Raw genomic sequence first — 53,647 nt, 5'->3', positions numbered from 1 at the left:
GCTCAGCACGTAGGTGGCCACGTCCTTCGCGCGCCCTTCCGCGATCCCGGCCCCCGCCAGCCTCCGGGCGAGGGACAGCTCCCACGACGCGAACACCTCCGCACACGCGTGCCGCAGCGGCTCGCTCGTGCTGGCGACCTCCAGCGCCACGGTCGCGATCGGGCACCCGTCACCCCACTCCGACCTCTCCAACGCCTCCGCGCTCAGCCGGAACATGTCGAGGACCGACCGTCCGAGGTCCTGGTCGGCCTGCGCGAACACGAGATCGAACAAGCGCAGGTACCGATCACCCGAATGCCGCACGGCCTCGGCCCCCAGCTGCTCCTTCCCGCCCGGGAAGAAGTGGTACAGCGACCCCCAGGGCGCCTCGCCCGCCGCGGTGATCTGCTTGAGCCCCGTCCCGGCGTAGCCCTGCTCGCGGAACAGCTGGGCGCTGGCCTCCAGCAGCCGGGTCCGTGTATCGCGCGTCATACGGACACCCTAGCCATTGCTCTCACTAGATCGATCTATCTACTATGACGATCGATCCAGACAGGGAGCCGCTTCATGACCGTGCGAACCGAACGCCGTGGGCCCGTCCACGTCATCACCCTCGACCGCCCGTCCCGCCGCAACGCGGTCGACGGACCGACGGCCCGGCGGCTGGCCGACGCGGTCCGCGCCTTCGAGGACGGCGACGCGAAGGTCGCCGTGCTGACCGGAGCCGGCGGCGCCTTCTGCGCGGGCAGCGACCTGAAGGCGATGGCCGCGGGCGACTTCCCCGCCCCGACCGCCGACGGCCCGCCCCCGATGGCGGTCACGCGCGCCCGCCCGTCCAAGCCGGTGATCGCGGCGATCGAGGGCTACTGCTTCGGCGGCGGCTTCGAGCTGGCCCTGTGGTGCGACCTCCGCGTGGCGTCCGAGACCGCCGAGTTCGGCCTGCTCAACTTCGAGCACGGCCTCCCGTCCCTGGACGGCGCCACCGTCCGCCTCCCCCGCCTGGTGGGGCAGCCTCGCGCCCTGGACGCCCTCCTGACCGCCCGCCGCATCCCCGCCCGGGAAGCCGCGGACTGGGGCCTGCTGACCACCCTCACCCCACCCGGCGAAGCCCTGAGCACCGCACGAACCTTGGCCGAGCGCATAGCGTCCCTCCCCGCCCCCGCCCTCCAGGCCGCCCGAACGTCACTCCTGGCACAGGGCCCCCTCCCCGAGCCCGAGGCCCTGAAGAACGAAACAACTCTCGCCCTGTCCGCCCTACCCCCACCCACATGACCGCAAGGGCCCAGAGCACTTCGCCTGGCGCTCGCACCTGCCGTGGAACAGCGCGGACAGGACGCCCATGACGGGGTCGGCGGCGACCTGGGAGCCGTCCTTCATCAGTACTTAACGGGGGCGTACCACGCGAATTTGCGGGGGTGTCTTGCGTTGCGGCGGGGGCTGAACTGTAGTCTGGACAGGTGTCCAGAACAAACGATCGCTTGCTTCTGGTGGACGGGCGCCTCGTCCCCGGGGCGGGCGGCGCCTTCGAGACGATCAATCCTGCTACCGAGGAGGTGCTCGGTACCGCCGCCGACGCCTCGGCCGACGACATGGACCGGGCGATCGCGGCCGCGCGCCGCGCGTTCGACGAGACCGGGTGGGCGACCGACCACGCCTTCCGCGCGCGGTGCCTGCGGCAGCTCCGGGAGGGGCTGCGGCGGCGGGCCGACGAGCTGCGCGAACTCACGATCAAGGAGGTGGGCGCGCCGAGGTTCCTGACGTTCGGGGCCCAGCTGGACGCGCCCGTGGACGACCTCGCATGGTTCGCGGACCTGGTCGACGACTACGGCTGGGAGCGCGACCTCGGCCGAGCCGAGCCGATGGGGATGCCCAGCCACCGGCGGGTCGTGCGGGAGGCGGTGGGCGTCGTCGGCGCCATCACCCCGTGGAACTTCCCGCACCAGATCAATCTCGCCAAGCTGGGGCCGGCGCTGGCGGCGGGCAACACGGTGGTGCTGAAGCCGGCGCCCGACACGCCCTGGTGCGCGGCGGTGCTCGGCGAGGTCATCGCGGAGGAGACCGACTTCCCGCCGGGCGTGGTCAACGTGGTCACGTCGTCCGATCACGCGTTGGGCGCCCAGCTCACGCAGGACCCCCGCGTCGATCTGGTGTCGTTCACCGGGTCCACGGCCACGGGGCGGAACGTGATGGCGAGCGCGGCCGGGACGCTCAAGCGGGTCTTCCTGGAGCTCGGCGGCAAGTCGGCGTTCGTGGTCCTGGACGACGCCGACCTGCGGGCCGCGTGCTCGTACGCGGCGTTCGCCGGGATCACCCACGCCGGGCAGGGGTGCGCGATCACGACCCGGATCCTCGTCCCGCGCGAGCGCCACGACGAGGCCGTCGAGATCACCGCCAGGGCGCTGGCGAAGCTCGGCGCCGGGGACCCGCAGGACGACCGGACGATCTGCGGCCCGGTCATCTCGGCGGGGCAGCGCGAGCGGATCGAGGGCTACCTGGAGCAGGCCGTCAAGGACGGCGGCGCGTTCGCGTGCGGCGGCGGCCGGCCGGAGGGCCGGGACAGGGGCTTCTGGATCGAGCCGACGCTGATCACCGGGCTGACCAACGACTCCCGCGCGGCGCGGGAGGAGATCTTCGGGCCGGTGCTGGTGATCCTGCCGCACGACGGCGACGACGACGCGGTGCGGATCGCGAACGACTCGCCCTACGGGCTGTCGGGCGCGGTGCACGGCGGGGACGTCGAGCGGGCGCGCGGGGTCGCGAGGAGGCTGCGCACCGGGACGGTCAGCGTGAACGGCGGCGTCTGGTACGGCGCGGACGTCCCGTTCGGCGGCTACAAGCAGTCGGGCATCGGCCGCGAGATGGGCGTGGCCGGTTTCGAGGAGTACCTGGAGACCAAGGCGATCGCGGAGGGCGTGTGAGGTTCGAGGGAAAGGTCGCGGTCGTCACAGGGGCCGCGCAGGGAATCGGCGAGGCGTACGCGCGGGCGCTGGCGTCCGAGGGGGCCCACGTGGTCGTCGCGGACGTGGACGAGCGCGGCCGGGACGTCGCGGACGACATCAAGGGCCTGTTCGTGCGGACGGACGTGTCCGATCCCGCGTCCGTGGACGCCATGGCCGGGGAGGCCGTGGAGCGGTTCGGCGGGATCGACCATCTCGTCAACAACGCCGCCATCTTCGGGACGATGAAGCTGGACTTCCTCTTCACCGTCGAGTGGGACTACTACAAGAAGTTCATGTCGGTGAACATGGACGGCGCGCTGCTGTGCGCGCGCGCTTGCTACCCCCACATGCAGGCGCGCGGCGGCGGTTCCATCGTCAACCAGTCGTCCACGGCGGCGTGGCAGTACTCGGGCTTCTACGGGCTGGCCAAGGTGGGCGTCAACGGGCTCACGCAGCAGCTCGCGCACGAGCTGGGCAGCATGAACATCCGCGTGAACGCGATCGCGCCGGGCCCGATCGACACCGAGGCCAACCGGGCGGTCGTGCCGGGCAACATGTCGCAGAAGATCGTCCGGGACAAGATGGCGCTCAAGCGGATGGGGTCGCCCGAGGACCTGGTGGGCGCCTGCCTGTTCCTGCTGTCGGACGACGCCGCGTGGATCACCGGCCAGATCGTCAACGTCGACGGCGGCGAGGTGTTCCGGGCATGAGCGGGACTGACCGGGAGGCGCGCGTCCCTCCGGCGGGTGAACGCGTGGCGGTCGGCTTCATCGGGCTCGGGCAGATGGGGGCGCCGATGGCGGCCCACCTGGCCGGCGGGGGGCTGGCCGTGTACGACGCGCGGGCCGAGGCGATGGCGCCGCTGGTGAAGGCGGGGGCGCGGGCCGCGAGGAGCGCCGCCGAGGTGGCCGCGCGCTGCGACCTGGTCTCGGTCATGGTCCGGGACGACGCCCAGGTGATGGAGGTGGGCGAGGAGGTACTGGCGAGCGCCCGGCCGGGCACGGTCCTGGCGGTCCACTCGACGATCCGCGCGCGGACCGCCGAGGACCTGGCCGCGCACGCGCGGCGCTACGGGATCGAGGTGGTGGACGCGCCGGTGAGCGGCGGGTTCATGGGGGCGAGCGCGGGCAGCCTCGCGGTCATGGTCGGCGGGACGGACGAGGCGTTCGAGCGCTGCCGCGAGCCGTTCGGCGCCTGGGCGGACCTCGTCCTGCACATGGGGCCGGTCGGCGCGGGAACCCGCACGAAGCTGGCCCGCAACATGCTGCACTTCATCTCGTTCACCGCCGCCGCGGAGGCGCAGCGGCTCGCGGAGGCGGCCGGGGTGTCGCTGCGCAAGCTCGGGCGCGTCGTCCGGCACACCGACGCGATCACCGGCGGCGCGGGCTCGATCATGCTGCGGCCGACGACCGCGCCGCTGGCGCCGGACGACGACCTGTACGACATCCTGCGGCACACGCGGGACCTCGGTGAGAAGGACCTGTCCCTCGCGCTGGAGCTGGCGGACGAGTTGGGGGTCGACGCCCCGCTCGCCCGGATCGCCCTCGATCGTTTCGGGGTGGGACTCGGTTTGGTGGGACAAGCCAATGACTGAGCGAAGCGAACCGGGGGGTGTGGGGGGTCGTCCCCCCACAGAGAACACCCCTGAGCGAAGCGAACCGGGGGGTGTGGGAGGTCGTCCCCCCACAGAGAAAACCCCTGAGCAGAGCGGACCGGAGGGCGTGGGAGGTCCTCCTCCGGCGGATCGGCCGGTCGAGGGTCGGCGTGAGCGTGGGTTGGAGATGATGCGCCGGGTGTACGGCTGGGAGGTGTCGGACGGGCCCGGCGACTTCTTCGGGATCACCGTCGAGCACCTCTTCGGCGAGATCTGGACGCGGCCCGGGCTGAGCATGCGCGACCGGCGGCTGCTGCTCGTCGGGGTCCTCGCCGGTCAGGGGCTGAACGACGTCCTCGACATCCAGATCCCGGCGGCGCTGGCCAACGGGGAGCTGTCCCCGGACGAGCTGCGCGAGATCGGCGTCTTCCTCACCCATTACATCGGCTGGCCGCTCGGGTCGAAGTTGAGCGTCCAGATCGACACGCTGATCGCCAGGCATGAGAAGCGCGCGCGGCGGGACGGTTAGAGCAGGCGCGGGGACGGGTCGGGCATCAGCATCGGCCCGGTCACGCGGAACCGTTCGACGCCCCGCCGGGTGAGGCTGACGCGCAGGTCGATCCAGCCGGACACGCCGGGCTCGCCGCAGTCGTAGGCGCCTCTGCGCGGGAAGTGCAGGTCGCCCACCGACAGCTTCGCGCCCCGCACGTGCACCGGCAGCAGGAGGCGGGAGCCGGCGGTGAGCGGTGCGATGAGGCATCCGCCCACGTCGCGGCCGCGCGCTTCGCCGGGCACGGCCACGGGGTCGGGCGGCGCGCAGCCGATGATCCCGGGGTGGCCCCCGGCGTCGTGCCCGCCTCCGGGGCGCCCGACGGCGAGCACGTCCACCACGATCACGTCGCCGGGCTCCGCTCCGACGACGACGAGCGGACCGCACAGCAGGATCCCGCCGCCGGGTTCCCGGCCGGGACTCTCCATCCGGACGGACCCGCCCGTGATGACCTCCGCCACTCCCGGGATGTCGGGGTGCCAGTGGGAGTGTCCGAGGACGTCCCGCATCCCGGGGTCGTCGAGGTCGAACACGGCTGGTGAGGGCATCGGGCAGAGCTCCTTCCGGCAGGGATCAGGCGATGCTCCGATCGTGCCCAGCTGCTGTTACCGGACGGTTTCGGCGTGCTGACGCTCGCGTAAGACGACCTTCACCGGATAATCCCCCACCCCCGGGGAACCGGGCCGCGGACGCGGGCGTCCAAGGTCCATGCGTGGTGGCATCCTTCTCCCGGTCGCGACGACGCTCCTGCTGGCCGGGATCGCCGGATGCGACCGGTCAGGGCAGGCCGACGACCGGAACACCGAAGCGCCGACGGTACGGCTCGTCGCCTATCGCGGCTGTGACGCGCTCCTCGACGAGCTGCGCCGCGCCACCCTGGACAAGGTCGGCCCTTACGGGCTCAACGGCGTGATCAGCGACGGCATGGAGGCGCTGGCGAAGGCGCCGAGCGCGGGCAAGGTGCCCGGGGCTCCCGCGCCCGCTCCGGAGCACTCCACCACGAACTCGCACGAGCCGGGCGCGGACGAGCCCGATCTCGTGAAGACCGACGGCCGCAGGATCGTCGCGTTCGCCCGGGGACGGCTCAGGGTCGTCGACCCGGCGTCGCGGAAGGTGACGCACTCGCTGGAACTGCCGGGCGGCACCCGCTACGACAACGGGGAACTGCTGCTGAGCGGTGACCACGTGCTGGTGCTGACGCGGCAGGCCAGAGCCGTCCCCTTCGACGGGCCGGCACCGGGCGGGCCAGCACCGGGCGGGCCGGCGCCGGGGCGGCCGCTGCCCGGCCGGCCGCTGCCCGAGTCGACGCAGACGACGCGGCTCACGCTGGTCGACCTGTCCGGCGAGCCGAAGGTGGCCGGGACGATGACGGCCGGCGCCGACTACCTGGACGCGCGGCAGACCGGCTCCACGGTCCGCGTGGTGGTGAGGTCCCAGCCGCGCATCTACTTCCCGGGCGGCGAAGGCGAGAAGAAGGCCACCGCGGCGAACCGGGAGGCCGTGTCGAAGGCCCCGCTCGACGCCTGGCTCCCGTCCTTCGAGGCGCAAGGCGGGACGACGTACCGGACGCCGTGCGACCAGGTCAGCCGCCCGTCCTCGGACGCGGGTTCCTCAATGCTGACCGTGCTCACGTTCGACCTGGCCAAGGGCCTCGGCGATCCGCGGCCGGTCGCGGTGGCCGCCGACGGCTCGACCGTCTACGGCGACGGGAAGAGCCTGTACGTCACCGGCAGTCCCCCGGAGCTGTTCGCGTGGCCGCGCAAGAAGGCGGTCGAGCCGCGTACGGACATCTACAAGTTCGACACCCGCGGTAACGGACGCCCCCGCTACGTGGCCTCCGGCTCGGTGAAGGGCTTCCTGCTCAACCAGTACTCGATGTCGGAGCACGAGGGGAACCTGCGGCTGGCCGCGACGACCAGCCGGATCGAACCCGGCAGCCGGGCGTCGCAGAGCTCGGTGTACGTCCTGGCCCAGCACGGCGCGCGACTCGACCAGATCGGACGGCTGGACGGCCTCGGCAAGGGCGAGCGGATCCACTCCGTCCGGTTCATCGGCGCCACCGGCTACGTCGTGACATTCCGGCAGACCGATCCGCTGTACGTCGTCGACCTCGACGACCCCCGCCATCCCCGGACCACCGGCGAACTCAAGATCAACGGCTACTCCGCCTACCTGCACCCGACGGCGGACGGGAAGCTGCTCGGCGTGGGGCAGGACGCCGACTCCTCCGGCCGGACGAGCGGCCTCCAGGTCTCCCTCTTCGACGTCTCCGCCCAGCCCCGCAGGCTGAGCGCCTACAAGCTCCCCGGGGCGACCTCCCAGGCGGAGTTCGATCCGCACGCGTTCCTGTACTGGCCGAAGACCGGCCTCACGGTCGTCCCGGTGACGCCTCGGGACGGGGGCCGGCCCGAGGCCCTCGCCCTCAAGATCACCGGCACGAGCGTCACGAGGCTCGGCACCGTCCGGAACCCGGGCAAGGACTTCGGCGACGGCGTCAGCCGCTCGCTCGTCATCGGCGACACCCTGTGGACGTTCTCCGGCGCAGGCGCGCACGCCGTCGACGCGTCCACCCTCAAGGGCGGCGACTGGCTCGCCTACGGCTAGCGCAGCCCCGTCGAGCGCTGGAGCGCCGTCTGGATGAGCCGGTCGACCAGCGCCGGGTAGTCCAGCCCGGTCGCCGCCCACATCTGCGGGAACGCCGAGGCGGGGGTGAAGCCCGGCATCGTGTTGATCTCGTTGAGGATCCAGCGGCCGTCGGGCGTGTGGAAGAAGTCGACCCGGGCGAGGCCCTCGCAGTCGAGCGCGTCGAACGCCTGCACGGCGAGGCGGCGGACCTCCTCGATCGCCGCGGGGGGCAGGTCCGGCGGGACGGCCATGGTGGTGGAGCCGTCGAGGTACTTGGTCTCGAAGTCGTAGAAGTCGTGGTCGCCCGCCATCAGCACCTCGGCGGGCAGGCTGGCCTCGGCGGGGCCGTCGTCCACGCCCTGCAGGACGCCGCACTCGATCTCGCGGCCCTCGACGTTGGCCTCCACGATGACCTTCGGGTCGTGCTCGCGGGCCGTCTCGACCGCGGCCTCCAGGTCGGACTCGTCGGTGACGCGGGTGATGCCCATGCTCGACCCGGCGCGGGCCGGCTTGACGAACACCGGCGTGCCGTCGGCGAGGCCGAGCTCCCTGATGATCTCGTCGAGCTTGCGCTTGCGCTCGCGCCGCCACTCCCGGTCGCCGACCAGCACGTACGGGCCGACGGGCAGGCCGCGCGCCTGCCAGACGAGTTTCATGAACCCCTTGTCCATGCCGACCGCGCTGGCCAGCACGCCGGCGCCGACGTAGCGGATGCCGGCCAGGTCGAGCAGGCCCTGGATCGTGCCGTCCTCGCCGTAGGGGCCGTGCAGCAGCGGCAGGACCACGTCGACGTCGCCGAGGGTCGCGGGCACCTCGCCCGGCCGGACCACCATCAGGCCGCGGGCGTCGGGGTCGAACGGCAGCGCGAGAACGCCGCCCTCCCCGGTCACCTCCGGGAGCCGCCCCCCGTCGATCGCCAGGCTCAGGTCCGCGGGCGGGAGCACCCAGCGCCCGTCGCGGGCGATGCCGATCGGCACGACCTCGTACCGGTCCCGGTCGATGGCGGCCATGACGGCTCCCGCGGTGACGCAGGAGATCGCGTGCTCGGAGCTGCGCCCGCCGAAGACCACCGCCACGCGGATCCTAGAAACCTGGGACATGACGCCCGACCCTACCGGTGATCAGCACGGGTCGGCCACGAGCGAACCGGGCGCGGTGCGCGGTCATTCCGTCACACCCCGTACCGCTCGGGCTTGGGAGACCGCGAAATCAGCGAGATCGCCGCCTCCTTGATCGGTATGCCGCGGTGCAGCACGGCGGTGACGGCCTCGGTGATCGGCATCTCCACGTTGTGCTTGCGCGCCAGCTCCAGCACCGCCTCGGCCGACTTCACGCCCTCCGCGGTCTGCTTCGTGACGGCGATGACCTCGTCCAGCGTCATGCCGCGGCCGAGGTTCTCGCCGAACGTCCGGTTGCGCGCGAGCGGCGAGACGCACGAGGCGACGAGGTCGCCCATCCCGGCGAGACCCGCGAAGGTGTGCTCGTCGGCGCCGAGGGCGGCGCCCAGCCGGGCGATCTCGGCCAGCCCGCGGGTCATCAGCAGCGCCTGGGTGTTGGAGCCGAACCCGAGCCCGACCGACATCCCGACGCACAGGGCGACGACGTTCTTCACCGCGCCGCCCAGCTCGACGCCGATCACGTCCGTGGAGGTGTAGACGCGGAAGTAGGACGTCATGGTGGCGGCCTGCAGGCCGCGCGCGGCGTCCTCGTCCACGCACGCGGCGACGGCGGCGCTGGGCTCGCCGGTGGCGATCTCGCGTGCCACGTTCGGCCCGCTGAACACCGCGACCCGCTCCTCGGGGACGTCGGCGACCTCGCGCACCACCTCCGACATCCGGCGGGTGGTGCCGAGCTCGACGCCCTTCATCAGGCTGACCAGGACGGCCTCGCGCGGCAGCAGCGGGACCCAGCCGCCGAGGTTGTGCCGCAGCGTCTGCGCCGGGACGGCGAGCGCCACGAAGTCGGCGCCCCGCAGGGCCTCCGCCGGGTCCAGGGTCGCGCGGACGGTCTCGGGGAGCGGGACGCCCGGCAGGTAGTCGGTGTTCTCGTGCCGTTCGTTGATGCCCTCGACCACCTCCGGGCGGCGCCCCCACAGGGTGACCTCGCCGCCGGCGTCGTGCAGCATCATCGCGAACGTGGTGCCCCAGGACCCGGAGCCCATCACCGCGGTACGGAAGGTCACGAGTCGGCCGCCTTCGGCTCGGCCTCGCGCCCGGCGGACTCCGGCCCGGCCGGTCCCGCCTGCTCGGGAACCGCGCCTCTCGCCGTGTCGGCCACCGCGCCCGCGGCCGTGTCGGTCACCGCGCCCGCGGCCGTGTCGGCCACCGCCTCCGCGGCTACGTCCGTCACCGCGCCTACGTCCGTCACCGCGCCCGCGGCAGGTTCGGCCGCCTCCGCCGCGGCGGCGCGGCGGCGCTCCTCCAGGACCTTGTGGTGGTCGAAGGGCTCGGCCGGGGGCTCCTCGCCGCGCAGCTCGCCGAGCAGGCCGGTGATCGCGGCCATGATGTCGTCGGTGGCGGCGCGCAGGGTGTCGCGGTCCAGCGGGAGCCCCGCGTACCCCGACAGGTCCACCGGCGGGCCGGCGATCACCCTCATCTTCTTGCGCGGCAGCGGGTGGACGCCCTTCTTCAGGCTGCCCGCGAGGCCCTTCTGCTCGCCCTTCTTGTACGGCATCAGCTCGTGCGCGCCCCAGCTCGCGACCGGGACGACCTGGGCCCCGGTCTTCAGCGCCATCCGCGCGGCGCCGGTCTGCCCCGTCATCGGCCACAGCTCGGGGTCGCGGGTGCAGCTGCCCTCCGGGTAGAACATCAGGCACTCACCGTCCAGCAGGGCCTTCTCGGCGTCCCTGAGGGCGAGGGAGGCGTCGGCGCTGTCGCGGTAGACCGGGATCTGGCCCGTGCCGCGCAGCACCGCCCTGAGGAACCTCACGTCGAACAGCGTGGACTTGGCCAGGTAGACGGGGTAGCGGCCCGACTCGTAGACGAAGTGGGCGAGGGCGAGGGGGTCGGCTTCGGAGATGTGGTTGGCGGCGATGATGACGCCGCCCTTCCTCGGGACGTTGCCCCGGCCGCGCCAGTCGCGCCTGAGCAGCCCGAACAGCAGCGGTCTCAGGATGATGATCGTGAGCGTGCGCCATCCCGGCGAGTGGCGGTGGCCCGGGGGTCCCTCCTGCGAGGGGGCGACCCCCTTCTTCGCTCCGCTCATCTCGCCCCTCCCTCGATCCGTCCCACAGGTGAACCTGGGGTGTCCTCAAGTGTCGCGGTTGCGTGCGCATAGTGTCGAGTTGCCATGTCTACACCAGCCCCCTCCGCGCAAACGCACGGAACGCCGCCGCTCCGGTGGTCTCTCGTCGTCCCCGTGAAGGTCCTCGCCAGGGCCAAGACCCGCATGTCGGCGGCGGCCGGGCCGCACCGGGAGGCCCTCGCGCTCGCGGTCGCGGCCGACACGGTCGCCGCCGCGCTGCGCTGCGACCGGGTCCGCGACGTGATCGTAGTCACCGACGATCCCCTTCCGGCGGCCGAGCTCGCCGCCCTCGGCGCCCGGATCGTTCCGGACGCCCCGGACGCCGGCCTCAACCCGGCCCTGGTCTACGGCGCCCGCCGCGGCCGCGAGCTGGCCGCCGACGCCGGCGTCGGGGCGCTTTCGGCTGATTTGCCCGCTTTGCGACCACTTGAACTTGCGCGCGTCCTGGACGCCGCCGGCGCCGCGCCCGAGGCGTTCGTGCCGGACGCGGCCGGCGTCGGCACGACGCTGTACACGGCCCGTCCGGGCGTCCCGTTCTCCCCCGCGTTCGGCGGCGGCTCGCGGACCGCCCACCGCGCCCGCGGCGCCCGGGAGATCCTCCTGCCCGGCACCGACAGCGTACGCCGCGACGTCGACACCCCGGACGATCTCCGCGCGGCACTCGCCCTCGGCGCCGGTCCCCGCACCACCGCCGTCGCGTCCCGGCTGCCCTCGTTGGCCTAGAGTCTGGGGCATGCAGGGGACGGTGAAGGCGTTCGACGCGCAGACCCGCTCGGGGAGCGTGCTCCTCGACGACGGGACGGAGTTGCCCTTCGACGCCGAGGCGTTCGCGGCGGGCGGCCTGCGGCTGCTGCGCTTCGGCCAGCGGGTGAACCTCGCACTGGACGGCGACCGGGTCTCGGTGGTGACGCTGTCGACCTTCCCGCTGCCCGCCCCGCCCGCCTGAACAGGGCCGCCTGAACAGGGCCGCCCGAGGTCGGGGAACCGGGCCCGGAGACGCGTCAGCGCCCGGAACCCTGCGGTCCCGGGCGCTGACGCGGTGAGGCACTTACTTCTTGCCGGCCACCAGGTTCTTGAAGTCGGCGCCCGCCTTGAACTTCGGCACGGACGTCGCGGGAACCTCGATGGTCTTGCCCGTTGCGGGGTTGCGGGCCGTGCGGGCAGGCCGGTCGGCCTTCTCGAACGAACCGAACCCGGTGATCGCGACCTTGTCGCCCTTGGCGACCGCGGTCTGGATCGCCTCCAGGATGGCGTCGACCGCCTCGGCTGCGGCCTTCTTGCTGCCCAGCCGGTCAGAGATGGCGTCGACCAGCTCACGCTTGTTCATGGGTTACTCCTCTAGTTCCCCCCTTGCCCGAACGAAACTAAGGGACCACCACCATGGACACAATCACCTGCACGCAAACATTGGCGTGTCGCTGGCGTTTTTGTCGGTCTCGCCCCCGTCTCGCCCGGTGACCGGACCAGATCCGGCCACTGCGCACGCTAACCGACGTCGGGCCCGTCTTGGAAATCGGCGAGGAACGCGTCCAGCCTGCGAGCGGCCAGTTCGGCGTCCCGTTTGGCCAGATCGGTGATCGCCAGCAGGTGCCGGATGAGCCGCTGCCGGTCCTGTGGCGGGAGCGGGGCCACGGCGCGATGAGCGTCACGCAACTGACGTGCGAGCTGCGTCAACGCCGGATCGTCCCACTCTGGCCCGGTCCACGGGGCCGTGCTCACTTGGAGTCCCCCAACGGTCGGCGGCTGTTGCACACTAGGGATTCTCCCCCGCGCCCGTGCCGACCGTCTCGCCCGGGGTACGTTCGGGCGCGCCCGTGGCGCCGGATACCCCCCGATATCCGATGCCACGGGCGGCGTGTCGCGGATCTTTGCGGGCTAGACCGTGGTGGGGAGCAGCGCGGTGCGGGCGGCCTCGAAGTCGCCGATGGCGTCGGCGTGGCGCAGCGTGAGGCCGATGTCGTCCAGGCCCTCCATGAGGCGCCAGCGGGTGTAGTCGTCGATCTCGAACGGCGCGGTGTCCGCGCCCCAGCGGACCTCGCGCGCGCCCAGGTCGACGGTGATCTCCAGGGTGGGGTCCGTCTCGACCGCGCTCTGCAGCGCCTCGACCTGCTCGTCCGTGAGGACGACCGGCAGCAGGCCCATCTTCGTGGAGTTGTTGCGGAAGATGTCGCCGAAGCGCGACGCGATCACGGCGCGGAAGCCGTACTGCTGCAGCGCCCAGACGGCGTGCTCGCGGGACGAGCCGGTGCCGAAGTCGGGCCCGGCGACCAGGATGCCCGCGCCCTCGTACCGCGGCTGGTTCAGGACGAAGTCCGGGTCCTCGCGCCAGGCCGAGAACAGGCCCTTGTCGAATCCGGTGCGGCTGACCTGCTTGAGCCACACGGCGGGGATGATCTGGTCGGTGTCGACGTTGCTGCGGCGCAGCGGTACCCCGCGCCCGGTGTAGGTGGTGAACGCTTCCATTCGTGGCTCCTCAGAGGTCGGCTTCGTTCTGGGGGGACGACCCCCCAGGCCCCCCGGCGGCTTCGCCGAGGTCATGGGGCGCGGCCAGGTGCCCGGTCACAGCGGTGGCGGCGGCGACGGCGGGCGACACCAGGTGGGTGCGGCCGCCCGGTCCCTGCCGGCCCTCGAAGTTGCGGTTGGACGTGGAGGCGCTGCGCTCGCCGGGCGTGAGCTTGTCGGGGTTCATCGCCAGGCACATCGAGCAGCCGGCCTCGCGCCACTCGGCGCCGGAGGCCGAGATGACGGCGTCCAGCCCCTCCTCCTCGGCCTGCTTCTTGACCTTCATGGAGCCGGGGACGACCAGCATCCGGACGCCGTCGGCGACCGTGCGGCCCTCCAGCACGCCCGCGACGGCGCGCAGGTCCTCGATGCGGCCGTTGGTGCAGGAGCCGACGAAGACGGTGTCGACCGCGATGTCGCGCAGCGGCGTCCCGGCGGTCAGGCCCATGTACTCCAGGGCGCGCTCGGCGGACTGGCGCTGGACGGGGTCGTCGTAGGTGGCGGGGTCGGGCACGGACCCGCCGAGCGGCAGGCCCTGGCCGGGGTTCGTCCCCCAGGTGACGAACGGGGTCAGCTCGGCCGCGTCGATCACGACCTCCCGGTCGAAGACCGCGTCGTCGTCGGTGCGCAGGGACGTCCAGTACTCGACGGCCCGGTCCCAGTCCTCGCCCTGCGGGGCGTGCGGGCGGTCCTTGAGGTAGGCGAACGTGGTCTCGTCCGGGGCGATCATCCCGGCGCGGGCGCCGGCCTCGATGGACATGTTGCAGACCGTCATGCGGCCCTCCATCGACAGCGACCGGACGGCCTCGCCGCGGTACTCGACGATGTGGCCCTGGCCGCCGCCGGTGCCGATCCGCGCGATGATCGCGAGGATCAGGTCCTTGGCGGTCACGCCCTCGGGCAGCGCGCCCTCGACCGTGACGGCCATCGTCTTCGGCCGGATCTGCGGCAGCGTCTGCGTGGCGAGGACGTGCTCGACCTCGCTGGTGCCGATCCCGAAGGCGAGGGCGCCGAACGCGCCGTGCGTGGAGGTGTGCGAGTCGCCGCACACGACGGTCATGCCGGGCTGGGTCAGGCCCAGCTGCGGGCCGATGACGTGGACGATGCCCTGGCCCTCGTCGCCCATCGGGTGCAGCCGGACCCCGAAGTCGGAGCAGTTCTTGCGCAGCGTCTCGACCTGGGTGCGCGACACCGGGTCGGCGATCGGCTTGAGCAGGTCCGTGGTCGGGACGTTGTGGTCCTCGGTGGCGATCGTCAGGTCGGGGCGGCGGACCTGGCGGCCCGCCATCCGCAGCCCGTCGAACGCCTGCGGGCTCGTCACCTCATGGACCAGGTGCAGGTCGATGTAGAGGAGGTCGGGCTCGCCCTCGGCGTGCCGTACGACGTGCGCGTCGTACACCTTCTCGGCCAGTGTTCGGCCCATCACTCCACCTCACCTGTGCTGATCGTCGGCTGTACTGGTCGTCGGCGCGGCGTCGCGCCGCGGTCTCGGTCACCTCGATTTGCATCTCAAATTACGAGACGGCAATATCAAGGCATGGACAACTCTAGCGGAGTCGGCGTACTTGACAAAGCGGTGCTCGTGCTGAACGCGCTGGAGGCCGGTCCGGCCTCGCTCGCCCAGCTCGTCCAGACGACGGGGCTGGCCCGCCCCACCGCCCACCGGCTGGCCGTCGCGCTGGAGCACCACCGCCTCGTGCACCGCGACACCCAGGGGCGTTTCATCCTCGGTCCGCGGCTGGCCGAGCTCGCGGTCGCGGCCGGCGAGGACCGCCTGCTCGCGATCGCGCAGCCCGTCCTGGCCCAGCTGCGCGACCATACCGGCGAGAGCGCGTCGCTGTTCCGCCGCCAGGGGGACGTGCGGGTCTGCGTGGCCGCCGCCGAGCGCACGAGCGGCCTGCGCGACACCATCCCGGTCGGCGCGGCGCTGCCGATGTCGGCGGGGTCGGCCGCGCAGATCCTGCTCGCCTGGGAGGAGCCCGACCGCCTGCACCGCGGGCTGCGCGGCGCCAAGTTCGAGGCCACGACGCTGGCGTCCGTGCGGCGCCGGGGCTGGGCGCAGAGCATCGGCGAGCGCGAGCAGGGCGTCGGTTCCGTCTCGGCCCCCATCCGCGGCGCCGCCGGACGGGTGATCGCCGCCGTCTCGGTGTCCGGTCCCCTCGAACGCCTCACCCGCTCCCCCGGGCGCCTGCACGCCGCACCCGTCGCCGCCGCCGCCGAGAAGATCTCCGAAGGCATGCGCCGCACCGCGTCCTGAGCGCCGCGTCCTGAGCGCCGCGTCCTGAGCGCCGCGTCCCGAGCGCCGCGTCCCGAGCACCCGTCCCGAGCACGCGGCCTGATCCGGCCGTGGTGCGAATCACCACAAGCCGGGCGGACCTGGGATTGTGCCGGTCTCCGCACCTGCGACCTCGCTACCGTTGCCTTCAGGTAAAGGGGGTGCAACGTGCAGATCTCCGAGCTCAGCGACCGCAGCGGGCTGACGGTCCAGACGATCAAGTTCTACATCCGGGAGGGCCTGCTGCCGAAGGGCTCGACGGTGAGCGCCACGCGCTCGGAGTACGACGGGCGGCATCTGGAGCGGCTCCGGCTGATCAGCGCGCTGCGCGAGGTGGGCGACATGCCGCTCGCCGCGATCCAGGAGATCATCGGGGCCGTCGAGGACGACCGGGTCGGCATGCACGAGCTGTTCGCCACCACCCAGCACGCCGTCGGCCCGCACGACGCCGCCCTGCACGATCCGCACTGGCGGGCCGCCCGCGAGGACGTCGACGCCCTCGTCCGCGAGCTCGGCTGGCAGGCCGGCGACCGCGCCCCCGCCCGCGACCTGCTGGCCCACGCTTTCGTGGCGCTGCGCCGGCTCGGCTTCCCGATCACCCTCAAGGACCTGCGCCCCTACGTGAAGGCCGCCGCCGAGGTCGCCGAGCACGAGATCGGACGGGTCGTCGAGGGCGCCCCGCGGGCCCGGACCGTCCATTCGCTGCTGGTCTCGACCATCCTCTACGAGCAGGTCCTCACGTCCCTGCACCGGCTGGCCCAGGAGGACGCCTCGGCGCGTCGTTTCGGCCGTGCCCGACCCCACCCCGCCGGCCTGACCGCCCAGCGGCCAGACCCGCCCCACCAGGCATTTCCGGGATAGACGGTCGGAATTGCCATTCACGCCCCCGAATTAGGGCTTTCACTTTCTTCGCCTAATATGAAAGGCGATGACCGCGACGACGCCTCCGGGCCCCTCCGGCGGCAGGTGGACCGACCGCCTGCTCGCCGAGGGCAACGACCCCGATCCACGCTTCACCATGGCCAACGAGCGCACGTTCCTGGCCTGGATCCGCACGGCGCTGGCGCTGATCGCGGGCGGCATCGGCCTCGCCCTGGCCGGCGACCTGATCGAGTCGCCGCTGCGGCAGGTGCTCGCGGTCGGCTTCGCCGCGGGCGGCGCCCTGGTCGCGGCGCTGGCGTTCCGCCGGTGGCTGCGGACCGAGCGCGCCCTGCGCCGCGCCGAGACGCTGCCGCCGCCCGCGCTGGCCCCGGTCATCGCCTACGGCCTGGCGGGCGCCGCGATCCTCCTGCTGGTCGCGCTGCTGGTCACCCGGTGAGTCTCCGGGACCCGGGCGCGCAGCCGGAGCGGACGGCGCTGGCTTGGTCGCGCACCACCCTGGCCCTGATCGGCGCGGGGCTGCTGTGCGTGCGGCTCGCCCCCTCGGCCCCGGGCACGGTCCTCGCGGCGGCGGTCGTGTGCGGCGGGGCCGCGCTGATGCTGCGCCGCACCCGCAGGAGCTTCCACGCCCGGCGCACCCTGCCGACCGGAGCGGGCGCGGCCGACCCGGTCTCGATCCTGATCACGACCGGACTGGCGATGCTGCTGGCAGGAGTCGCCGCCGCCCTCGCCTTCTGAGACGGCCCGGATCGAGCCATGCGTGGTGCGCATGGCCGGCGTGCGAAGTCTTCGCTGGTGACATGAGTGCTCGACCTCTAACGTCGGTCGGACCATGACACGAATCGCTTTTCTCGGACTGGGACGCATGGGCGTCCTGATGGCCCGGCGCCTCGCCGCCGCCGGGCACGACCTGACCGTCTGGAACCGCACGCCCGCCCGGGCCGCGTCGCTCGCCGAGGCAGGCGCCACCGCCTGCGGCACGCCCGCCGAGGCGGTCCGGGACCGCGAGCTGGTCGTCACGATGCTCACCGACGCGGCCGCCGTCGAGGAGGTGCTGTTCGGCCCGGACGGCGCCGCCCCGGCCCTGTCGCCCGGCGCCGTGATCGCCGACATGTCGACGATCGGCCCGGACGCCGTCCACCGCGTCCGGAGCCGGCTGCCCGAGGGGATCGGACACGTCGACGCGCCGGTCTCCGGCAGCCTCCCGCAGGCGGAGGCGGGCGAACTGGCGATCCTCGCGGGCGCCGAGCCGGACGACCTCGCGCGCTGCGCCGACGCCCTCGCCGTCCTCGGAAACGTCCGGCATGTCGGCCCGCCCGGCTCGGGCGCCGCGCTCAAGCTGGTGGTGAACAGCGCGCTCGTCGGGAACTTCGCCGTCCTCGGCGAGACGCTGGCCCTGGCCGACCGGCTGGGCGTCGACCCCGCCCTCGCCCTCGACGCGCTGACGCGCACCAGCCCTCAGGCCCGCCGCCTCCAGGAGCACACCGACGGCGACGCGCCGCGCTTCACGCTCGCGCTGGCGGCCAAGGACCTCGGCCTCGCCCTGGACGGCGCCCCGCCCGCGGGCGTCCTGTCCAGCGTCCAGGCCCGAACGGACGCGGCGCTCGCCGCCGGGCTCGGCGGCCACGACCTCGTCGCCCTCACCGACCACATCAGGAGGACCCCACCCATGCGCGTGACCCTGGGCAACCCCGAGACCGTTCCGGCTCCCCCGAACCCGGCCTACTCCCACACCGCGTACGTGACGCAGGGCCCGATGCTGTACGTGTCGGGGCAGATCGCCCTGGGCGCGGACGGCAAGGTGGACAAGCCCGGCGACATGACCCGCCAGTCGGAGGTGATCCTCTCGCTGCTGGAGCGGATCCTCGCCGCGCACGGGGCCGGGTTCGGCGACGTGGTCAACATCCGGACGTTCATCACCGACCTGGACCGGCTGCGGGAGTACGGCGCCGTCCGGAGGCGGTACTTCACCGGCCCGCCGCCGACCAGCACGACCGTCGAGGTGCCCCGGCTCTTCCACCCCGACGCCCTGCTGGAAGTGGAGATCGTCGCGGCCGTCCCCTAGGGCCGGGACCCCCCGCCCCCGGAGCGGGTCTCCGCGGCGCCGTCCCCTCGCCGCAGCTCCGCGGCGCCGCTCCCTGGCCCCATCTCCGCGGCGACGTCCCGCAGGTCCGTCAGGAACGCGGTGACCGGCGGGGACCTGCGCGCGTGCCGTCCCACCGCCGCGTAGACGGCGCGGCGGGGGCGGCCGGACGTCACGGCGCGCAGCACGACGCCGTCCCGCGCCAGGGCGGAGGCCGCCAGCGCCGGGACGAGCGTGACGCCGAACCCCTCGGCGACCAGCCCCAGCTTGGAGATCCACTCGGCGACCCGCAGCGGCGTCCGCGGCACGAACCCGGCCGCCTCGCACCGGGCGCGCAGCGCCGCGATCGCCTCCGGGTCGTCGGCGACGATCCACGGCTCGTCCGCCAGCTCCGCGAGCGGGAGGCGCTCGCGCGCGGCGAGCCGGTGGCCGGACGGCAGCGCGACGAGCAGCGCGTCGTCCAGCAGGGTCACCAGGCCGTCGGCGACGATCGAGGGGACCTTGTGCGTGCTGACCAGCGCGATGTCGAGATCGCCCGCCTCCAGCATCGGCAGCAGGCGCTCGGTGGTGCCCTCGCGCAGCAGCACCTGGACGCCCGGGTGCCGGGCCCGGAACCGGGCGAGCGCGCGCGGGACGAGCGCGGCGTTGGCGGTGGGGAACGCGCCGAGCCGCAGGGTCCCGGTGTCGAGCCGGCGCAGCCCGTCGAGGGCGCGGGCCGTGTCGGCGAGCCGGTCGAGGAGTGCGCGCGCGTGCGGGAGCAGGTACTCCCCGGCGGGCGTCGGCCGCACGCCCCGGGCGCCGCGCGCGAACAGCTCCACCCCGCAGACGTCCTCCAGCGCCGCGACCTGGCGCGAGACGGCCGACTGCGTGTAGCCCTCCGCGGCCGCCGCGGCGGTGAAGGAGCCCAGGTCGGCGACGGCGACGAAGGTCCGCAGCAGGACGGGGTCGAGGGATTCGGCACGCACGCCCCGGAGCATACGGCCACCGTGACCACGCCCCCCTCGATCGCGCCCCCTCGGTCGCGGAGGCGGACATGCTCGTGCTCCGCAACGAGATCGCGCCTCGCGGCGTCCGGGGCCGCGGCCCCTGCGCGCCGCCAGGCGGCCTGGAGGAGAATGACCTCCGTGGAAGATCTTGACGTCGTCGCGTGGATCCAGGTGTCGGACGGCCGGATGCTCGCCGTCCGGTCGCGGGGCCGCGACCTGCTGTACCTGCCCGGCGGGAAACGGGAGCCGGGCGAGGACGACTGGTCGGCCCTGTCCCGGGAGGTCCGCGAGGAGCTGGATCTGGAGCTGGACCGGACGTCCTTCCGGGAACTGGGAGTGATCCGGGCCCCGGCCCACGACCAGCCCGACTTCGCCCACGTCCGCATGGCCTGCTTCACCGCCGCCTACCGGGGCGCGATGGCGGCGGCCGGCGAGGTGGACGAGTACGTCTACGTCGGGCGCGGCGAACGGCACCTGCTCGCGCCGGCCGCGCAGGCCGCCCTCGACCTCGCCGAGCGGCACGGCCTGCTCGCCTGATCGACCTTCGGACCCCGCGCCCGGCGACTTTGGTCGCCGCGGGGTGGTCCGGTGGCCGCTGCCCGGGCACGGCCGTGCCCGGAAGGCTCGGTGGCGGGCGGCTCGACCAGCGAGGAGCGGACCTTGTCACAGGCCAAGAACGCGGCACAGGCGAAACCGACGGCACAGGCGGAACCCACGGCGCGGATAAGCCGCAGGACCGTGCTCGCAGGCACGGCGGCGGCCGCCGTGTCCGGGGCGGCTGTGATCGCCTACGACGCGATGACCGGCACCGCGCAGGCCGCGCCGGCCCGAGGGCGGCCGCTGCCGCAGCACGGCGTCAACTACGACACCGAGCGCGAGGTGTGGAAGCCCGCGTACGTGCGGCGCGAGATCCGGGCGATCCGCCGCGACCTGCACTGCAACGCGATCATCCTTCTCGGCTCCGATCTGGGGCGCCTCATGCTCGCGGCCCGCTGCGCGGCGCGGGAGGGCATGTTCGTGTGGTTCGAGGCCCGCCGGTTCGACCGGGACGCGCGGACGACGCTGGCGTTCCTCACCGCCGTCGCCAGGGCGGCCGAGGGGCTGCGCCGCACCCATCCCGGTGTCGGCATCTCGGTGGGCTGCGAGCTGACGATCTTCATGGACGGGCTGGTGCCCGGCGAGGACTGGCGGGAGCGGGCCGCCAACCTCGGGACTCCGGCGGGCGAGGGCTACAACGAGCGGCTGAACGCGTTCCTCGCGCGGGCGCTCAGGACCGTCCGGCCGCTGTTCGGCGGTCGCCTCACCTACACCTCCGGCGTCTGGGAGGAGGTCGCCTGGCGCGGCTTCGACGTCGTGGGCGTCGACCTGTACCGGGACGAGACGAACGAGGCGACCTACGTCCAGGACGTCCGGGCCCTGCACCGGTTCGGCAAGCCGGTCGTCATCACCGAGTTCGGATGCTGCACCTACCGGGGCGCGGACCGGCGCGGCGGCGACGGGTTCGACATCGTCGACTGGTCGCAGGACCCGCCCGTCATCCCACCGGGCTACGTCCGCGACGAGGGGACGCAGGCCCGCTATATCTCCGACCTGCTGGACGTCTACGAGGCCGAGGGCGTGTACGGCGCCTTCGTCTACGACTTCATCGAACCCGACGGCGCCTACTCCCCCGACCCCGCCAGGGACCTCGACATGGCCGGGTTCTCCCTGGTCAAGGTGCTCCCGCCCGAGACGGGGCTGGGCTACGAGAAGACCGGCCACTTCGAGCCGAAGCTCGCGTTCCGCACCCTCGCCCGCCGCTACGCCCCCTAGGCCCTGTCTGGCAATCGTTCGTGAGCGGGTTGGCGAAGCCAAAGGATGAGTGAGGCGATGTGGAGTCCGCCCGGTAGCGGGTTGCCGGCTTCTCGAAGCGCGTTGCGATGGCTCGGAATTGCTTGAGGCGGCTGAGGCAGCGCTCGACCACGTTGCGGGCTTTGTAGAGCTCAGGGTCGAAGGCCGGTGGTCTGCCACCGGCTCTGCCGCGGCGCTGGCGATTGGCCCTTTGGTCGGTCCGCTCCGGGATGACTGCGCGGATGCCCCGGCGTCGCAGGTCCTGTCGGACCTCCCGTGATGAGTACGCCTTGTCCGCGATGACCGTGTCGGGTCTTTGCCGCGGCCGCCCGGTGCCTGCCCGAGGCACCCGCACAGATTCCGGCACCGCTTTGAACACGGTGCAGTCGTTGACGTTGCCGGGAGTGAGGACGACAGCCAGGGACAGGCCTCGGCCGTCGCAGGCGAGATGGACTTTGGTGGTCAGCCCGCCGCGGGAGCGGCCCAGCGCCTGGTCGGCCGCCGAGCGTGCCGAGCCTTCCACCCCGCCGTTCGCGCCCGCCCCCTTTTCCGGGCGCCGGCCGCGTGCTGGTGGGAGCGGTTGATGGTGGAGTCCACCGACACCGTCCATTCCACCGCTCCGACGGAGTCGTCCCGCGCCTGATTCTGCTCCAGGAGGCGGGCCCAGGTCCCGTCCCGCTCCCAACGGGCGAACCGCTCATAAACCGTCTGCCACGGCCCGTAGCGTTCCGGCAGGTCACGCCAGGGAGCCCCTGTTCGCAGCCGCCATAACACTCCGTTGATTACCTGTCGGTGGTCGCGCCACGGACGGCCTGGTCCATAGGTAGCCGGCAACAGGGGCTTCAGCGCCTCCCATGCTGCGTCCGTCAGCTCGCCGCGTCCTGTCACGTGATCGGTCACGAACTGGGTGCCTCATGCAGCCGTGGGCGTCTGCGTCTTGGCCTGGCGCACCCCGCGCAGGGCGCCGGACCAGGCGATCACCTGGTCGAGCATGTCGCCTACGGCGGTGTCGAGGCCCTCCTGGGGGACGAAGGTGCCGGTGTGGAACGAGGGGTGTGTCGAGATGGTGGGCTGGGCACGGACCGTGGCCACCTGGAGTTCGGCGAGGACGAGCCGCAGCGCCTCGGCGGCCCGGGCCCCGGCGACCCAGCCGCCATAGCTGATGATCCCGGCGGCCTTGTCGTTCCACTCCCGGTAGACGTAGTCCAGGGCGTTCTTCAAGGCCCCGGGGTAGGAGTGGTTGTACTCGGGGACGAGGAAGACGTAGCCATCGAAGCTGTCGATGAGTGCGCCCCAGGCGCGGGTGTGGTCGTGCTGATACTGCTGGAAGTTCGGGTTGCCGGGCTCGTCGAGGTTGCCGAGGTCCTGGTCGGCGAGGTCGATGAGTTCGTAGTCGGCTCCACCATGGGCACGGGCGGCCTCCAGTGCCCAGGCGGCGATCTGGTCGCCGCGGCGTCCGGGACGGGTGCTTCCGAGGATGACTGCGATGCGAAGTGGCATGGTCTTCCCTCCCAGAGAGTTGTCACGTCAACTCTAGATCGGAAGGAGTTGAAGTGACAACTCTGCTGGTCGCGGTATCCTCGGCGACATGACGGAGACTCGATCGCTGGGACCCGAGGAGTGGGAGTTCTGGGATACCTGGATGCGCGCGCAGCGCCTGCTCACCAGGGAGCTGGAGCGTGGTCTACAGCATGACTGCGACATCTCGAAAGCCGAGTTCAGCGTGCTGGTGACGCTGTGGCAGGCCGCCGGCCGCGAGATGCGTGTCGGCGAGCTCTCCGAGTCACTCGACTGGGACAAGAGCCGCGTCTCACATCAGCTGACGCGCATGGAAAAACGCGGCTTCGTCAAGCGCACCCAGTACGCGGCCGATGGTCGCCGCGCGGGGATCGGGCTGACCGCCGAGGGGCGCCGCGCCGCCCAGAGTGCCATCCTCGTACACGGCGGCAACATCCGCCGCCACTTCCTCGACTCACTGACCTCCGAGCAGGCATCAGTCATCCGGGCATGGAGCGAGCAAGCAGTCGATCGCCTGGAGCCGCACCGTAGCGAGGCTGTCAGCGACGGCGCGTCCTAGACCGCGTCCCACGCCGCCCTCATAGACGCCGCCGGTACGGCCCTGGGCATTGTCAGACAGGCCCTAGGGCGGTCACGCGAGGGCGGCGCCGCCGGCGATGCCGAGGACCAGCGACAGCAAGGCGGCGGCAGCGGCGACCACGGTGGCGCCGGGTGCCGGGCGCGGCGGGGCGGACGGCCGCCGGAACAGCGGGACGATCCAGCGCAGGTAGTAGAAGACGCTGGCGACCGTGTTCACGGCGGCGACCACCGCGAGCCATGCGAAGTCGCCGTCGAGGGCGGCGCCGAACATCAGGACCTTCCCGACGAACACGGCGGTCGGCGGCGTCCCGACGAAACCGAGCAGGCAGACGATCAGGGACAGGCCGAGGGGCGGGGAGGCGCGCAGGAGCCCGGCGTATCCGGCGAGGTCGTCGCGGCCGGCGGCGACCACGACCGCGAAGGCGCCCAGGTTCGTCACCGCGTAGGCGGCGACGAAGTACAGCAGCGCGGGCTGGGCCAGGCCGGTGCGCCCCGCCATCGCGACCGGGACGAGCAGGTAGCCCGCCTGGCTCACGGTCGAGTACGCCAGCAGCCGCCGGACGTTGTCCTGCCCGAACGCGGCGAGGTTGCCGAGCGTCATCGTCGCCGCCGCGATCACGGCGAGGAGGGCGTGCCGGCCGTCCGGGGAGGTCTCGGCGCAGAACCGGTAGAGGGCGGCGAACGCGCCGATCTTGGGGACGGTGGTGACGTACGCGGCGACGGCGGGCGGGGCGCCCTCGGCCACGTCCGGCACCCAGTAGTGGCCCGGGACGGCGCCCGCCTTGAACAGCAGCCCGGCGAGGAGCGCGACGACGCCCGCCGCGACCGCCGCCGGGGGCGCGTCCGCGAGCCCGGTCCGCAGCACGGCGTAGGCGGTGCCGCGCCCCACGCCGGACAGCAGCGTCACCCCGCCGAGCATGAGCACGCCCAGCAGCGCGCCCATCAGGTAGTACTTCAGCGCGGCCTCGGTCCCGGGCGCGTCCTTGCCGAACCCGGCGAGCGCGTACGCGGGGATGCTCGCCAGCAGGTACGCGGCGACGAGGACGAGCAGGTCGGACGAGGCGCCGAGCATGATCGTGCCGAGCGCGGACAGCAGGATCAGGACATGGTGCTCGCTTTCCCTCGGATGGTCGCGGACCGGCCCGGCCGCCAGGAGGACGACGGCGAGCGTCGAGCCGAGCACGGTGATCCGGGTGACGTGGGTGATCGGGTCGACGGAGAAGGCGTCGAACGCCATGAGGTCGGGGCCGGACGCCGCGACCCCCGCGAAGGCCAGTCCCGCGACGAGTCCGGCCGAGCAGACCACCGCGACCGGCCACTGCCGCGTGCGGGGCAGGAACATCCCCGCCACCAGCCCGGCCACGGCGGCGGCCAGCGCGCACAGTTCGGGGGCGAGGTCGGCGGGGTTCTCGTTCATCGGCGGCCCACCAGCGCGACGACGGCCGCCGACAGCGGCTCGATCGTGTCGAGCAGCACGCGCGGTACGACGCCGATGACCAGCGACAATGCCAGCAGCGGAACGAGCGCGGCCAGTTCGGGCCGCCGCACGTCGGTAACGCGGGCGGTCAGCTCGCCGGGCGGCCCGAGCACGGCGCGGTGCAGGACGCGCAGGAACAGCGCGGCCGTGATGAGGATCCCGAGGACGGCCAGCGCGCCGGCGACCGCCGTCGCGGCCGTGCCGCTCCCGATCGTCCCGGCGAAGATCTGGAACTCGGCGACGAACCCGGACAGGCCCGGCAGCCCGAGCGAGGCGAACGCGGCCACCGCGGTCAGCGCGGCGAACACGGGCGCGCCGCGCGCGATGCCACCGAACCGCGCGAGGTCGTAGCTGCCGGCCCGGTCGTACAGGACACCGCACAGCAGGAACAGCGCCCCGGTGACGAGGCCGTGGCTGACCATCTGCGTGACCGCGCCGGTCACCGCGAGCCGCCGCGCGTCGGCGTCGCCGGTGGCGTACCCGGCCGCGCCGAGCGCGAGGACGATGTAGCCCATGTGGTTGACCGACGTGTAGGCGACGAGCCGCTTGACGTCGTCCTGCGCCAGCGCGACCAGTGCCCCGTACAGGACGCCGACCAGCCCGACGATCAGGAACACCGGCGCGTAGCGCCGCCATGCGTCCGGCAGCATCGGCATCGCGATCCGGATGAGCCCGTAGGTGCCCATCTTCAGCATGACCCCGGCGAGGATCGCCGACCCGGCAGCGGGCGCGTCGGTGTGCGCGGGCGGCAGCCAGGTGTGGAACGGCACGACCGGCGTCTTGATGCCGAGGCCGATCCCGACGGCGAGAAGCGTCAGCCCCGCCGGGCCGCCGCTCAGCGGTGGGGTGCGGGTCAGCTCGACCATGTCGAACGTGTGGGGGTCGGCGCCCAGGTAGAGGCCGATGAATCCGAGCAGCAGGACGAGCGATCCGAGGAACGTGTAGAGGAAGAACATCAGCGCCGACCGCGTCCGGTCACCGTGCCCCCACAGCAGGATCACGAAGTACATGCCGACGATCGACAGGTCGAAGAAGACGAAGAACAGCAGCAGGTCGAGGGCCGCGAACAGGCCCAGGCAGACGGTCTCCAGGAAGAGGAACAGGATCGCGAACGCCCGCGCCCGGCGGGTCTGCCGCAGCGAGTACACCGCGCACACGGCGAACAGGACGGCGGTCAGGGCCAGCAGCGGCAGCGACAGGCCGTCCACGCCGACGTGGTAGCCGGCCCGGACGGACGGGATCCACCGCACGTTCGTCTCGTAGGCGATCCCGCCGCCGGTGCCGTGCGCGGCCCACATCCCGATGACGAGCGCGAGGTCCAGGACGGTGACACCGATCCACGTCCAGGGGACCGCGCGGCGCGGGACGGCGGGCAGAGCGAGCGCCACCGCCAGCGGCAGGAAGAGCACCAGATTCAGCATCGCCTCACCCGGCCAGGACGGCGACGACGACGAGCACCGCGAGCACCACCGCGGCCTGGGCGTAGTACAGGTGGACCTGCCCGGTCTGCGGGCGCCGCGCCAGGGCGCCCAGCCCGCGCGCCGCGCGCCCGACCGCGGCGACGAGGCCGTCCAGCCGGAACTCGACGCGGCGCCCGGCCAGCCCGGCGGTCGCCTGGCCGCCGCGTGCGACACCCCGGACCGCGCCGTCGACCACCCGGTCGTCGAACCGGGCCAGCGCCCGGGCCATGGCGAACGCCGGACGGACCACCAGGGCCGACGCCACGTCCTCCGACCAGAGCCAGCGCAGCGCCCATGCGGGTTCCGGGATCCGCCGGACGGCCATGACCGCGCCCACCGTGACCACGGCGAGGACACCGGAGAGCGCGACCATCCACGGTCCGGGCCCGCTCTCGTCGGGCACGCCGAGCAGCCGCCGCCAGGCGTCCGCGACCGGGGGAAGGCCGAGCGCCCCGAGCGCGGCCGCCGCGCAGGCCAGCGGGACCAGCGGCGCCCGCTGCGCGAGCGGCACGCGGAACGCGCCGCCTCCGCCGCCCGGACGGAACGCGGCGAGCAGCGCCTTCGCGGCATAGGCGGCCGACAGGACGGACGCCGCGAGGCCCACCGCGAGGATGGCCGGAGAGCCGCCGGTGCCCGCGAGGACCTCGTCCTTGGTGACCCACAACGACAGGGGCGGGACGCCGGCCAGCGCGAGCGCGCCCACGCCGAACGCCGCGCCGACCGTCCGATGGCGCCGCGCCGCGCCCTGCAGCGCGTCCAACCGCTTCGTCCCGAGTTCGCCCAGCCACACGCCCGCGCAGAGGAACAGGAGGCTCTTCACCGCGGCGTGTGCGACGAGCTGTGCCGTCCCGCCGCCCAGCGCACCGGCGCCGGCTCCGAGCACCATGAACCCGATCTGCGCGCAGGTGGACGCGGCGAGAAGTTGCTTGAGGTCGCGCTGCGCGAGCGCGACGGCGCCGAGGACCAGCGCGGTCACGGCCCCGGCCCAGGTCACGAGCGTGGCGGCCCAGCCGGTCGCGGCCAGCAGCGGATGAACGCGCAGCAGCAGGTACGCGCCCGCGGCGACCATCGTGGCCGAGTGCAGGAGTGCCGACACCGGGCTGGGGCCGTCCATGGCGCGCGACAGCCAGAACGAGAACGGGAGCTGCGCCGACTTCCCCAGCGCCGACACCACGACACCGGCCGCGATCAGGTCCCGCCAGGGTGCGCCCGCCGCGGCGAGGTCGTCCAGCCGGAGAGAGTGGGCCCCGGCGACCGCGAAGCCCGCCGCCGCGTAGAGGCCCATGTCCGCGGCCCGGGTCGTCAGGAACGCGACGCCCGCCGACCCGACCCGGCGCGCGTCCCACCAGTCGTGGCCGATGAGCGCGTACGACATCGCGCCCATGACCTCCCAGCCCATCAGCAACAGGACCAGGTCGGTCGCCGTCACCGTGACGGCCATCGCCGCCGCGAACAGCAGCGTCAGGCCGAAGAAGCGAGCGCCGTACCCCTCTCCCGCAGCGAAGACGAGGACCGCCGCCAGGACGGCGCCGAGCGTCACGAGCAGGACCGCGGACAGCCCGTCCACCGCGAGCCCGCCCGGCCACCCGGGAAGGAACGTCATCCGCACGCTCCCCGCAGGCGGAGGGCCCTGCTGGTTCCGCTCATCCCCTGAGGTCCCCCGCGTCGTCGGTCATGTCCACGTCGCGGGCCCGGAACAAGGCGGTGACGACGGCGAACCCCATCGCCATCTCCAGCGCCATCACCGTGATCGCGACGAGGACCAGCACCTGCCCGTCCGCCCTGCCGGGCGACACCCAGAACCAGAACGCGGCCCCGGCGACCACGATCCCGCTGATCATGAGTTCGAGGCCCATCATCAGCATCACGATCGACTGCTGCGACAGCGCCCCGAACAGGCCCACGCAGAACAGCGCGGCGGCGAGCAGCAGGAACGCCTCCAGCGTCATCGCGCCCCGCCCCCGTCGTCGCCCTCCAGGTCGTAGCGGCCCCGGTGCGCGGCCAGCACCACCGTCGCGATCATGGTGGCCAGGATGGCGACGCCGATCACCATCATGACCAGCATCTTCGGCCCCATGATCGCCTCACCGAGCGCGACCGTGGGGTCGCGCGGCGGGCGTCCGGCGCGCTCCGGCCACGGGACGGTGAACACCCCGGCGGCCAGGGCGGCGAAGGCGGCACCGGAGATGGCGAACGCGCCGCGCCTGTTGTGCAGCATCGTCATCGGCATCAGCCCGGCCGGGTTCATCATGTACATGACCATGAAGACGGCCATCACCAGCATCTCCATGATCATCATGAGGACGACCAGGACACCGAGGTAGTGCAGGTCGATCAGGAGCAGCTCGCCGCCGACGCACAGGAACGACGCCAGCAGCGCGAACGTCGCCCGCGCCATCGAGTCCACGACGAACACGGCGACGGCCGCCCCGACGGCGGCGACGGCCAGCACCCAGAACGCGACGGCCTCCACGTTCTCACCCCTCACACGGCGTCCCCCTCACACGGCGTCCCCCTCACACGGCGTCCCCCTCACACGACGACGATCGCGACGACGAGCATCTGGAGCACCGAGGCGGGGATCAGGACCGTCCACGCCACGGTCATCGCACGGTCCATGCGCAGCACCGGCAGGCGCCGCCGCGTCCAGACCAGCAGCGCCAGGACGGCGCACGTCTTCGCCAGCGACCACAGCCACGCCGGTAGCAGCGGACCCGCGCCGCCCCCCAGGAACAGCGGGACGGCGACGGCCGAGGCCACCGCCAGCAGCCCGTGGCGTCCCGCCAGGAAGACGAGCCGGTCGGGACCGGACAGTTCGGCCAGGACGCCCCCGGCCACGTCGTCGCCCACGGGATGGTCGAACGGCCCCCAGAACGCCATCGCCGCCGCCGAGACCAGGTAGACGGCGAACGCGGCCGGCATCCATACCGCGAACCACAGCCCGTCCTGCGCCTGCCCGATGGCGCGCAGGTCGAGCGAGTGCGCGGCGAGCGCGGCGGTGATGAGCGCGAACATGTGCGGCAGCTCGTAGGCGAGCCCCTGCGCGAGGAACCGGTACCCGCCGACCAGCCCGAACACCGAGTTGACGCCCCAGCCCGCGAGCCACACCGACCCCCACGCGACGACCTCCATCGCGTTGAACCAGACGACGCCGATCCGCGTCCCGGCCGCGACGCGGTCGCCGAACGGCACCACCAGCGCCGCCAGCGCCGCCGCCGCGGGCAGCGACACGACCCCGATCCTGGTGAGCAGCACGTCCGCCCTCGCCGTGACGCGCCGCTGCACCCTCAGCAGCCGCGCGGCCTCGCGGAACGGCTCGGCCGGACGTCCGGCGAGCGCGCCGCCGAACGACGCCGCCGCGACCGCGAGGACGCCGAGGACCAGGACCTCAACCATCGCCGACCGCCCCGAGATCGGGGTCCAGGCTCGCCACGATCAACCGGGCCTGGGCCAGTTCCGCTCCGCTGAGGAGCACCGGCAGGACGACGGCCGCCTCGTCCCAGGTCTCGCGCGGCCGGACGAGCCGTCCTTCCAGGGCCGCGCCGATGTCGCGGAGCAGGCCGTCCAGCCGGTCCTTCACGAAGCCCCGCGTCATCCATGCCAGGGTGCGCGACCGCCCGACCTTCCGGGCGAACGGTGCGAACCGCCGCGCCAGCGCGTCATCGGCGGCCCCGTCGAGGGCGTCGTCGCGCAGCACGGCGGCGCGCTCCCCGGCCGCCTCCCATCCCGCCACGTGCAGCAGCCGGGACAGGCTGTCGAGACGGGACGCGGCCTGGCGCCCCTCCGTCCAGAACGTCCCGCCGCCGGTGTCGACGGCGGTGACCTCGGCTTCCTGAACGACGTCGCCCTGCAACGTCAGATCTGCTCGCAACCCTGCCGGCCAGTACGACAGCACAGGCCCGAGGGGCACGTGCAGGACGTCCAGCTTCAGCCCGTCCCGGTCCTCAGCCCGGTCGGCCATGTCCGCGTCCAGGTCGAGGGCGGGTCGCGGGCCTCCGGCGACGCCCTCCAGGTCGGAGGCCGAGACGCGCACGCGCGGCTCCGGCATGTCCCGCCAGACCACGCCGATGGCCTCGGCCAGCGCGGGTCCGGGGTTCCCGCACACCACGAGCATCCCGGTCTCCGTGGGCGACACGGCGGGACGCCACCGGCGTCCGCGCAGCGCGCGCTCGATCGCGAGCCGGTCGCGCGTGCCGTCCGCCGCCGAGACGACGAACGGGCGCCGTGCGGCGAACCGTCCCAGCCCCACGGACCCTCCCAGCCCCACGGACCGTCTCAGGCCCACCGGAACGCCCCCTCCCGCCACGCGTAGAGGACGCCCACCAGCAGCAACGCCAGGAAGGCGAACATCTCCACGACCGCCTTGACGCCGATCGACGCGACGACGAGCGCCCACGGGAACATGAAGACCATCTCCATGTCGAAGGCCAGGAAGACCATCGACGCCGTGTACCAGCGCACGTGGTACCGCGACACCGCGTGCTCGGCCGGGCGCGCCCCCGACAGGAACGGCCCGCTCTCGAACCCGCGGGGCGCCGCCGCGAACGAGACCGCGTAGACCCCGGCGACCAGGGCGGCCACCAGCCCGAGAACCGAGAGGACGGCGGCGAACGACGGCATTGCCCCTCCGGGGTACGGGTGAGGTGCTAGTCGCCCTCTACCTGATCAGGTCCCCGATGAAACATCGCCCGGCACCGCCCGCGCGGCGTCAGCCGTGGCGCACGCGGTCGGCCTCGGCGGCGGCGAGGATCATCTCGTCCACGACCCAGCGCGCCTCCGGGGACAGGTCGACCAGGGCGCGCAGCACCTCGGGCCGGATGATGCCCTGCTCGACGTCCCGGCGCAGGGCCTTCAGCGTGAGGTCCTCGCCGATGGGCTCGGACTCCCCGGCGAAGCCGAAGTAGCCGATCGGCACGCCGAAGAACGTGGCGAGCGCCGTCAGGGTCTTCAGCTGCGGGTTCTCCTGCCGCCCGGTGCGCAGCTTCCACACGGTGGTGGACGAGATGTCCTCACCGGTGGCGTGCGCGATGGCCGCGGCCGTCTCCACGTTGTTGCGCGGCGGCTCCGCGTCCGCCGGCCAGAGGTTCTGGATCAGCCACTCGACCTTCTCGGCGAGCGACGCTCCCGGTGGCGCCTCGTCCACACGACGCTGCATTCGGCTCCCCTCCCCCATCGCCGGCGATTTAAGTTGACCACAGCCTCACCCGTCAGCCAAGGACATGCGCCCGGACGCGGGCCCGCCGTGGCGCGCCGCTACCCGCGAGCCACACGGCGGCTCCCTCTCAGGTCGTGGCGGCTCGTCCTGTCCGGTGAACTTCGCAAAGAAACGTTGCAAAGGCCCTTTGCAACTTCTAGTGTCACGGGCATGAAGGAACAGCCGGCCCCGGAGACGATCACCGACCCGCAGCGGGTGCGGCTGCTCGCGCACCCGCTGCGGCGGCGGATCGCCGAGATCATGCGGCGCGGTCCCGTCTCGTCCACGACCCTCGCCCGCGAGCTGGGCGAGAGCACCGGCGCGACGAGCTACCACCTGCGGCAGCTCGCCAGGCACGGGTTCGTGGAGGAGGTCCCCGAGCTGGCGCGCGGGCGGGAGCGCTGGTGGCGGGCGGTGCCCGGCGACCGGCGGCTGCCGGCCTACAGCGAGCAGTCGCCGGGGATGCGCGAGGCCGTGGAGGAGCTGACCCGGCGGGAGTTCGCGAACGAGATGGAGATGCTGGACCGCTACCTGCGGGAACGCGACGAGATGGGCCCGTGGGCGGACGCCCTGCTCTTCTCGTTCTCCACCCTCACGCTGACGCCGGAGCAGGTGCGTCCCTTCTTCGAGGAGTACATCGCGCTCCTCTACCGCTACAAGCGCACGGACGACGATCCGCCGCCCGACGCGCGCACCCTCCACGCCAGGTTCCTGGCGTTCCCGGAGGTCTGAGAAGTCCGGGCCGCCGAGTTGCCGCTCGCCGGCCCGGACGGGCGGAAGCCCGCATCACCACGCCGAACGGCGTGTTTCCACGCAACGCGAACCCCCACCGAAAGGAGAGCACCTCATGCTGCTCTCACGCAAACGACCCTCACCGAAGCGGCGCCTGCTGAAATGGGCGGTCCTGGCCTTCTGGGTCGCGGTCACGGCGCTGGCCGTGCCGCTGGCGAGCCGGCTGCCCGACGTCGTGCAGGCCGACTCGTCCGCCGAACTTCCGCGCGGCGCCCAGTCCACGAAGGTCGACGAACTGGAGGCCCGGTTCGCGGACGGCGACCTGGCGCCGGGCATCCTCGCCTACATCCGGCCGTCGGGCCTCACCGGCGCGGACCGCGCGAAGGCCGAGTCCGACCGCCGCGCCCTCGCCCCGGTGGCGGCCGGGCCGATCGCGGCGCCCGTCCCGTCCCGTGACGGCAAGGCGCTGATGCTGACCGTCCCGCTGCGGGACGAGGGCCTCGTCGGCAACGCGGGAAAGCTCCGCGACCAGGCGAACCGGGACCGGCCACCGGGACTCGACGTCAGGCTCACAGGCCCGGCCGGATCCGCGCTGGACGTGGGCGACGCGTTCCAGAAGGTCGACAAACCCGTCCTGATCGTCACGGTCGTCCTGGTCGCCCTGGCCCTGCTGCTCACCTACCGCAGCCCGATCCTGTGGCTGCTGCCGATCGTGAACGCGGCGATCGCGCTCCAGACGACGGGCGCCGTCGTCTACCTCCTCGGCAAGCACGCCGGCCTCTACGTCGCGGACGGGACGTCCACCATCCTGAACGCGCTGGTCTTCGGCATCTCGACCGACTACGCGCTCCTCCTGCTCGCCCGCTACCGGGAGGAGCTGCGCCGCCATCCGGGCCGCCACCACGCGATGGCCGCCGCGCTGCGCCGCGCCGCCGCCCCGATCGCCGCGTCCGCCGCGACGGTGTCGCTCGGCCTGCTGTGCCTGCTCGCCGCCCGCATGGGCTTCAACTACGCGCTCGGGCCGATCGGCGCCATCGGCGTCCTCGGCGGCCTCGTCGTCGTCATGTCGCTGCTGCCCGCCCTTCTGGTGATCCTCGGCCGCTGGGTGTTCTGGCCCCGCATCCCCCGCTACGGCGACGCCCCGCCCGCGCGCGGCCTGTGGGACCGCGTCGGCGCCCGCATCGCCGCACGTCCCCGCGTGGTCTGGGTGGGCGGGCTGGCGGTGCTCGCCGCCCTCGCCGCAGGCTGCCTCGGCATCAACACCGGCCTGGACCGCGGCCACTTCCTCACCACGACGCCCGGTTCGACGATCGGGGAACGGCTACTGGCGCAGCACTACCCGGGCGGCCAAGGGCGTCCGCTCCAGGTCGTCACCGACGAACCGGACACCGTGGCCGCCGCACTCCGCACGTCCCCCGGCGTCGCCCGCGTCGGGACGCCGGAACGCTCGACGGACGGACGGCTGACCAAGCTCGACGTCGTCCTGTCCGACCCGCCCGACAGCGAGGCGGCGAAGGGCACGGTCCATGCGTTGCGGGCAGCGGTCCCGGAGGCGGACTTCGGGGCGAGCACCGCGCTCCTGGTCGACCTCGCCGACGCGCAGTCCCACGACCGGCGGGTGGTGATCCCGCTCGTGCTGGGGGTCGTCCTGCTCATCCTGATGGCGCTGCTCCGCGCGGTGGTCGCGCCCCTCCTGGTGGTCGCCACGGTCGTCGCGTCCTACTTCGCCGCGCTGGGCGCCGCCTGGCTGCTGTTCCGGTACGGGTTCGGCTTCCCCGCCCTGGACATCCAGGTCGCCCTCATGGGCTTCCTGTTCATGGTGGCGCTGGGCGTGGACTACAACCTGTTCCTCGTCTCCCGGATCCGTGAGGAGGTCGCCGCTGCGGGACACCGCGCGGGCGTCCTGCGCGGCCTCGGCGTCACCGGCGGCGTCATCTCCAGTGCCGGGTTCGTCCTGGCCGCCACGTTCGGCGTCCTCGGCGTCATGCCGATCACGATGATGGTGCAGATCGGCGTCCTGGTGTCCCTCGGGGTACTGCTGGACACCTTCTTCGTCCGCTCCGTCATCGTCCCCGCCCTGGCCCTGGACGCGGGACACCGCTTCTGGTGGCCCGCCCGCCGGCCGGAGACCCCGTCCCCGACCACGCGGCCGACGGAAGTCATCGGCGCGAAATTGCCGTGAATTGCGCGCGGGCTCTCGGTACCCGACCGCCCCCGAGAGCCCGCTCCTTCTTTCACCATAGGGAAGCCTAACCAAAGACCTCGGTTCACATCACGTCGCAGAATCCATTATGAAGCGCGTTATCCGATGTGACAATCGCGACATACCCGACGTCCAGCAACACGCGAATCACCTTACGGCGGTGAGCCCACACAACCCATCCGCCACACCCTTACATCGGCACATGATGACAGGTAACGCCCGAGGTCAGGAGAGGATTCTCGCATAAATACCCCGTCCGGAGAGACGTGATCGTCAATGACCTCCCCTCACCCATCATCCTCGCGGACGGGACCTCTCCGACACATACGGGCAAGTAGGACGAGAATAGGCCAGACGGGTGAAGCCGGTCACCTTCCTCCGCACTTACGAGAATCTTCATTTCCCGTTCTTCGACAACGTCCATTCGACTAACATGTTGTTCGAACGCCCCGGGGACCGGGAATGGCCCCGCTGGGCGGAGAGTCCTTTCGAGGACGCGGAGGGGCGGTCGGGGGGGCCGCCCCTCTCGCATGTCCGTCACAGGTCGAGGATCGCGAAGACGACCTTGCCGGCGCCCTCCGCCAGGGGCCGAGCACCCCAGCACCGGGTGAGCTCCTCCACGACGAACAGTCCCCGGCCCGACTCCCCGTTGAGGTCCGCGCTCTGGACGCGCGGCATCACGCAGTCGGAGTCCTGGACCTCGACCCACACCGCCCCGTCCCGGGCCCGCCCGATCCGGAAGATCACCTCATCGCCCTCCCCCGACGCGTACCGGAGCGCATTGGTGACCAGCTCGCTCGCGATCAGGCACGGCACGAAGTCGTCCACCGCCCACCCGCCCATCACCATCCGCACGAACCGCCGCACCTCCGCCACGGCCTGAAGATCCCGCTTGACCACCATCTCCCCGCACACCGCCTCACCCACGACCTCTCCTCACTCTCTGTTGCCTACGGCACACATTGAGCCACCTTTCGCTTTACGATGTGGTTGCCGTCAGCAAGTGGCAGTCAGTGGCAGTTCAGATGCAGCGATGGCAGATTCCATGGAGAGGAATAAAGGATCATGCCCCCGCGTCGCCCTCGCCGTCCCCGAGAGTCGCCCGCCCTCCTCGCCTTCGGCCGCCAGATGCGCCGACTGCGCGAGGCCAAGGGAGTCAAGCAAGAGACGATCGCTCACATCACGCAGGTGAGCGGACCTCAGGTCAGCAAGATCGAGAATGGCAGGAAGCGAGCCACGAGATCCTTCGTGGAGATCGTGGACGAGTCCTTAGAGGCCGAAGGCGCACTCGTCAGCCTGTGGGAGGACCTCAACAAGGACGGCCACCCCGTCCCCATCTGGTTCGACTGGCCCAAGATCGAGACCGACGCAGCGATGCTGGTGTGCTGGCAGCACTCAGTGATCCCCGGTCTGGCTCAGACGCAGGCCTATGCCCTGACGATCGTGCACGGCAATCATGAGGCCGCAGAAGTGAGGATGAATCGACAGGCCCTCCTCTACAAGGAAGACGACGGCGGCCCGGCTCTCGTGGTCTTCTTGATCGATGAGCAGGTGCTCTATCGCCGGGTCGGGACATCCGAAGTGATGAGGGACCAGCTAGAGCACCTGATCGAACTCAGCACGTTGCCCAACGTCACAGTTCAAGTAGTGTTGGGAGGTGGTGATCACGACGGCAATATGGGAGCGTTCGTGCTCGCCACCATGGCCGATCGGAGCGAGATCGCGTATGCGGAGACCGCCGTACGGTCGATCACGACTGATGACCCCGCCGATCTGTCTGTTCTGGCACGGACCCTAGTCGATCTCCGTTCACGGGCACTCACTCAAGAGATGTCCTGCGAACTCATCAGGAAGGTGGCCAAAGAAAGATGGACCTGACCCACGCCACGTGGCGCAAGAGCAGCTACAGCGGCTCCAATGCTGCTGAATGCGTCGAGCTTGCTGAGCTGCCAGGCGCGGTCGCCGTGCGGGACAGCAAGGACCAGGACGGGCCCGTCCTGCTGTTGACCCGCGAGGCCCTCCGCACCGCCATCCACGCGGCGCCCCCCACGAACCGCTAGAACGCCCCCGGCCAGCCCTCGTCCAGATCCGGTATTGGACGTCTCGGGCGAGGGCGCCGCCAGCCCCACACCCCGCTAGTGCTTCCCCTTGGTTGATCTGTCGACGGCGTCGAGGAACCGCGTCCCCCAATCTCTCAGGTGATCGACGAACTCAGGCGGCTCGATCACGTCGAATGCGGCGCCGACATTGCCGAGCGCCTGCGTGGGCCAGTCCAGGCTGGTGGACACCATCGTGAGCCGGCAACGGTCCTGGCCGACCGGTTCGATCCTGCCCCACTGGCCGACCATCCGGCGTATCTGTTCGGCGGGGGCGTGGACCAACGCGACGACCGTGTGAGCGGAGGGCACCTGGGCCGAGGCCCGCACGAACGCGGCGGCGTCCCCGCCGGGCAGGGGCCGCTGCCGGAAGCCCGTACCGGTGCTGCGCGGCCGGGTCAGCCGATCGAGGCGGAAGCTGCGCCAGTCGTGCCGGGCCAGGTCGTAGGCCGCCAGATACCAGCGGCCCCCGAGCGCCACGAGACGATGCGGTTCCACCTCACGTTCGGTCTGCGAACCCCCGCGCGCCGTGTACTGGAAGCACAGCCGCTCCTGGTCCCGGCACGCCTGGGCGATCGCTGTCAGGACATCCGCCGGGACGACCGGTCCGGTGGGCGTCGCGGAGACGGTCATGGCGCGCAACGCGTTCACCCGAGCCCGCAGACGGGGCGGGAGGACCTGCATCACCTTGGTCAACGCGCGCACCGCCGCCTCTTCCACATCCGCGATCCCGCTCTGCGCGGCGTTCCCCATGCCGACCGCCAGCGCCACCCCTTCCTCGTCGTCGAGCAGCAACGGCGGCAGGACGGCGCCGGGCGCCAGCTGATAGCCGCCATCGGTGCCCCGGGACGCCCGCACCGGGTATCCCAGCTCACGCAGGCGATCGACGTCCCGGCGCAGCGTGCGCTCGGAGATCTCGAGACGGTCGGCCAGATCGGCGCCCGACCAGTGGCGGTGGGACTGCAGCAACGACAGCAGCGTGAGGGTGCGGGAACTGGTGTTGGACATATCCCTCATCATCCTCGACTTCCGGTCAGAAAGTGGCCGGAAGGCCGGTTAGCGTCGTCAGCATGATGACTCGCGAGATCCACCTGACCGCCCAGATCGCAGGCGTCCCCGGCCCTGAGCACTTCACCGTCGCTCAGAGTCAGATCGACGGCGAGGTCGTGGTGCGCACCGATTACCTGGGCCTCGCCGCCACCTACCTCGAACTCATGCGCCCCGACTGCCACCTTCCGATCCCGGCCTGGCAGCCGGGCCGGCGGATCGGCGTCATGGCGATCGGCACCGTGCTGCGCTCGGCCTGCCCGGACCTGAAAGAGGGTGACCTGGTCCAGTCGATGAGCGGCTGGAGCACGCACTCGGCGGGCCCGGCGGCCTCCTACTTCAGGTTGGACCCGGAGGCCTACCCCGACCCCAGTTACCACCTGGGCCAGGGGCCGACCGCCTACTACGGCATCGCCGAGGTGGCGAAGGCCGGCCAGGGCGACATCGTGTTCGTCTCCGGCGCGGCCGGGGGCGTCGGCTCGCTGGCCGGTCAGATCGCCCGCAACCTGGGCGCGAAGAAGGTCATCGGCAGTGCGGGCAGCCAGGCGAAGGCGGACTACCTCGTCGACGAGCTCGGCTTCGACGCCGCCTTCGACTACCACCAGGACCCGGTCGCCGCGCTCAAGGAACTGGCTCCGGAGGGCATCACCGTCTTCTTCGACACCGTCGGCGGGACGCTGTACGACGCCGCTCTCGACGTCGCCGCGCCAGGAGCACGGTTCGCCCTGTGCGGCTCACTGTCCACCCAGTTGGGCGGCGCACCCGACCGCTTCCCCGAGCCCGACCGCACCGCGGCCCAGGCCAGGCAGGTCGAACTGCTGCCGTTCTCCTGCCACCACACGCCCGAGCAGATCTCCGCCTGGCACCACCACTTCCGCACGTCGCTGGACCAGGGTCGCTTCGTGTATCCGCGGACCGTGGTCGAGACCGGCATCGACGGCGTGCCCGGCGCTTTCCTGTCCATGCTCCGCGGCGACCACCGAGGCAACGTCTCCGTGCGGCTGACATGACCGCCCTCCCGGGGGTCGGCCCGACACGATTGCTGACGCGGTCTACTGTCAACATCGCGAACTGATGTCGAAGTTATTGGGCTCCGTCTATCCCAGTGGTGACACTAATCAAGCCCCGCCTCTGGCGTCGCTCGATAGTCAGTTCGATACACTCTACGTATGTGTTCGGTCACGGATATGGATCTCGGTGAGGCGTCCACCAGAGAACTGGTGGACGCCGCCGCCGCGATCGCCGCCGAACTCGCCACCCGCCCCGCACCCGAATCACCTGCGGCGTGCATGGAACTCGCCGAGACGCTGGCGGCCGCCTCCGACGTCCAGGAAAGCGCACTGGCCGGGCTCATCGGGCGGGTGGACGCGGCCGGTGAGATGCGCCGCTGGGGCTTCCCTTCCACCCAGGCGTGGCTGCGGTCACGGATAGGCATGCGCGACACGCGTGCCAAAGAACGCATCACCCTGGCCCGTCAACGCCACCGACTGCCCGCGGTGGCCGAGCTGCTGACCAGAGGCGAGTTGTCCTACGGCTACGCCACCACGGTCGCCGACGCCGTCGCCCGGCTCGATGACGACGACTGCGCCAAGGCCGAGACGCTGCTGCTGGACATGGTCGGCCAGGGCTTCTCGCCCGGAAAGGTCGCCGCGGTCGGACACCGCATCCGCGACGTCATCACCGAACGCGACGGACACGAGCACGCTCCCCAGGACGCTGAGCGTGGGTATGAGCGGTCGTGGATCACCTCCACCCGCTCCCTGGACGGCGGCCGCTACATTCGAGGCTGGCTCAACCCCGAAGACACCGCCAGCTGGGACGGCACCCTGGCCCCCCTGGCCAAACCGGCCGGCCAAGACGACCACCGCGACCTGCCCGAACGAACAGCCGCCGCGCTGTCCAGCGTCCTGTCGGGCGGGCACAAGGCCACCAAGGTCACCGTCATCTGCGACCTGGACACCCTCACCGGCGGCCACACCCCGGCGCGGCTGACCGACGGCACCGCCATCCCCGCACCGCAGGCCCGCCGCATCGCGCTCGCCGCCGGAGTCTCACCCCTCCTGCTCACAGGCGGCCACACACCCCTCTACCTGGGCCACAAGGTCCGCTTCGCCACCGCCGCCCAACGCCAAGTCCTGGAAACCCTCTACCCCACCTGCGCCGTACAAGGGTGCGAGATCCCCGGGACGCTGTGCGAGATCGACCACGTCAACGGATGGTCCCTCGGAAACAGCCCCACCGACATCGACCAACTCGCCCTGTGCTGCGGATGGCACAACCGCTTCAAACACACCAACCCCCACCGAATACACACCACCCGAGATGCCGCCGGCCACTACACCTACCGCCTCCTCCCACCACCCGACCCACGAACAGCCAGCCCACCCACAGTCAGCCCGCGAACACCCGACACACGAACCGCCGATCCAACCAACACCCTCAGCCGGGCCGCGTAGCAAGCGTGCTGCTCTCCGCGCCACCGGTCTCGGGCTGTCTCGGTAGATGAGCAGGCCGGATGACCTGGCTCACCCGGCAGGGCGCCAGAATCCGGTATTCCGATAACGCCACCAGTACAGGAAAGTCCTGTCACCGGGCCACGCTGCCAGCTGAACGCCCCGGGGCTCGAAATGGTCGCGCTCTGGATCGATAGGGCGCCAGCTGGTGTCCAACGACTCGCCGTCCTCGGGCGGCCGGACGTGCTCCAGTACACCCTCATCGCAAGCCCCGTAGTCCTGAAAATTCTGCTGAGCCTCGATCAGTGAGGTTCGGTTGGCTCCGACAGCCCAGTCGGGCCAGCGCAACTGCACATCGTCGTCCTCCCAAAAACAGACCGGGCAGATCTGATAGGAGCCGGGCGCTTTATCCATGGTCAGGTGACCGCAGCACACGCATGGATATCTCAGCTTCATGCCAACATCCTGCCGGACACCACCGAAGCGGGCGGCGGCCGCCGCAGTGACCGCGCGTTCACCAGCTGGGACCTGACCGATCCCGGCGCCCGCCACGGCGCCGGGCGATCCTGGTTCGCCCGGCTCGGCGATCCCGTCGAGAGCCCCTACCGCCCCCTCCGTCGAGGAAGCTGGGGAGTCTCGGTGTCCGAGTAACGATCTTGGGTTCAAGGGGTCAGTGCATCACCGAAAATGATCTTGATCGTTTCGGAGGTGCGAGTGCGGGACTACGGGTTCTCGACGGCTCGGCAGGAGGAGCTGTGGAGTCGTTGGCGTAGTGGTGAGTCGCTGGGCTGTATTGCCAGGGGCATGGGAGCGCCGCTGCAGGAATACCAGAAAAGGCGGGCACGTTCGCTGAGCGAGCGAACGAGTTTCGACGGTCCTGACTTGAGGCGATGCTCCACGCAGCCATTCCTCCGGATCCACGCCGCCACGGCTGCTCCCTTTCGCTGGGCCGGCGTTACGGCATGGGTTTCGTCCCAGACCGCGGCCAGGCGTAGCCGTTCGCCTGGCTGCTGATTCGCGAGCGGGCCGGCATCGAGACAGGCGCGTGCCTCGCGGGCCCTCCGGCCGCGCCGGCCTCATGGAGGGCTAGATCGTCTCAGTGGGGGGTTCGGAATACGCGTCGCGGTGGCCGGGCGTGGAACCCGGAGGTGTTGCCTACGCACCGCTCCCGCTGGTCGTCCGGTTCAGAGCCTTCGTCGGCCGCCCGGCGGACGACCTCGAAGATCGGCCTCGTTCAGCCGAGCGGGCCCACCGTCGCCGGGTACGGGTGTATTCGGGAGAGGATGTCGCCCGGATGCACCGGGTCTTCGTCTACCGGGAGCTCGGGCTTCCGCTCGCCGAGCGGCCGGTTGCTCGACGACGCGGGCACGGACGCGCGCGACCATCTGCGCCACCGGGGGGGCGCAGCTCACAGAGCGCATCGCTCGCCTCCAGGAAACGGTGTCGGCGGTCGACCGCTTGATGGAGGCGCCGGCGATGGGCATGCGGCTGAGCCCGGAGGAGCAGATCGCGATCTTCGGGGACGACGGGCGCCCCTCCTGAGTGGAGGAGGCCGGGCAGCGCTGGGGTGACAGCGCGCGGTGAGCGCAGTACGCCGAGCGGGCGGCCGGGATGGCCCCCGAGGAGTGGAAAGAGGTCACGGCGGAGATGAAAGCGCTCGAAGCCGACCTCGCCGCCGCGAAGGAGGCCGGTATCCCGCCCGGCTCAGCCGAGGCGAGCGTCCTCGCCGAGCGGCACCGCGCGCTGCTCTCGCGGTATTTCGACTGCACGCACTCTATGCAGGTCTGCCTCGGCCGGACGTTCGGCACCGACCCCCGCTTCGCCGAGCACTACGACGCGTCCACGTTCGGCCTGGGGGGCCTGGCTGCGCGACGTGATCTTCGCGAACGCGGGGGCTCGCGGCGTGGGGCCCGCGGGTCGCGACGTGGAGTGGGGTCAGCCGCGTGGGGCGTACATGATGATCAGGACGCCGAGGGCGCAGACGGCCGCTCCGGCGACGTCCCAGCGATCGGGGCGGAAACCGTCCATGACCATGCCCCAGGCCAGGGAACCGGCGACGAACACGCCCCCGTAGGCGGCCAGGACGCGGCCGAAGTGGGCGTCGGGCTGGAAGGTCGCGACGAACCCGTACAGGCCGAGGGCGACGAGGCCCGCGCCGATCCACCACCCGCCCCGGTGCTCGCGGACGCCCTGCCAGATCATCCAGGCGCCGCCGATCTCCGCGACGGCGGCGAGGGCGAACAGGACCAGGGAGCGCGCGATCGTCATGCCGGAACGCTACTCATGTGCGGGAACGTCCCGGCGCGGCCCCGGGACCGGCGAGTCCGGCGAACGGCAGCGGGCAGCACGGCTCCCCCGCGCAGGCGATCAGGTCGTCGCAGCCGGCGTCGAGGGCGTCGCTGAGCGCGGACCGGATGACCTCCAGGTCGGCGATGCGCCGCTCCACCTCCTCCAGCTTCGCGCGCGCCTGGGCGGCGAGCCCCGCGTCGCGACGGCCGTGCCGGTGCCGCGCGGCGTCCAGCAGCCCGGAGACCTCGTCCAGCGTGAAGCCGAGCCGCTGCGCCGTCTTGATCACCCGCAGGACGGTGACGGCCTCGGCCGGGTAGAGCCGGTGCCCGCCCAGCGTCCGGGCGGGTTCGGCCAGCAGCCCGCGCCGCTCGTAGTAGCGCAGCGTCTGCGGGTTCACCCCGGCCGCCTCCGCGACCTGGCCGGAGCGCAGCCCCTCGTACCCGCCGCCCACGGCGATCGGTGTCTCGACCATCCCTGCTCCTCGTCCTGGCCGCCCCACGCTCCGACGGTAACCCTGTACCTCGCTACCGGTTGCAACCCCGCCGGCCGCCGAGCACATCCCCGCCGCCACCGGCCGGGTGGCGGCGGGGACGGAGGGACGCTCAGACGGTCGCGCCGTCGCTGATGTGCAGGACCGCGTCGGCCGTGTCGAGGACGGCCTGGTCGAGCGGGAAGTAGCCCTGCTCGGGGGTGGTGTCGGCGCGCCGGCGGGCGGACGGGATCGCGGCGGCCGGTGTCAGCCCCCAGGTGGTGATGCGGCTCTGCATGCCGCCCTCATAGGTGTCCGGCCCCGGCTCCCCGAGCTTGATCGTTTCGCTGCGGCCCAGGCTGCCGGCGACGAAGACGTACCGCTCGTCCAGGAGGGACGCGAGGATGGCGCCCGTGCCGAACCAGGTGAGCTCCATGTCCGCCATGCGCATATGGCTCGGGTTGCGCTGCAGGTGGGTGTTGTGCGCGAAGACGAACGTCGGGCCGCGCCGGTCCTCGGCGTCCCGTACGGCCAGGAGGTTCTGGGCCATGAGCGCGTCCCGGGCGGCCGCCAGGCGGGAGATGCGGGCGTCTCGCTCGATGCGCTGGCTCGCCCGCTTGTGGTACCGGAGCAGGCCGAGACCGGCGGTGAGGTGGATCTCGGCCCTGGACCACTCGGCGCGCGAGGTCGCCGCGATCAGTTTCGGGGCCCGCTCGTAGAGCGCGGTGAGCATGTCGTCGGCGATCGTCCGCAGCTTGACGGCCTCGGGCGTCGCGCCGATCGACATGGCCGGGTCCATGACCGCCTCCGCGCGGCTCCACCGCCGGTCGTCGCCGGTGAGGGCCGCGATGTCGAGGTCGAGCCCCATGTAGTCGCGGGCGTGTTCGAGGTAGGCGCGCGGGCTGGGGGCGCTGAGGGTCTCCATCGGAGCGTCGAAGCCGTGGAAGGCCAGCCGCTCGTGCGGAGGACGGCCCTCGTTGTGCTCACGCATCCAGGCGACCAGGCGCCGGTTGGCGTCCACGTCCCCCCAGCCGTGCGAGAAGCCCTCGCTCATCACGGCGTCGAGGCTTCCCTTCCCTTCCCGGACGAAGTCGTCGACGGCGAGGGCGGCCACCCGGTCGGTCTCCATGGCGATCGACCGGAAGCCCTCGTCGGCCAGCCGGGCGAACATCTCGTTGCGGATCCGCCCGAAGGACGGTTCCCGGTGCGTCGGCTCGCCGAACGCCAGCAGGTCACATGGAGCGGTCACGAAGTCGCGAATGTCCTGACTCATGTGGTGAAATCGTATCGTTGAAAAAGCGGTTGATACTTTCTCGCCTGTGACCGTCCATCCTCCCCTCCAAGTCTCAAAGCGGTGATCACCCTGCGGCCGTCCGACCTCGCGCGGGAGCACGGTCTGTCGGCGCAGGCCGTGCGCAACTACGAGCGCGACGGGTTCCTCCCGCCCGCGGAGCGCACGCCCACCGGCTACCGGATCTACACCGAGGTCCACGCGGCCGCCCTGCGCGCCTTCCTCGCCCTCGTCCCGGCGTACGGGCACGCGACCGGCGGCCGGATCATGAACGCGGTCCACGACGGCGACCTCGACGACGCCCTGCTGGTCATCGACCGGGGCCACGAGCAGGTGCTCCGGGACCGCGAAACCCTCGCCGCGGTGAAGAACGCGGTGGACCACCTGCTGGCGGAGCCGGGTGTCGAGCGCCCGAACGCCCCCGGGCCCCTGACCATCGGCGAGCTCGCCCATCGTCTCGATGTCACGCCCGCGACGCTGCGCAACTGGGAGGGCATCGGCATCCTCGTCCCCGCGCGGGACCCGGCGACCGGATACCGCGTCTTCCGCGCGGGCGACGTCCGCGACGCCGAACTCGCCCACCTTCTCAGGCGCGGCGGTTACCCGCTGGAGCACATCGCCATGGTGGTCCGGCAGGTCCGGACCGCGGGCGGCACCGAGCCCCTCGCCGAGGCGCTGGACGACTGGCGGCGCAGGCTCACCGCGCGAGGCCTCGCCATGCTCGACGCGTCCGGTCGGCTGGGAGGTTATCTGAGCGTTCTCGACCGCGCCGGGCGGCGAACGGATCGAGGATGAGCAGGCCCTGCAGCAGGAGCGGACCGAGGGCGAGGCTGAACAGGCAGTCGGTGAGCCAGTGCTTGTCGACCACCGTGAGGGCCATCGCCGTGACCGTCCCCGTCACCGCCGCGATGTCGCGGCGGCGGCGCGGGTGCAGGGCCCTCGATGACGCGGGGAACGCGACGACCGTCAGTTGGAGGATGATCCAGACGAGCACGAACCCGTTGAGGGTGTGGCCGGACGGGTAGGCGTCACCGCGGACGAACAGCACATCGGTTCCGCTGATCGGGAACGTCCGGGGGATCGCCGCCTTCAGCAGCACCTGCAGCAGCGAGAGGACGCCCACGATCAACACGCTCGCCAGCGGGTACCGCACCGAACGCGTCCGCATCGCGGCGATGATCGAGAGCGGGACGATGATCCTCGCCAGGTGGCCCCGCTGGCCGAGTGCCGCGAAAACGTCCACGGCCGCCAGCCGCCGGCCCTGGATGTGCGCGTCGCTCCAGTCGTGGACGACGTGGTCGAGGTGGCGGAGCGGACCGTCCAGCAGGACGTCCGCCGTGACGAGCACCATGACCGCCGCCAGTGACGCGCACCAGCTCCTGGACCCCCACTTCACGGCCGGAGCATTCCCAGCCCGCGCCGAAAGCACCCTCATCAAGACGTCAGGATGGCGTGCACTGTGAAGGAGCACATCGAGCCGCTGGTGAAGCGCTGAAGGCGCTCGCCTCAGAGCGGGAACTTACTGGGTACCCCCGAGCGGATTCGAACCGCCGTTACCGCCTTGAGAGGGCGGCGTCCTAGGCCACTAGACGACGGGGGCAGGACCATGACCTTCGCGGTCTCCCGCGCGGCCTCGCCTAGCTTACCGGACCCCGGCCCCCACCTCGAACCGGTTTCCAACCGAACCCCCCACGGCCACCCACCCCACCAGAAATTCGGCCACCAGACGACACGGAGAAACCGCGTGAGCACGACAGAAGAACGCCTCTTGGACGTCGCAGAGAACTATCTAGGCGTACGCCTCAGCCAGGTGACACCGGAGCCAGACAGCAAGGGGTCGCCTCAAAGAGAACAGTGCGGGCCTGGGGGCAGATGGCCGAAGGCCATCTAGCAGTAAGCCCCGCCATAGTGAGGGCGGAGCCCGAACATCGGGGGTTCCAGGAGGTCGCCCTCTGTGAACACACTGCGGGCCCGGGGGTAGTTGGCCGAAGGCCATCTAGCAGTAAGCCCCGCCATAGTGAGGGCGGAGCCCGAACATCGGGGGTTCCAGGAGGTCGCCCCCTGTGAACACACTGCGGGCCCCGGCGAAGGTGGGCCGAAGGCCCAACGAGCAGGGAAGCCCGCCACGTACCCCCGAGCGGATTCGAACCGCCGTTACCGCCTTGAGAGGGCGGCGTCCTAGGCCACTAGACGACGGGGGCGTGTGTCCGCCTGGGCGGACGCAGCTGGGGTACCAGGACTCGAACCTAGACTAAGTGAACCAGAATCACTCGTGCTGCCGATTACACCATACCCCAGTGAGGTACGGGCTCCCGAGCCGTTTCCGGCTGGTCGCTCGCGCCTCGAAGAGACTACAGGACTGCGGGAGTAGGGCCAAAACGATTGGCCGGTCGGAGAGTCATCGAGTGAAGTCGGGCGGTCCGATGTGCTCTCGGCCCCAGGCCACGAGGGGGCGGAGGCGCCGCCAGGACGCGCGCACACGGGCGATGACCTCGTCGGGGTCGGACATCCACGGGTCGGCGGGCCAGCCCTCGCGGGCGTAGAGGGAGCGGTGCCGCAGGAGGTCCAGCCGGGGGTGGCCGGGGTCCGTCCCGCGCGGGCGGGTCTTGAGGCGGTCGCCGGCGATCTCCATGCCGGCGGCGCGGAGATCGTCCACGACGGCCTGCAGCTCGGCTCCGTAGGTGTCGGAGGCGACGGCTTGGCGGTAGCGGCGGAGCTGGTCGGGGGTCGGGGCGTACATGCCGCCCGCGACCATGAGCCCGTCCGCGTCGACCTGGACGTAGAAGCCTTCGCCGGTGTGGCCGCCCTGGTGCGTCTTGTAGGGCGACTTGTCCTTGCTGAACCGGACGTCGCGGTACGGGCGGAAGAGCTTGACCGCGCCGAACTCGTCTTCGAGTTCGGCGCACAGCTCGGTCAAGGGTTCCCGCACGTGGCGCTCGTAGGCGTCCTTGTGGGACGTCCAGTAGGGCTTGCTGTTGTCGGCCTGCAAGCCCTCGTAGAAGGCGAAGGCCTCGTCGCTGAAGCCGGTGAACATCTGGGCCCTCTCAGTCGCGGGCGATGACCCGGTTGGTGAGGCTGCCGATGTTCTCGACGGTGACGGTGACCTCGTCCCCGATCTCCAGGGGGCCGACGCCGGCGGGGGTGCCGGTCAGGATGACGTCGCCGGGCAGCAGCGTCATGACCTGGCTGACGTACTGGACCAGGGTGGGGATGTCGTGCAGCAGCAGGGACGTGCGGGCCTCCTGCCGGACCTCCCCGTTGACGGTCGTGGAGATCGCCAGGTCGGCGGGGTCGACCTCGGTCTCGATCCACGGGCCGATCGGGCAGAACGTGTCGAAGCCCTTGGCCCGCGTCCACTGCCCGTCCTTCGCCTGGAGGTCGCGGGCGGTGACGTCGTTGGCGCAGCTGTAGCCGAGGATGACCTCGGCGGCCCGGGACGCCGGGACCTCGCGGCACATCCGGCCGATGACGACGGCGAGCTCGCCCTCGTGGTCGACGCGCTCGGACAGCTTCTGCGGGTAGGCGATCGCCTCTCCCGGGCCGATCACGGCGGTGGACGGCTTGGAGAACAGCACCGGCTCGGCGGGCGGCTCGTCCCCGCCCATCTCGCGGACGTGGTCGGCGTAGTTCTTCCCGATCGCGATGATCTTGCTGGGCAGGATCGGCGCGAGCAGCCGGACGTCGGCGAGCGGGAGGCGCTGCCCGGTGAAGGTCAGCTCCCCGAAGGGGTGGGCCGCGATGACGGCGACGGTGTTCTCCTCCACCACACCGAAGGACATGCCGTCGTCGGTGGAGAATCTGGCGATACGCATGGTCAAGAGCCTAGTACGCCGACCAGAAGCCGCAGGCCCTGCCGGTCGGTCCCGGGCCTGCCGTTCAGAAGCCGCAGGCCCTGCCGTTCAGGACGCAGGACTTCGGAGTGGACGCCGTTCCGGCCGCGCCGAACTGGATGTCCCACGTCGCGCCGGGCTGGATCGCGGGAACGCCGTCCAGGTTCCTGATCTCGACGGTGGAGCCGCCGTGCACGAGCCGGGCGCCCCAGATGTTCTTCACGTCCGCGCCGGGGGCCTTGAACGTCACCTTCCACGCCGTCAGGGGCTTACTGGTGCGGTTCGTGATGACCATCTTGCCCTCGAAGTACCCGCTGTCCTGCTGGACGAGCTGGTACGTGATGCCCTTGCCCTGCACGACCGGCCCGATCGGTGCGGTGGTCACGGGAGGCGGCGTGCCGGGCTGCCCGCCCGGCTGCTGCCCGCCCGGCTGCTGCCCGCCGGGCGGCTGGGGCGTGGGGACCCCGGACTGCGGGGGCGTCGCGGGCGCGCTGCCCCCGGGCGAGGGCGCGCCGGGTGACGCGGGCCCCGCGCCACCGCCCGGCGCCGGAGTGCTCGCCGCCGGGGACGCCTGCTTGGCGGCCTTGCCCTCCGTCTCGGAGCCGCGGCCGAGCATCAGCGCCACGACGCCGACCAGGACGAGGACCACCACCAGTCCGATCAGCAGGAGGAGGATCACCGGCCGCCGCGAGCGGGGCGGCGGCGGCCCGCCGGGCAGCCCGCCGGACGGCGAGGCCACCGCGGGCGGGGGCATCGGCGGGACGGTCGCCTCGTGGTGCGGGGGCATCGTGCTCTGGGCGGGAGGCGGCGCCCCGGGCATCCCGTAGGCGAACGCCGGGCCGCTCTCCGCCCGCTTCGTCGTCTCCTCCTCGGAGGCGAACTGCTCCGTCCACGGCGCCTCGGCGGACATCGGGGCGGCCACCTGCGCGTGCGGCGCCTGCTCCGAAGGCGGCATCCGCTCCGGGACGGGGCCCGGCTCCGGAACGCGCTCCTGGTAGGGAGCGGGGGGCTGGGCGTACACCGGAGCCGGATTCGCGCCGTGCTCGAAGGCGGCCGGCTGCGCCGGTGGCGGGACGGCCGGAGCCGCCTGGGGCGGGACGGCCCGAGTGGGCTTGGAGGGCTGCTCCATGGGGATGTCCGCGAAGGTGACCGGCGCCTGGAACGCGGTCACGTCCAGCTCGTCCACGGTGTCCGCGGGCGGCGGCTTCTGGAAGGCGATGGCCGGGCCGTCCTGGAGCGTCGAGTCGAAGTCGTCCTCCGGCTCGTCGCCCGGGCCGTCCTGGTAGGTCGTCTCCAGATCGTCCTCAGGATCGTCGGAGGGAAGGTCCTGGAAGGCCACGCCTTCCACCTGGGGGACGTCATGGGTCGTGACGTCCCCGTCGAAGAGATCGTCCACCAGATCGTCGTCGGCGACCGGTTCGGCCACCGTCCCCGGCGGCGCCGGCTCTGCGGGCGCGGTGGGCTTCCTGGTGACGCCGAACTCGGCGGTCGTCTTGTGGTCCGGGGGAACGTACCCGGAGTCCTCGCCGCTCAACTCGTCCACCTTCCACTGACGCCGATCTCATGGAGTCCGACGACCGGCGCGACGGATCGGTTCACCACCCGTCCCGAAGGCTTCAGCCTGCGGGAGCCGGTTCGAGTCCGCGGCGCGCGGCCTGCCGCATCTGCCGATTGAGCGTAGCGGTGATCAGCTCGATCGCGTCGGGAGTGGTGGCGTCCTGCGCGCCGCTGAGCCACCGTGTCGCCTCCGCCAGCAGCTCGTCGGCCGCGTGGTCGGCTCCGGCGTCGGCCATCCGTCCGAGGACGGCGCCGAGGCGCAGCGCGGCGTCGGCGCTCCCGGACTCGGCCGCCCGCCGGTACCAGCCGGCCGCCTGCTCCAGGCGGCCCTCGCGCTCGTACGTCTCGCCGAGGCCGAACGCCACGTCGGCCCAGGTCCCGTCCGTGGGACGCCCAAGGTCCTCGGGGCTCCAGGGTCGGACAGGCATACGATCACTCCGGCAGGTCGAGTCGTAGGGACATCGGTTCAGGGACATCGGTTCACAGGCACACCGCCTGAAAGGCGACACGGCGCGCGGAAGCCTCGCACGTGCCGTGCAGGCTCCTATAGTGGATCCTTCAACTGAAATCCGCTACCGGTTTCGTCGCTTTGGCGAACTTTCTGTGTGACCGTACCGATACTCACGGAAAGATGCTCGTTCATTCGAACGAGCGGGATCACTCCCCGCATTTCCGCGAGCACCGGCGCGACACGTCCCGCGACACGGCTAACGCACCAGATCCTGGTAATCCGGGTGCTTGCCGATCCACTTCTTGATGAACGGGCACAGCGGGACGACCGACCGGCCCTTGGCGCGGACATCGTCCAGGGCGCCGCGGGCCAGCGCGCTTCCCACGCCCTTGCCCTCGAACGCGGAGTCGACCTCGGTGTGGGTGAACACGACGGCGCCGTCGCCCCGCTCGTACTCGGCGAATCCGGCGAGGTCGCCGTCCACCCTGATCTCGTAGCGGCCCTGCTCGGCGTTGTCGGTGATCTCGGTGCTCATGCCCTGATAATGCCCGCGTACGCCGAGAGATTCCTGTCAGCCCGCCTCGTAGCCGGCGCGGAGCAGGCAGTAGGTGACGGCCTCCTCCAGGGCCTGCCAGGACGCGGCGATGACGTTGTCCTCGACGCCGACGGTCCCCCACTCGCGCTCGCCGTCGCCGGACTCGACGAGGACCCGGGTCCGCGCGTCGGTGCCGTGCGCGCCCTCCAGGATGCGGACCTTGTAGTCGACCAGTTCCAGTCGCGCCAGCTCCGGGTAGAGGCGGCCGAGGGCGATCCGCAGCGCGTTGTCGAGGGCGTTGACGGGGCCGTTGCCCTCGCCCGTCGCGATGATCCGCTCGCCCTTGGCGTGCAGCTTGACGGTGGCCTCGCTGATCATGGACCCGTCCGGGCGGCGCTCCACGATCGACCGCCACGACTCGACCTCGAAGTGCCGCTGCCGGACGCCGGTCAGCTCCTCGCGCAGCAGCAGCTCGAACGAGGCGTCCGCCGCCTCGAAGGTGTAGCCGGTGGACTCCAGCTCCTTCACCCTGTCCACGACGGCCTTGGCCTTCTCGCCGGACAGGTCGTAGCCGAGCTCGCGGCCCTTGAGCTCGACCGACGCGCGCCCGGCCATGCTGGACACCAGCATCCGCATGTCGTTGCCGACGGCGGCCGGGTCGATGTGCTGGTACAGGTCCGGGTCGATCTTGACGGCGGACGCGTGCAGCCCGGCCTTGTGCGCGAACGCGGACACGCCCACGTACGGCTGCTGCGAGCTCGGCGCGACGTTGGTGACCTCGGAGACGGCGTGCGCGATCCGCGTCATCTCGGCGAGCTGGGCGTCGGAGACGAGGCTCATGCCGCGCTTGAGCTGGAGGTTGCCGACGACGGTGAACAGGTTGGCGTTGCCGCTGCGCTCGCCGTACCCGTTCGCGCAGCCCTGCACGTGCGTGGCGCCCGCCCGGACGGCGGCGAGCGTGTTGGCGACGGCGCAGCCGGAGTCGTCGTGGCAGTGGATGCCGACGCGGACGCCGTGGCCGACGACCTCGTGCACGACCTCGGCCAGTTCGTCCGGCAGCATGCCGCCGTTGGTGTCGCAGAGCGCGACGACGTCGGCGCCGGCCTCGGCGGCGGTGCGGACGGCCTCCAGCGCGTAGGCGCGGTTGGCCTTGTGGCCGTCGAAGAAGTGCTCGGCGTCCAGGAAGACTCGTTGGCCCTCCGCACGCAGGTGGGAGACCGTGTCGCGGATCATCGCGAGGTTCTCCTCCAGGGTGGTGCGGAGGGCCAGCTCGACGTGCCTGTCGTGACTCTTGGCGACCAGGGTCACGACGGACGCGCCGGAGTCGCGCAGGGCGGCGACCTGGGGATCGTCGGCCGCCTTCACCCCGGCCCGGCGGGTCGCGCCGAACGCGGTGAGCTGCGCGTGCCTCAGGTCGAGCTCTGTTCGAGCCCGCCTGAAGAACTCGGTGTCCTTGGGGTTGGCGCCCGGCCAGCCGCCCTCGATGAAGCCGACGCCCAGGTCGTCCAGATGTCGCGCGACCGCGAGCTTGTCGGGCACGGAGAGGTTGAGCCCCTCCTGCTGCGAGCCGTCGCGCAGGGTGGTGTCGTAGACGTGGAACGCGTCGCCTTGCATGTGAGAACCCCCAGGGGGATCAGCGCCAGGACACAAAAAAGACCCCTCACGGACGTGAGAGGTCTGCGCGCCGGCGGTGTCCCGTTAGCTGCCGGCGCGCCAGCCGATAATCACGAGGCTGTGGCGCATGATGCGCCCAGTCTGCCACACGGTCCGCGGATCTGGGACATCCGTCTCAGATTCTGGGACGTCGTCCCGCCGGACCCGTCCGCCGCACCGGCGGCGTCCCGCCACCACGGAGCCATACCGCGCTTTTCTCCACTTGGAGTTCATTGCACACTAAAAAACGATTACCAAGCAAAAGATCACGGCAATACATTTCTCACCTCGGAATGCACTTGCGCTTTCACGGTAAAACGAAGAATGATCGCACTGTCCGCCGGAGGAAGGGGATCCGATGAGCGGCGAACCGGTCCGCGGGACGGTGGCGTCCTGGGACGACGAGGCCGGCTGGGGAGTGCTGGTCTCACCCGACGTGCCCGGCGAGGTCTGGGCGCATTTCTCGGCCGTGCGCGCCGAACCGGGCGCCTTCGCCTCCCTCGACCCGGGCGAGAACGTGCTCTTCACCTGGGAGGAGGCCGAACAGGACGGCTACGCCTACCGCGCGCTGGACGTGCGGTCGGTCGGCCGCGGCTGAGCATCGGGGCGGCGGGCTGATCACGGCCGTCCACCCGCCGTGGGGGACGGCGAACCTTTTCGAAGGGAATTCCTGGAATGCGCATGCACACATTCGGCCGGACCGCGGCCGCTTCTGGAACGGCGCTGGTGATGGCGCTCGGCTCCGTGTCCGCCGCGTCCACCGCAACCGCCGCCGAGCGCCCGGAACACGCCGCACCCACCCATTACTACGTGTTCACACAACGGCACCAGTCATTCGTGTACCACGACTCGGTCGGCACGTTCCGCGCGCAGGTGAGGCTGACCGGGCCGCACTCCAGGCGCTACCCGATGCCGTGGATGTTCCAGATCACCAGTGCGAAGCTGCGGGCGATCGCGCGCGGCAACGCCGTCTGCACGGCGACCGGGCTGAACGGCCGGTACCACGACCGGCACGTCATCCCCGTCGGCTACGTCTGGCACTCGACCGTCGCACCGCACCGCGCCCGGAAGGTGTACACGCTCTCGGGCACCTGCACCTTCGCGGTGCAGGTCGGCGGCCGGCCCGGCCGCGCCTTCGTCGGCTTCTCGTTCCACTACGCCGTCAACCCGTCCTCGCGGGGCGCCGGCCCGGCGAGCTCGGGCCCGGTCGTCAAGACGTCGGTGCAGATCCGCCGCTGAGCCGCCCGGCCCGGCGGGGGGGGGGCGCCGCCGGGGGGGCGGGCCCCGCGCCGGGGGGCGCGGCCGTCGACCTCGGGGGGGGGCGCCGC

59 protein-coding genes, 3 tRNA genes and 2 pseudogenes (1 of these 64 cut by a window edge) are annotated in these 53,647 nt (G+C 71.9%); 27 read left to right on the top strand and 37 right to left on the bottom strand.

Translation table 11 applies throughout. The features are described from left to right. Positions 1-471: the 5' portion of a TetR/AcrR family transcriptional regulator gene (locus tag AB0H37_RS07505; protein WP_179833335.1), read on the bottom strand. 105 nt of this gene lie to the left of the window's left edge; the window shows 471 of its 576 coding nt (coding positions 1-471); it begins with the start codon at positions 469-471; its stop codon lies off the left edge, out of view. Positions 472-546: 75 nt separating this feature from the next. Here AB0H37_RS07505 and AB0H37_RS07500 point away from each other — a divergent pair, with 75 nt between their 5' ends. From AB0H37_RS07500 to AB0H37_RS07480, 5 genes are all read left to right on the top strand, one after another. After that, complete coding sequence (locus tag AB0H37_RS07500; RefSeq protein WP_360611870.1) at positions 547-1,251, top strand: enoyl-CoA hydratase-related protein; 705 nt, start codon at positions 547-549, stop codon at positions 1,249-1,251. Between the two features lie 185 nt (positions 1,252-1,436). Beyond that, positions 1,437-2,897: an aldehyde dehydrogenase gene (locus tag AB0H37_RS07495; RefSeq protein ID WP_360611869.1), complete on the top strand. Its 1,461-nt coding sequence runs from the start codon at positions 1,437-1,439 to the stop codon at positions 2,895-2,897. Further along, on the top strand, positions 2,894-3,628 hold the full coding sequence (locus AB0H37_RS07490) for an SDR family oxidoreductase (RefSeq protein ID WP_360611868.1): 735 nt from the start codon (positions 2,894-2,896) through the stop codon (positions 3,626-3,628). The genes AB0H37_RS07495 and AB0H37_RS07490 overlap by 4 nt, the downstream gene beginning before the upstream one ends. Then, a complete protein-coding gene (locus AB0H37_RS07485) occupies positions 3,625-4,512 on the top strand; it encodes an NAD(P)-dependent oxidoreductase (RefSeq protein ID WP_360611867.1) in 888 nt (295 codons plus the stop codon). The genes AB0H37_RS07490 and AB0H37_RS07485 overlap by 4 nt, the downstream gene beginning before the upstream one ends. A 187-nt stretch (positions 4,513-4,699) precedes the next feature. Next, entirely contained in the window at positions 4,700-5,041 is a 342-nt protein-coding gene (locus tag AB0H37_RS07480) for a carboxymuconolactone decarboxylase family protein (RefSeq protein WP_179838482.1), read from the top strand. Here AB0H37_RS07480 and AB0H37_RS07475 read toward each other — a convergent pair. After that, complete coding sequence (locus tag AB0H37_RS07475; protein WP_179833330.1) at positions 5,038-5,610, bottom strand: acetamidase/formamidase family protein; 573 nt, start codon at positions 5,608-5,610, stop codon at positions 5,038-5,040. The genes AB0H37_RS07480 and AB0H37_RS07475 overlap by 4 nt on opposite strands. A 160-nt stretch (positions 5,611-5,770) precedes the next feature. Here AB0H37_RS07475 and AB0H37_RS07470 point away from each other — a divergent pair, with 160 nt between their 5' ends. After that, the gene (locus AB0H37_RS07470; RefSeq protein ID WP_360611866.1) at positions 5,771-7,666 is read left to right on the top strand and encodes a beta-propeller domain-containing protein; all 1,896 of its coding nucleotides are present in this window, start codon (positions 5,771-5,773) and stop codon (positions 7,664-7,666) included. Here AB0H37_RS07470 and AB0H37_RS07465 read toward each other — a convergent pair. From AB0H37_RS07465 to AB0H37_RS07455, 3 genes are all read right to left on the bottom strand, one after another. Then, complete coding sequence (locus AB0H37_RS07465; protein WP_329094092.1) at positions 7,663-8,787, bottom strand: D-alanine--D-alanine ligase family protein; 1,125 nt, start codon at positions 8,785-8,787, stop codon at positions 7,663-7,665. The two genes, AB0H37_RS07470 and AB0H37_RS07465, sit on opposite strands and share 4 nt — an antisense overlap. Positions 8,788-8,858: 71 nt before the next feature. Beyond that, on the bottom strand, positions 8,859-9,848 hold the full coding sequence (locus AB0H37_RS07460; RefSeq protein ID WP_179838480.1) for an NAD(P)H-dependent glycerol-3-phosphate dehydrogenase: 990 nt from the start codon (positions 9,846-9,848) through the stop codon (positions 8,859-8,861). Positions 9,849-9,865: 17 nt separating this feature from the next. Continuing rightward, positions 9,866-10,891 carry a lysophospholipid acyltransferase family protein gene (locus AB0H37_RS07455; RefSeq protein ID WP_360611865.1) on the bottom strand — a complete coding sequence of 342 codons (1,026 nt, stop codon included), beginning with the start codon at positions 10,889-10,891 and terminating at the stop codon, positions 9,866-9,868. 84 nt (positions 10,892-10,975) lie between these two features. On the opposite strand from AB0H37_RS07455, the gene cofC reads away from it, so the two are divergent. Together cofC and AB0H37_RS07445 are read left to right on the top strand one after the other, a co-directional pair. Next, the gene (cofC, locus tag AB0H37_RS07450; RefSeq protein WP_179833328.1) at positions 10,976-11,653 is read left to right on the top strand and encodes a 2-phospho-L-lactate guanylyltransferase; all 678 of its coding nucleotides are present in this window, start codon (positions 10,976-10,978) and stop codon (positions 11,651-11,653) included. A 10-nt stretch (positions 11,654-11,663) separates the two neighbouring features. After that, on the top strand, positions 11,664-11,876 hold the full coding sequence (locus AB0H37_RS07445) for a hypothetical protein (protein ID WP_179833327.1): 213 nt from the start codon (positions 11,664-11,666) through the stop codon (positions 11,874-11,876). A 102-nt stretch (positions 11,877-11,978) separates the two neighbouring features. On the opposite strand, the gene AB0H37_RS07440 is transcribed toward AB0H37_RS07445, so the two are convergent. From AB0H37_RS07440 to leuC, 4 genes are all read right to left on the bottom strand, one after another. Beyond that, the gene (locus tag AB0H37_RS07440) at positions 11,979-12,257 is read right to left on the bottom strand and encodes an HU family DNA-binding protein (protein WP_026403810.1); all 279 of its coding nucleotides are present in this window, start codon (positions 12,255-12,257) and stop codon (positions 11,979-11,981) included. A gap of 158 nt (positions 12,258-12,415) precedes the next feature. Continuing rightward, on the bottom strand, positions 12,416-12,649 hold the full coding sequence (locus tag AB0H37_RS07435) for a hypothetical protein (RefSeq protein WP_360611864.1): 234 nt from the start codon (positions 12,647-12,649) through the stop codon (positions 12,416-12,418). A gap of 156 nt (positions 12,650-12,805) precedes the next feature. After that, entirely contained in the window at positions 12,806-13,393 is a 588-nt protein-coding gene (gene leuD / locus AB0H37_RS07430) for a 3-isopropylmalate dehydratase small subunit (protein WP_360611863.1), read from the bottom strand. A gap of 10 nt (positions 13,394-13,403) precedes the next feature. After that, complete coding sequence (gene leuC / locus AB0H37_RS07425) at positions 13,404-14,855, bottom strand: 3-isopropylmalate dehydratase large subunit (RefSeq protein ID WP_360611862.1); 1,452 nt, start codon at positions 14,853-14,855, stop codon at positions 13,404-13,406. Positions 14,856-14,969: 114 nt separating this feature from the next. Here leuC and AB0H37_RS07420 point away from each other — a divergent pair, with 114 nt between their 5' ends. From AB0H37_RS07420 to AB0H37_RS07400, 5 genes are all read left to right on the top strand, one after another. Continuing rightward, positions 14,970-15,689 (top strand): IclR family transcriptional regulator, encoded by a 720-nt coding sequence (locus AB0H37_RS07420; RefSeq protein ID WP_179833324.1) that lies wholly within the window; start codon positions 14,970-14,972, stop codon positions 15,687-15,689. A 186-nt stretch (positions 15,690-15,875) separates the two neighbouring features. Next, entirely contained in the window at positions 15,876-16,568 is a 693-nt protein-coding gene (locus AB0H37_RS07415) for a MerR family transcriptional regulator (protein ID WP_360611861.1), read from the top strand. Positions 16,569-16,635: 67 nt separating this feature from the next. After that, positions 16,636-17,025, top strand: a complete 390-nt coding sequence (locus tag AB0H37_RS07410; protein ID WP_329094107.1) for a DUF202 domain-containing protein — start codon at positions 16,636-16,638, stop codon at positions 17,023-17,025. Then, a complete protein-coding gene (locus tag AB0H37_RS07405) occupies positions 17,022-17,324 on the top strand; it encodes a DUF202 domain-containing protein (protein WP_329094109.1) in 303 nt (100 codons plus the stop codon). The genes AB0H37_RS07410 and AB0H37_RS07405 overlap by 4 nt, the downstream gene beginning before the upstream one ends. 94 nt (positions 17,325-17,418) lie before the next feature. Next, complete coding sequence (locus tag AB0H37_RS07400; RefSeq protein ID WP_360611860.1) at positions 17,419-18,651, top strand: NAD(P)-binding domain-containing protein; 1,233 nt, start codon at positions 17,419-17,421, stop codon at positions 18,649-18,651. Here the strand turns inward: AB0H37_RS07400 and AB0H37_RS07395 are convergent. Continuing rightward, positions 18,648-19,634 (bottom strand): LysR family transcriptional regulator, encoded by a 987-nt coding sequence (locus tag AB0H37_RS07395; RefSeq protein WP_360611859.1) that lies wholly within the window; start codon positions 19,632-19,634, stop codon positions 18,648-18,650. The genes AB0H37_RS07400 and AB0H37_RS07395 overlap by 4 nt on opposite strands. Positions 19,635-19,793: 159 nt before the next feature. On the opposite strand from AB0H37_RS07395, the gene AB0H37_RS07390 reads away from it, so the two are divergent. Further along, entirely contained in the window at positions 19,794-20,192 is a 399-nt protein-coding gene (locus AB0H37_RS07390; protein ID WP_329094116.1) for an NUDIX domain-containing protein, read from the top strand. Between the two features lie 201 nt (positions 20,193-20,393). Next, on the top strand, positions 20,394-21,467 hold the full coding sequence (locus AB0H37_RS07385) for a hypothetical protein (protein ID WP_360611858.1): 1,074 nt from the start codon (positions 20,394-20,396) through the stop codon (positions 21,465-21,467). On the opposite strand, the pseudogene AB0H37_RS07380 reads toward AB0H37_RS07385, so the two are convergent. After that, positions 21,464-22,373: pseudogene (locus tag AB0H37_RS07380) on the bottom strand (IS5 family transposase). The gene AB0H37_RS07385 and the pseudogene AB0H37_RS07380 overlap by 4 nt on opposite strands. 24 nt (positions 22,374-22,397) lie before the next feature. Further along, complete coding sequence (locus tag AB0H37_RS07375) at positions 22,398-22,985, bottom strand: NAD(P)H-dependent oxidoreductase (protein WP_360611857.1); 588 nt, start codon at positions 22,983-22,985, stop codon at positions 22,398-22,400. Positions 22,986-23,073: 88 nt separating this feature from the next. On the opposite strand from AB0H37_RS07375, the gene AB0H37_RS07370 reads away from it, so the two are divergent. Next, positions 23,074-23,562, top strand: a complete 489-nt coding sequence (locus AB0H37_RS07370; RefSeq protein WP_360611856.1) for a MarR family transcriptional regulator — start codon at positions 23,074-23,076, stop codon at positions 23,560-23,562. A 72-nt stretch (positions 23,563-23,634) separates the two neighbouring features. Here AB0H37_RS07370 and AB0H37_RS07365 read toward each other — a convergent pair whose 3' ends face one another. The 9 genes from AB0H37_RS07365 to AB0H37_RS07325 form a co-directional block, all read right to left on the bottom strand. Further along, positions 23,635-24,999, bottom strand: coding sequence for an NADH-quinone oxidoreductase subunit N (locus tag AB0H37_RS07365; RefSeq protein ID WP_360611855.1), 1,365 nt, complete (start codon positions 24,997-24,999; stop codon positions 23,635-23,637). Then, positions 24,996-26,480 carry an NADH-quinone oxidoreductase subunit M gene (locus tag AB0H37_RS07360; RefSeq protein ID WP_360611854.1) on the bottom strand — a complete coding sequence of 495 codons (1,485 nt, stop codon included), beginning with the start codon at positions 26,478-26,480 and terminating at the stop codon, positions 24,996-24,998. The genes AB0H37_RS07365 and AB0H37_RS07360 overlap by 4 nt, the downstream gene beginning before the upstream one ends. A 4-nt stretch (positions 26,481-26,484) precedes the next feature. Next, the gene (locus AB0H37_RS07355) at positions 26,485-28,122 is read right to left on the bottom strand and encodes a proton-conducting transporter membrane subunit (RefSeq protein WP_360611853.1); all 1,638 of its coding nucleotides are present in this window, start codon (positions 28,120-28,122) and stop codon (positions 26,485-26,487) included. 40 nt (positions 28,123-28,162) lie between these two features. Next, positions 28,163-28,468, bottom strand: coding sequence for an NADH-quinone oxidoreductase subunit NuoK (gene nuoK, locus AB0H37_RS07350; RefSeq protein WP_329094129.1), 306 nt, complete (start codon positions 28,466-28,468; stop codon positions 28,163-28,165). Further along, positions 28,465-29,007: an NADH-quinone oxidoreductase subunit J gene (locus tag AB0H37_RS07345; RefSeq protein WP_360611852.1), complete on the bottom strand. Its 543-nt coding sequence runs from the start codon at positions 29,005-29,007 to the stop codon at positions 28,465-28,467. Before AB0H37_RS07345 ends, nuoK begins: the two co-directional genes overlap by 4 nt. Positions 29,008-29,051: 44 nt before the next feature. Continuing rightward, entirely contained in the window at positions 29,052-29,915 is an 864-nt protein-coding gene (locus AB0H37_RS07340) for a complex I subunit 1 family protein (RefSeq protein ID WP_360611851.1), read from the bottom strand. Beyond that, complete coding sequence (locus AB0H37_RS07335; protein WP_360611850.1) at positions 29,908-30,768, bottom strand: hypothetical protein; 861 nt, start codon at positions 30,766-30,768, stop codon at positions 29,908-29,910. The genes AB0H37_RS07340 and AB0H37_RS07335 overlap by 8 nt, the downstream gene beginning before the upstream one ends. Positions 30,769-30,794: 26 nt before the next feature. After that, the gene (locus AB0H37_RS07330) at positions 30,795-31,139 is read right to left on the bottom strand and encodes an NADH-quinone oxidoreductase subunit A (RefSeq protein WP_179833311.1); all 345 of its coding nucleotides are present in this window, start codon (positions 31,137-31,139) and stop codon (positions 30,795-30,797) included. Positions 31,140-31,227: 88 nt separating this feature from the next. After that, positions 31,228-31,674 (bottom strand): hypothetical protein, encoded by a 447-nt coding sequence (locus tag AB0H37_RS07325; RefSeq protein WP_360611849.1) that lies wholly within the window; start codon positions 31,672-31,674, stop codon positions 31,228-31,230. A gap of 210 nt (positions 31,675-31,884) precedes the next feature. Here AB0H37_RS07325 and AB0H37_RS07320 point away from each other — a divergent pair, with 210 nt between their 5' ends. Together AB0H37_RS07320 and AB0H37_RS07315 are read left to right on the top strand one after the other, a co-directional pair. Next, positions 31,885-32,445, top strand: coding sequence for a helix-turn-helix domain-containing protein (locus AB0H37_RS07320; protein ID WP_360611848.1), 561 nt, complete (start codon positions 31,885-31,887; stop codon positions 32,443-32,445). A gap of 115 nt (positions 32,446-32,560) precedes the next feature. Then, complete coding sequence (locus AB0H37_RS07315; protein ID WP_360611847.1) at positions 32,561-34,627, top strand: MMPL family transporter; 2,067 nt, start codon at positions 32,561-32,563, stop codon at positions 34,625-34,627. Between the two features lie 558 nt (positions 34,628-35,185). On the opposite strand, the gene AB0H37_RS07310 is transcribed toward AB0H37_RS07315, so the two are convergent. Then, positions 35,186-35,575 (bottom strand): ATP-binding protein, encoded by a 390-nt coding sequence (locus tag AB0H37_RS07310; RefSeq protein ID WP_360611846.1) that lies wholly within the window; start codon positions 35,573-35,575, stop codon positions 35,186-35,188. A gap of 138 nt (positions 35,576-35,713) precedes the next feature. Here AB0H37_RS07310 and AB0H37_RS07305 point away from each other — a divergent pair, with 138 nt between their 5' ends. After that, a complete protein-coding gene (locus AB0H37_RS07305) occupies positions 35,714-36,526 on the top strand; it encodes a helix-turn-helix transcriptional regulator (protein ID WP_360611845.1) in 813 nt (270 codons plus the stop codon). Beyond that, the gene (locus AB0H37_RS07300; RefSeq protein ID WP_329094145.1) at positions 36,517-36,708 is read left to right on the top strand and encodes a DUF397 domain-containing protein; all 192 of its coding nucleotides are present in this window, start codon (positions 36,517-36,519) and stop codon (positions 36,706-36,708) included. Before AB0H37_RS07305 ends, AB0H37_RS07300 begins: the two co-directional genes overlap by 10 nt. A gap of 75 nt (positions 36,709-36,783) precedes the next feature. Here AB0H37_RS07300 and AB0H37_RS07295 read toward each other — a convergent pair whose 3' ends face one another. Then, the gene (locus AB0H37_RS07295; protein WP_360611844.1) at positions 36,784-37,752 is read right to left on the bottom strand and encodes a YafY family protein; all 969 of its coding nucleotides are present in this window, start codon (positions 37,750-37,752) and stop codon (positions 36,784-36,786) included. A 62-nt stretch (positions 37,753-37,814) separates the two neighbouring features. On the opposite strand from AB0H37_RS07295, the gene AB0H37_RS07290 reads away from it, so the two are divergent. Both AB0H37_RS07290 and AB0H37_RS07285 read left to right on the top strand, forming a co-directional pair. Continuing rightward, positions 37,815-38,801 carry an NADP-dependent oxidoreductase gene (locus tag AB0H37_RS07290; RefSeq protein ID WP_329094150.1) on the top strand — a complete coding sequence of 329 codons (987 nt, stop codon included), beginning with the start codon at positions 37,815-37,817 and terminating at the stop codon, positions 38,799-38,801. A gap of 177 nt (positions 38,802-38,978) precedes the next feature. After that, positions 38,979-40,247 carry a DUF222 domain-containing protein gene (locus AB0H37_RS07285; RefSeq protein ID WP_360611843.1) on the top strand — a complete coding sequence of 423 codons (1,269 nt, stop codon included), beginning with the start codon at positions 38,979-38,981 and terminating at the stop codon, positions 40,245-40,247. A 69-nt stretch (positions 40,248-40,316) separates the two neighbouring features. On the opposite strand, the gene AB0H37_RS07280 is transcribed toward AB0H37_RS07285, so the two are convergent. Then, a complete protein-coding gene (locus tag AB0H37_RS07280) occupies positions 40,317-40,658 on the bottom strand; it encodes a CPCC family cysteine-rich protein (RefSeq protein ID WP_360611842.1) in 342 nt (113 codons plus the stop codon). A gap of 6 nt (positions 40,659-40,664) precedes the next feature. Between AB0H37_RS07280 and AB0H37_RS07275 the strand changes: the two genes are divergently transcribed. Together AB0H37_RS07275 and AB0H37_RS07270 are read left to right on the top strand one after the other, a co-directional pair. Continuing rightward, a complete protein-coding gene (locus tag AB0H37_RS07275) occupies positions 40,665-40,895 on the top strand; it encodes a hypothetical protein (protein WP_360611841.1) in 231 nt (76 codons plus the stop codon). Between the two features lie 948 nt (positions 40,896-41,843). Further along, a pseudogene (locus tag AB0H37_RS07270) lies at positions 41,844-42,080 on the top strand (TipAS antibiotic-recognition domain-containing protein); the annotation flags it as partial. Between the two features lie 99 nt (positions 42,081-42,179). Here the strand turns inward: AB0H37_RS07270 and AB0H37_RS07265 are convergent. The 3 genes from AB0H37_RS07265 to AB0H37_RS07255 form a co-directional block, all read right to left on the bottom strand. Next, the gene (locus tag AB0H37_RS07265) at positions 42,180-42,512 is read right to left on the bottom strand and encodes a YnfA family protein (RefSeq protein WP_360611840.1); all 333 of its coding nucleotides are present in this window, start codon (positions 42,510-42,512) and stop codon (positions 42,180-42,182) included. Positions 42,513-42,525: 13 nt separating this feature from the next. Beyond that, a complete protein-coding gene (locus AB0H37_RS07260) occupies positions 42,526-43,005 on the bottom strand; it encodes a MerR family transcriptional regulator (RefSeq protein ID WP_360611839.1) in 480 nt (159 codons plus the stop codon). 130 nt (positions 43,006-43,135) lie between these two features. Then, positions 43,136-44,275, bottom strand: coding sequence for an erythromycin esterase family protein (locus tag AB0H37_RS07255; RefSeq protein WP_360611838.1), 1,140 nt, complete (start codon positions 44,273-44,275; stop codon positions 43,136-43,138). 90 nt (positions 44,276-44,365) lie between these two features. Between AB0H37_RS07255 and AB0H37_RS07250 the strand changes: the two genes are divergently transcribed. Further along, positions 44,366-45,088 carry a TioE family transcriptional regulator gene (locus tag AB0H37_RS07250; protein ID WP_360611984.1) on the top strand — a complete coding sequence of 241 codons (723 nt, stop codon included), beginning with the start codon at positions 44,366-44,368 and terminating at the stop codon, positions 45,086-45,088. Here AB0H37_RS07250 and AB0H37_RS07245 read toward each other — a convergent pair. The 10 genes from AB0H37_RS07245 to cimA form a co-directional block, all read right to left on the bottom strand. Next, positions 44,991-45,689: a phosphatase PAP2 family protein gene (locus AB0H37_RS07245; protein WP_360611837.1), complete on the bottom strand. Its 699-nt coding sequence runs from the start codon at positions 45,687-45,689 to the stop codon at positions 44,991-44,993. The two genes, AB0H37_RS07250 and AB0H37_RS07245, sit on opposite strands and share 98 nt — an antisense overlap. Positions 45,690-45,820: 131 nt before the next feature. Further along, a tRNA-Glu gene (locus AB0H37_RS07240) sits at positions 45,821-45,893 on the bottom strand. A gap of 528 nt (positions 45,894-46,421) precedes the next feature. Continuing rightward, positions 46,422-46,494 (bottom strand) — tRNA-Glu (locus AB0H37_RS07235). 24 nt (positions 46,495-46,518) lie between these two features. After that, a tRNA-Gln gene (locus AB0H37_RS07230) sits at positions 46,519-46,590 on the bottom strand. A 101-nt stretch (positions 46,591-46,691) separates the two neighbouring features. Continuing rightward, positions 46,692-47,327 carry a DUF2461 domain-containing protein gene (locus AB0H37_RS07225; RefSeq protein ID WP_360611836.1) on the bottom strand — a complete coding sequence of 212 codons (636 nt, stop codon included), beginning with the start codon at positions 47,325-47,327 and terminating at the stop codon, positions 46,692-46,694. Positions 47,328-47,337: 10 nt separating this feature from the next. Beyond that, on the bottom strand, positions 47,338-48,105 hold the full coding sequence (locus AB0H37_RS07220) for a fumarylacetoacetate hydrolase family protein (protein ID WP_179833297.1): 768 nt from the start codon (positions 48,103-48,105) through the stop codon (positions 47,338-47,340). Positions 48,106-48,169: 64 nt separating this feature from the next. Beyond that, on the bottom strand, positions 48,170-49,657 hold the full coding sequence (locus tag AB0H37_RS07215) for a cellulose binding domain-containing protein (RefSeq protein WP_360611835.1): 1,488 nt from the start codon (positions 49,655-49,657) through the stop codon (positions 48,170-48,172). Positions 49,658-49,739: 82 nt separating this feature from the next. Continuing rightward, on the bottom strand, positions 49,740-50,108 hold the full coding sequence (locus AB0H37_RS07210; protein ID WP_179833295.1) for a hypothetical protein: 369 nt from the start codon (positions 50,106-50,108) through the stop codon (positions 49,740-49,742). Positions 50,109-50,387: 279 nt separating this feature from the next. Next, positions 50,388-50,666, bottom strand: coding sequence for a GNAT family N-acetyltransferase (locus AB0H37_RS07205; RefSeq protein WP_360611834.1), 279 nt, complete (start codon positions 50,664-50,666; stop codon positions 50,388-50,390). 36 nt (positions 50,667-50,702) lie between these two features. Further along, on the bottom strand, positions 50,703-52,280 hold the full coding sequence (cimA, locus tag AB0H37_RS07200; RefSeq protein WP_179833293.1) for a citramalate synthase: 1,578 nt from the start codon (positions 52,278-52,280) through the stop codon (positions 50,703-50,705). A 397-nt stretch (positions 52,281-52,677) separates the two neighbouring features. Here cimA and AB0H37_RS07195 point away from each other — a divergent pair, with 397 nt between their 5' ends. Together AB0H37_RS07195 and AB0H37_RS07190 are read left to right on the top strand one after the other, a co-directional pair. Continuing rightward, on the top strand, positions 52,678-52,917 hold the full coding sequence (locus AB0H37_RS07195) for a cold shock domain-containing protein (RefSeq protein ID WP_179833292.1): 240 nt from the start codon (positions 52,678-52,680) through the stop codon (positions 52,915-52,917). 77 nt (positions 52,918-52,994) lie between these two features. Beyond that, positions 52,995-53,558, top strand: a complete 564-nt coding sequence (locus tag AB0H37_RS07190) for a hypothetical protein (protein ID WP_329094171.1) — start codon at positions 52,995-52,997, stop codon at positions 53,556-53,558. Positions 53,559-53,647: the final 89 nt, after the last annotated feature.

Origin of the sequence: Actinomadura sp. NPDC023710, assembly GCF_040639875.1 — a bacterium.
Classification (GTDB): domain Bacteria; phylum Actinomycetota; class Actinomycetes; order Streptosporangiales; family Streptosporangiaceae; genus Spirillospora; species Spirillospora citrea.
The sequence above is the reverse complement of the archived record's forward strand: the minus strand, read 5'-3'. Positions and strand labels throughout refer to the sequence as shown.

Coding starts and splice junctions, on each gene's coding strand:
- AB0H37_RS07285 (WP_360611843.1), top strand. CDS start 38,979: ATGGATCTCGGTGAGGCGTCCACCAGAGAACTGGTGGACGCCGCCGCC.
- AB0H37_RS07475 (WP_179833330.1), bottom strand. CDS start 5,610: ATGCCCTCACCAGCCGTGTTCGACCTCGACGACCCCGGGATGCGGGAC.
- AB0H37_RS07330 (WP_179833311.1), bottom strand. CDS start 31,139: ATGCCGTCGTTCGCCGCCGTCCTCTCGGTTCTCGGGCTGGTGGCCGCC.
- AB0H37_RS07260 (WP_360611839.1), bottom strand. CDS start 43,005: ATGGTCGAGACACCGATCGCCGTGGGCGGCGGGTACGAGGGGCTGCGC.
- leuD (WP_360611863.1), bottom strand. CDS start 13,393: ATGGAAGCGTTCACCACCTACACCGGGCGCGGGGTACCGCTGCGCCGC.
- AB0H37_RS07365 (WP_360611855.1), bottom strand. CDS start 24,999: ATGAACGAGAACCCCGCCGACCTCGCCCCCGAACTGTGCGCGCTGGCC.
- AB0H37_RS07190 (WP_329094171.1), top strand. CDS start 52,995: ATGCGCATGCACACATTCGGCCGGACCGCGGCCGCTTCTGGAACGGCG.
- AB0H37_RS07265 (WP_360611840.1), bottom strand. CDS start 42,512: ATGACGATCGCGCGCTCCCTGGTCCTGTTCGCCCTCGCCGCCGTCGCG.
- leuC (WP_360611862.1), bottom strand. CDS start 14,855: ATGGGCCGAACACTGGCCGAGAAGGTGTACGACGCGCACGTCGTACGG.
- AB0H37_RS07500 (WP_360611870.1), top strand. CDS start 547: ATGACCGTGCGAACCGAACGCCGTGGGCCCGTCCACGTCATCACCCTC.
- AB0H37_RS07340 (WP_360611851.1), bottom strand. CDS start 29,915: ATGGTTGAGGTCCTGGTCCTCGGCGTCCTCGCGGTCGCGGCGGCGTCG.
- AB0H37_RS07460 (WP_179838480.1), bottom strand. CDS start 9,848: ATGGGCTCCGGGTCCTGGGGCACCACGTTCGCGATGATGCTGCACGAC.
- AB0H37_RS07400 (WP_360611860.1), top strand. CDS start 17,419: ATGACACGAATCGCTTTTCTCGGACTGGGACGCATGGGCGTCCTGATG.
- AB0H37_RS07480 (WP_179838482.1), top strand. CDS start 4,700: ATGATGCGCCGGGTGTACGGCTGGGAGGTGTCGGACGGGCCCGGCGAC.
- cofC (WP_179833328.1), top strand. CDS start 10,976: ATGTCTACACCAGCCCCCTCCGCGCAAACGCACGGAACGCCGCCGCTC.
- AB0H37_RS07410 (WP_329094107.1), top strand. CDS start 16,636: ATGACCGCGACGACGCCTCCGGGCCCCTCCGGCGGCAGGTGGACCGAC.
- AB0H37_RS07195 (WP_179833292.1), top strand. CDS start 52,678: ATGAGCGGCGAACCGGTCCGCGGGACGGTGGCGTCCTGGGACGACGAG.
- AB0H37_RS07255 (WP_360611838.1), bottom strand. CDS start 44,275: ATGAGTCAGGACATTCGCGACTTCGTGACCGCTCCATGTGACCTGCTG.
- AB0H37_RS07305 (WP_360611845.1), top strand. CDS start 35,714: ATGCCCCCGCGTCGCCCTCGCCGTCCCCGAGAGTCGCCCGCCCTCCTC.
- AB0H37_RS07225 (WP_360611836.1), bottom strand. CDS start 47,327: ATGTTCACCGGCTTCAGCGACGAGGCCTTCGCCTTCTACGAGGGCTTG.
- AB0H37_RS07300 (WP_329094145.1), top strand. CDS start 36,517: ATGGACCTGACCCACGCCACGTGGCGCAAGAGCAGCTACAGCGGCTCC.
- AB0H37_RS07280 (WP_360611842.1), bottom strand. CDS start 40,658: ATGGATAAAGCGCCCGGCTCCTATCAGATCTGCCCGGTCTGTTTTTGG.
- AB0H37_RS07370 (WP_360611856.1), top strand. CDS start 23,074: ATGACGGAGACTCGATCGCTGGGACCCGAGGAGTGGGAGTTCTGGGAT.
- AB0H37_RS07205 (WP_360611834.1), bottom strand. CDS start 50,666: ATGAGCACCGAGATCACCGACAACGCCGAGCAGGGCCGCTACGAGATC.
- AB0H37_RS07420 (WP_179833324.1), top strand. CDS start 14,970: ATGGACAACTCTAGCGGAGTCGGCGTACTTGACAAAGCGGTGCTCGTG.
- nuoK (WP_329094129.1), bottom strand. CDS start 28,468: ATGACGCTGGAGGCGTTCCTGCTGCTCGCCGCCGCGCTGTTCTGCGTG.
- AB0H37_RS07455 (WP_360611865.1), bottom strand. CDS start 10,891: ATGAGCGGAGCGAAGAAGGGGGTCGCCCCCTCGCAGGAGGGACCCCCG.
- AB0H37_RS07315 (WP_360611847.1), top strand. CDS start 32,561: ATGCTGCTCTCACGCAAACGACCCTCACCGAAGCGGCGCCTGCTGAAA.
- AB0H37_RS07325 (WP_360611849.1), bottom strand. CDS start 31,674: ATGCAGCGTCGTGTGGACGAGGCGCCACCGGGAGCGTCGCTCGCCGAG.
- AB0H37_RS07470 (WP_360611866.1), top strand. CDS start 5,771: ATGCGTGGTGGCATCCTTCTCCCGGTCGCGACGACGCTCCTGCTGGCC.
- AB0H37_RS07355 (WP_360611853.1), bottom strand. CDS start 28,122: ATGACGTTCCTTCCCGGGTGGCCGGGCGGGCTCGCGGTGGACGGGCTG.
- AB0H37_RS07290 (WP_329094150.1), top strand. CDS start 37,815: ATGATGACTCGCGAGATCCACCTGACCGCCCAGATCGCAGGCGTCCCC.
- AB0H37_RS07485 (WP_360611867.1), top strand. CDS start 3,625: ATGAGCGGGACTGACCGGGAGGCGCGCGTCCCTCCGGCGGGTGAACGC.
- AB0H37_RS07375 (WP_360611857.1), bottom strand. CDS start 22,985: ATGCCACTTCGCATCGCAGTCATCCTCGGAAGCACCCGTCCCGGACGC.
- AB0H37_RS07360 (WP_360611854.1), bottom strand. CDS start 26,480: ATGCTGAATCTGGTGCTCTTCCTGCCGCTGGCGGTGGCGCTCGCTCTG.
- AB0H37_RS07220 (WP_179833297.1), bottom strand. CDS start 48,105: ATGCGTATCGCCAGATTCTCCACCGACGACGGCATGTCCTTCGGTGTG.
- AB0H37_RS07465 (WP_329094092.1), bottom strand. CDS start 8,787: ATGTCCCAGGTTTCTAGGATCCGCGTGGCGGTGGTCTTCGGCGGGCGC.
- AB0H37_RS07445 (WP_179833327.1), top strand. CDS start 11,664: ATGCAGGGGACGGTGAAGGCGTTCGACGCGCAGACCCGCTCGGGGAGC.
- AB0H37_RS07295 (WP_360611844.1), bottom strand. CDS start 37,752: ATGTCCAACACCAGTTCCCGCACCCTCACGCTGCTGTCGTTGCTGCAG.
- cimA (WP_179833293.1), bottom strand. CDS start 52,280: ATGCAAGGCGACGCGTTCCACGTCTACGACACCACCCTGCGCGACGGC.
- AB0H37_RS07210 (WP_179833295.1), bottom strand. CDS start 50,108: ATGCCTGTCCGACCCTGGAGCCCCGAGGACCTTGGGCGTCCCACGGAC.
- AB0H37_RS07440 (WP_026403810.1), bottom strand. CDS start 12,257: ATGAACAAGCGTGAGCTGGTCGACGCCATCTCTGACCGGCTGGGCAGC.
- AB0H37_RS07320 (WP_360611848.1), top strand. CDS start 31,885: ATGAAGGAACAGCCGGCCCCGGAGACGATCACCGACCCGCAGCGGGTG.